This window comes from Marinoscillum furvescens DSM 4134 (genome assembly GCF_003386095.1).
Classification (GTDB): domain Bacteria; phylum Bacteroidota; class Bacteroidia; order Cytophagales; family Cyclobacteriaceae; genus Marinoscillum; species Marinoscillum furvescens.
This window is the reverse complement of the sequence record NZ_QREG01000024.1, coordinates 1-57,671: the sequence shown is the minus strand read 5'-3', so window position 1 is coordinate 57,671 and position 57,671 is coordinate 1. Positions and strand designations below refer to the sequence as shown.

General features: G+C 46.1%; 44 protein-coding genes (1 of these 44 running past the window's edge). 36 read left to right on the top strand and 8 right to left on the bottom strand.

Annotated elements, in window-relative coordinates; genetic code table 11:
• On the top strand, positions 1 to 1,848 hold the 3' portion of the coding sequence (gene dxs / locus C7460_RS19750) for a 1-deoxy-D-xylulose-5-phosphate synthase (RefSeq protein WP_115869866.1). Its footprint begins 66 nt before the window's first position; only the last 1,848 of its 1,914 coding nucleotides appear in the window; the start codon falls outside the window, past its left edge; the stop codon is at positions 1,846 to 1,848.
• 66 nt (positions 1,849 to 1,914) lie between these two features.
• On the top strand, positions 1,915 to 3,399 hold the full coding sequence (locus C7460_RS19745) for an MltF family protein (RefSeq protein ID WP_115869865.1): 1,485 nt from the start codon (positions 1,915 to 1,917) through the stop codon (positions 3,397 to 3,399).
• Here C7460_RS19745 and crtD read toward each other — a convergent pair.
• A complete protein-coding gene (crtD, locus tag C7460_RS19740) occupies positions 3,371 to 4,834 on the bottom strand; it encodes a 1-hydroxycarotenoid 3,4-desaturase CrtD (RefSeq protein ID WP_115869864.1) in 1,464 nt (487 codons plus the stop codon). The genes C7460_RS19745 and crtD overlap by 29 nt on opposite strands.
• A gap of 178 nt (positions 4,835 to 5,012) precedes the next feature.
• On the opposite strand from crtD, the gene C7460_RS19735 reads away from it, so the two are divergent.
• Positions 5,013 to 5,459 carry a hypothetical protein gene (locus tag C7460_RS19735; RefSeq protein WP_115869863.1) on the top strand — a complete coding sequence of 149 codons (447 nt, stop codon included), beginning with the start codon at positions 5,013 to 5,015 and terminating at the stop codon, positions 5,457 to 5,459.
• Here C7460_RS19735 and C7460_RS19730 read toward each other — a convergent pair.
• Genes C7460_RS19730 through C7460_RS19720 form a run of 3 tightly spaced genes read right to left on the bottom strand, consistent with a single transcriptional unit; the run spans position 5,431 to position 8,551 of the window.
• Positions 5,431 to 6,753: an FAD-dependent oxidoreductase gene (locus C7460_RS19730; protein WP_115869862.1), complete on the bottom strand. Its 1,323-nt coding sequence runs from the start codon at positions 6,751 to 6,753 to the stop codon at positions 5,431 to 5,433. The genes C7460_RS19735 and C7460_RS19730 overlap by 29 nt on opposite strands.
• Positions 6,743 to 8,020 (bottom strand): kynureninase, encoded by a 1,278-nt coding sequence (gene kynU / locus C7460_RS19725; RefSeq protein WP_115869861.1) that lies wholly within the window; start codon positions 8,018 to 8,020, stop codon positions 6,743 to 6,745. The genes C7460_RS19730 and kynU overlap by 11 nt, the downstream gene beginning before the upstream one ends.
• The gene (locus C7460_RS19720; RefSeq protein WP_115869860.1) at positions 8,021 to 8,551 is read right to left on the bottom strand and encodes a 3-hydroxyanthranilate 3,4-dioxygenase; all 531 of its coding nucleotides are present in this window, start codon (positions 8,549 to 8,551) and stop codon (positions 8,021 to 8,023) included.
• Positions 8,552 to 8,670: 119 nt separating this feature from the next.
• Here C7460_RS19720 and C7460_RS19715 point away from each other — a divergent pair, with 119 nt between their 5' ends.
• Positions 8,671 to 9,444, top strand: coding sequence for an SDR family oxidoreductase (locus C7460_RS19715; protein ID WP_115869859.1), 774 nt, complete (start codon positions 8,671 to 8,673; stop codon positions 9,442 to 9,444).
• A gap of 10 nt (positions 9,445 to 9,454) precedes the next feature.
• Positions 9,455 to 10,879 carry an aldehyde dehydrogenase gene (locus C7460_RS19710; protein ID WP_115869858.1) on the top strand — a complete coding sequence of 475 codons (1,425 nt, stop codon included), beginning with the start codon at positions 9,455 to 9,457 and terminating at the stop codon, positions 10,877 to 10,879.
• Positions 10,880 to 11,002: 123 nt separating this feature from the next.
• Here C7460_RS19710 and C7460_RS19705 read toward each other — a convergent pair whose 3' ends face one another.
• Positions 11,003 to 11,743: a hypothetical protein gene (locus C7460_RS19705; RefSeq protein ID WP_115869857.1), complete on the bottom strand. Its 741-nt coding sequence runs from the start codon at positions 11,741 to 11,743 to the stop codon at positions 11,003 to 11,005.
• A 303-nt stretch (positions 11,744 to 12,046) separates the two neighbouring features.
• Here C7460_RS19705 and C7460_RS19700 point away from each other — a divergent pair, with 303 nt between their 5' ends.
• Positions 12,047 to 13,066, top strand: coding sequence for a hypothetical protein (locus tag C7460_RS19700; protein ID WP_147303030.1), 1,020 nt, complete (start codon positions 12,047 to 12,049; stop codon positions 13,064 to 13,066).
• Positions 13,067 to 13,264: 198 nt separating this feature from the next.
• The gene (locus tag C7460_RS19695) at positions 13,265 to 14,509 is read left to right on the top strand and encodes a dipeptidase (protein WP_115869855.1); all 1,245 of its coding nucleotides are present in this window, start codon (positions 13,265 to 13,267) and stop codon (positions 14,507 to 14,509) included.
• Positions 14,510 to 14,614: 105 nt separating this feature from the next.
• Here the strand turns inward: C7460_RS19695 and C7460_RS19690 are convergent, their stop codons facing one another.
• Positions 14,615 to 15,235 carry a carboxypeptidase-like regulatory domain-containing protein gene (locus tag C7460_RS19690; RefSeq protein ID WP_115869854.1) on the bottom strand — a complete coding sequence of 207 codons (621 nt, stop codon included), beginning with the start codon at positions 15,233 to 15,235 and terminating at the stop codon, positions 14,615 to 14,617.
• Positions 15,236 to 15,377: 142 nt separating this feature from the next.
• Here C7460_RS19690 and C7460_RS19685 point away from each other — a divergent pair, with 142 nt between their 5' ends.
• From C7460_RS19685 to C7460_RS19640, 10 genes are all read left to right on the top strand, one after another.
• Positions 15,378 to 15,761: an ArsR/SmtB family transcription factor gene (locus tag C7460_RS19685; RefSeq protein WP_115869853.1), complete on the top strand. Its 384-nt coding sequence runs from the start codon at positions 15,378 to 15,380 to the stop codon at positions 15,759 to 15,761.
• Positions 15,758 to 16,450 (top strand): YjjG family noncanonical pyrimidine nucleotidase, encoded by a 693-nt coding sequence (locus C7460_RS19680; RefSeq protein WP_170148113.1) that lies wholly within the window; start codon positions 15,758 to 15,760, stop codon positions 16,448 to 16,450. Before C7460_RS19685 ends, C7460_RS19680 begins: the two co-directional genes overlap by 4 nt.
• A gap of 145 nt (positions 16,451 to 16,595) precedes the next feature.
• Positions 16,596 to 18,227 (top strand): L-glutamate gamma-semialdehyde dehydrogenase, encoded by a 1,632-nt coding sequence (gene pruA, locus C7460_RS19675; RefSeq protein WP_115869851.1) that lies wholly within the window; start codon positions 16,596 to 16,598, stop codon positions 18,225 to 18,227.
• A gap of 374 nt (positions 18,228 to 18,601) precedes the next feature.
• The gene (locus C7460_RS19670) at positions 18,602 to 19,942 is read left to right on the top strand and encodes a vanadium-dependent haloperoxidase (RefSeq protein WP_115869850.1); all 1,341 of its coding nucleotides are present in this window, start codon (positions 18,602 to 18,604) and stop codon (positions 19,940 to 19,942) included.
• 13 nt (positions 19,943 to 19,955) lie between these two features.
• Positions 19,956 to 21,560, top strand: a complete 1,605-nt coding sequence (treF, locus tag C7460_RS19665; RefSeq protein ID WP_245986491.1) for an alpha,alpha-trehalase TreF — start codon at positions 19,956 to 19,958, stop codon at positions 21,558 to 21,560.
• Positions 21,561 to 21,751: 191 nt separating this feature from the next.
• Complete coding sequence (locus C7460_RS19660; RefSeq protein ID WP_115869849.1) at positions 21,752 to 23,452, top strand: sodium:solute symporter; 1,701 nt, start codon at positions 21,752 to 21,754, stop codon at positions 23,450 to 23,452.
• Between the two features lie 16 nt (positions 23,453 to 23,468).
• Positions 23,469 to 24,956 carry a glycerol kinase GlpK gene (gene glpK / locus C7460_RS19655; RefSeq protein WP_115869848.1) on the top strand — a complete coding sequence of 496 codons (1,488 nt, stop codon included), beginning with the start codon at positions 23,469 to 23,471 and terminating at the stop codon, positions 24,954 to 24,956.
• Positions 24,953 to 26,599: a glycerol-3-phosphate dehydrogenase/oxidase gene (locus tag C7460_RS19650; protein ID WP_115869847.1), complete on the top strand. Its 1,647-nt coding sequence runs from the start codon at positions 24,953 to 24,955 to the stop codon at positions 26,597 to 26,599. Before glpK ends, C7460_RS19650 begins: the two co-directional genes overlap by 4 nt.
• Positions 26,600 to 26,634: 35 nt before the next feature.
• Positions 26,635 to 28,317 carry an alpha-glucosidase gene (locus C7460_RS19645; protein WP_115869846.1) on the top strand — a complete coding sequence of 561 codons (1,683 nt, stop codon included), beginning with the start codon at positions 26,635 to 26,637 and terminating at the stop codon, positions 28,315 to 28,317.
• Between the two features lie 81 nt (positions 28,318 to 28,398).
• Entirely contained in the window at positions 28,399 to 29,466 is a 1,068-nt protein-coding gene (locus C7460_RS19640; protein WP_115869845.1) for a metallophosphoesterase family protein, read from the top strand.
• Here the strand turns inward: C7460_RS19640 and C7460_RS19635 are convergent.
• Entirely contained in the window at positions 29,463 to 30,689 is a 1,227-nt protein-coding gene (locus tag C7460_RS19635) for an ROK family transcriptional regulator (RefSeq protein ID WP_115869844.1), read from the bottom strand. The two genes, C7460_RS19640 and C7460_RS19635, sit on opposite strands and share 4 nt — an antisense overlap.
• Positions 30,690 to 30,963: 274 nt before the next feature.
• Between C7460_RS19635 and C7460_RS19630 the strand changes: the two genes are divergently transcribed.
• The 19 genes from C7460_RS19630 (at position 30,964) to C7460_RS19540 (ending at position 56,801) form a co-directional block, all read left to right on the top strand.
• Positions 30,964 to 32,784 carry an FAD-dependent oxidoreductase gene (locus C7460_RS19630; protein WP_115869843.1) on the top strand — a complete coding sequence of 607 codons (1,821 nt, stop codon included), beginning with the start codon at positions 30,964 to 30,966 and terminating at the stop codon, positions 32,782 to 32,784.
• Positions 32,785 to 32,787: 3 nt separating this feature from the next.
• Positions 32,788 to 34,626: a sodium:solute symporter family protein gene (locus tag C7460_RS19625; RefSeq protein WP_115869842.1), complete on the top strand. Its 1,839-nt coding sequence runs from the start codon at positions 32,788 to 32,790 to the stop codon at positions 34,624 to 34,626.
• A gap of 4 nt (positions 34,627 to 34,630) precedes the next feature.
• Positions 34,631 to 35,572 (top strand): DUF4434 domain-containing protein, encoded by a 942-nt coding sequence (locus tag C7460_RS19620; RefSeq protein WP_115869841.1) that lies wholly within the window; start codon positions 34,631 to 34,633, stop codon positions 35,570 to 35,572.
• Positions 35,569 to 36,768, top strand: coding sequence for an AGE family epimerase/isomerase (locus C7460_RS19615; RefSeq protein ID WP_115869840.1), 1,200 nt, complete (start codon positions 35,569 to 35,571; stop codon positions 36,766 to 36,768). Before C7460_RS19620 ends, C7460_RS19615 begins: the two co-directional genes overlap by 4 nt.
• A 101-nt stretch (positions 36,769 to 36,869) precedes the next feature.
• Positions 36,870 to 40,007 (top strand): SusC/RagA family TonB-linked outer membrane protein, encoded by a 3,138-nt coding sequence (locus C7460_RS19610; protein ID WP_115869839.1) that lies wholly within the window; start codon positions 36,870 to 36,872, stop codon positions 40,005 to 40,007.
• Positions 40,007 to 41,557, top strand: a complete 1,551-nt coding sequence (locus C7460_RS19605; RefSeq protein WP_115869838.1) for a SusD/RagB family nutrient-binding outer membrane lipoprotein — start codon at positions 40,007 to 40,009, stop codon at positions 41,555 to 41,557. The genes C7460_RS19610 and C7460_RS19605 overlap by 1 nt, the downstream gene beginning before the upstream one ends.
• Positions 41,558 to 41,587: 30 nt before the next feature.
• Complete coding sequence (locus C7460_RS19600; protein WP_115869837.1) at positions 41,588 to 43,165, top strand: DUF5018 domain-containing protein; 1,578 nt, start codon at positions 41,588 to 41,590, stop codon at positions 43,163 to 43,165.
• 59 nt (positions 43,166 to 43,224) lie between these two features.
• Entirely contained in the window at positions 43,225 to 44,622 is a 1,398-nt protein-coding gene (locus C7460_RS19595) for a DUF5018 domain-containing protein (protein ID WP_115869836.1), read from the top strand.
• Between the two features lie 98 nt (positions 44,623 to 44,720).
• Positions 44,721 to 45,887 carry a glycoside hydrolase family 10 protein gene (locus C7460_RS19590; RefSeq protein ID WP_115869835.1) on the top strand — a complete coding sequence of 389 codons (1,167 nt, stop codon included), beginning with the start codon at positions 44,721 to 44,723 and terminating at the stop codon, positions 45,885 to 45,887.
• Position 45,888: 1 nt separating this feature from the next.
• Positions 45,889 to 47,610: a family 10 glycosylhydrolase gene (locus tag C7460_RS19585; protein ID WP_115869834.1), complete on the top strand. Its 1,722-nt coding sequence runs from the start codon at positions 45,889 to 45,891 to the stop codon at positions 47,608 to 47,610.
• 18 nt (positions 47,611 to 47,628) lie between these two features.
• Positions 47,629 to 49,872 (top strand): GH92 family glycosyl hydrolase, encoded by a 2,244-nt coding sequence (locus C7460_RS19580; RefSeq protein ID WP_115869833.1) that lies wholly within the window; start codon positions 47,629 to 47,631, stop codon positions 49,870 to 49,872.
• A 2-nt stretch (positions 49,873 to 49,874) separates the two neighbouring features.
• The gene (locus C7460_RS19575) at positions 49,875 to 51,221 is read left to right on the top strand and encodes a DUF5009 domain-containing protein (protein ID WP_115869832.1); all 1,347 of its coding nucleotides are present in this window, start codon (positions 49,875 to 49,877) and stop codon (positions 51,219 to 51,221) included.
• Between the two features lie 79 nt (positions 51,222 to 51,300).
• Positions 51,301 to 52,191: a glycerophosphodiester phosphodiesterase family protein gene (locus C7460_RS19570; protein WP_115869831.1), complete on the top strand. Its 891-nt coding sequence runs from the start codon at positions 51,301 to 51,303 to the stop codon at positions 52,189 to 52,191.
• Positions 52,184 to 53,188, top strand: a complete 1,005-nt coding sequence (locus tag C7460_RS19565; RefSeq protein ID WP_115869830.1) for an adenosine kinase — start codon at positions 52,184 to 52,186, stop codon at positions 53,186 to 53,188. Before C7460_RS19570 ends, C7460_RS19565 begins: the two co-directional genes overlap by 8 nt.
• Before the next feature lie 156 nt (positions 53,189 to 53,344).
• Positions 53,345 to 53,500: a 50S ribosomal protein L34 gene (gene rpmH / locus C7460_RS19560; RefSeq protein ID WP_115869829.1), complete on the top strand. Its 156-nt coding sequence runs from the start codon at positions 53,345 to 53,347 to the stop codon at positions 53,498 to 53,500.
• Between the two features lie 14 nt (positions 53,501 to 53,514).
• Positions 53,515 to 53,934 (top strand): ribonuclease P protein component, encoded by a 420-nt coding sequence (rnpA, locus tag C7460_RS19555; RefSeq protein ID WP_115869828.1) that lies wholly within the window; start codon positions 53,515 to 53,517, stop codon positions 53,932 to 53,934.
• 11 nt (positions 53,935 to 53,945) lie between these two features.
• Entirely contained in the window at positions 53,946 to 55,598 is a 1,653-nt protein-coding gene (locus tag C7460_RS19550) for a S41 family peptidase (RefSeq protein ID WP_115869827.1), read from the top strand.
• 4 nt (positions 55,599 to 55,602) lie between these two features.
• Positions 55,603 to 56,295 (top strand): tRNA (adenosine(37)-N6)-threonylcarbamoyltransferase complex dimerization subunit type 1 TsaB, encoded by a 693-nt coding sequence (gene tsaB / locus C7460_RS19545; RefSeq protein WP_115869826.1) that lies wholly within the window; start codon positions 55,603 to 55,605, stop codon positions 56,293 to 56,295.
• Positions 56,295 to 56,801 (top strand): DUF2480 family protein, encoded by a 507-nt coding sequence (locus C7460_RS19540; RefSeq protein WP_115869825.1) that lies wholly within the window; start codon positions 56,295 to 56,297, stop codon positions 56,799 to 56,801. Before tsaB ends, C7460_RS19540 begins: the two co-directional genes overlap by 1 nt.
• Here the strand turns inward: C7460_RS19540 and C7460_RS19535 are convergent.
• Positions 56,798 to 57,361 carry a hypothetical protein gene (locus C7460_RS19535; protein WP_221409588.1) on the bottom strand — a complete coding sequence of 188 codons (564 nt, stop codon included), beginning with the start codon at positions 57,359 to 57,361 and terminating at the stop codon, positions 56,798 to 56,800. The genes C7460_RS19540 and C7460_RS19535 overlap by 4 nt on opposite strands.
• Positions 57,362 to 57,671: the final 310 nt, after the last annotated feature.

Genomic DNA, 57,671 nt, shown 5'->3' with positions numbered 1-57,671 from the left:
GAAAAGCAATTGGCTCAGATATGTGAAGATCTCCGTGAATACATTGTAGACCATGTGTCAATATACGGTGGGCATTTTGGAGCAAGTCTTGGCGTGGTGGAACTTACCGTGGCCTTGCATTATGTCTTCAATACTCCCGTAGATCAACTGGTGTGGGATGTGGGGCACCAGGCTTATGGGCATAAAATTCTTACTGGCCGAAAAAGCCGCTTTCATACTAATAGACTTTACGGAGGTATATCAGGGTTTCCCAAAAGGTCCGAAAGCGAGTACGATACATTTGGCGTAGGCCACTCGTCCACTTCTATTTCTGCAGCGCTGGGGATGGCGTTTGCTTCGGATCACAAAGGAGAAAAGGACAAACATCACATTGCAGTGATCGGCGATGGGGCGATGACAGGTGGTATGGCGTTTGAGGCGATGAACCATGCAGGAGATTCCAATAAAAACCTGCTCATCATTCTCAATGATAACTGTATGTCGATCGACCCGAACGTGGGTGCACTTAAAGATTACCTCACCGATATCACTACTTCACATACGTACAATAAGATTCGTGATGACGTTTGGAAGGTGCTTGGGAAGATTAGCAAGTTTGGCCCGAATGCACGAGAGATTGTCAGTAGTATCGAAAACAGCATCAAATCACTGGTCCTCAAGCAAAGCAACTTGTTTGAGTCGCTCAACCTACGCTATTTTGGTCCGGTAGACGGTCATGATGTCAATCATCTGGTGCATGTGCTCAAAGATTTGAAGGACATTCCCGGGCCTAAAATCCTGCATTGCGTGACGGTGAAAGGCAAGGGCTATGAACTAGCCGAAAAAGATCAGACCAAGTGGCATGCACCCGGGAAGTTTGACAAGATCACTGGCGAAATACGAAAATCTGTGCCTGTAGAACCACAGGCTCCTAAATATCAGGAAGTGTTTGGCCATACTATAGTGGAGCTGGCAGAGCAAAATGAGAAAATCATGGGGGTAACTCCAGCGATGCCTTCAGGCTCATCGATGAACATCATGATGAAAGCCATGCCAGAGCGAGCTTTTGATGTAGGCATTGCTGAACAACATGCCGTTACGTTCTCTGCAGGACTGGCTACACAGGGGATGGTGCCATTTTGCAATATCTACTCCACGTTTATGCAGCGTGCTTTTGATCAGGTGATTCACGACGTGGCTATCCAAAAGCTACCGGTGGTCTTCTGTCTCGATCGTGCCGGTGTAGCTGGAGCCGACGGACCTACCCATCATGGAGCATATGACCTGGCTTATATGCGGTGCATTCCCAACATGATAGTGGCAGCTCCTATGAATGAGCAGGAGCTGCGCAATATGATGTACAGTGCGAGTGAAGCAGGAGCACCTTATTCTATTCGCTACCCTCGTGGTAAAGGTGTAATGCCAGACTGGCGTACTCCATTGGAAAAAATCATTACCGGGCAGGGTAGAAAACTTCAGGATGGAGACGACCTGGCCATTTTATCGATTGGTCATATAGGCAACTATGCCACCAAAGCCCAGGAACAATTGCAGCTCGAAGGAGTGAGTGCCGCACATTATGACATGCGTTTTGCCAAACCCCTGGACGAACAACTGCTGCACGAAGTGTTTGAGAAACATCAGCGCGTGATTACAGTAGAGGATGGTTGCCTGCCTGGAGGATTCGGTAGTGCCATCGTAGAGTTTATGGCCGATCACGGCTACAGTGCTCAGGTGACTCGTTTGGGTATACCAGATCGCATTGTGGAGCATGGCGAGCAAGATGAACTCTATCATGAGTGTGGCTATGACGCAGAAGCAATCTTGGCTGCTGCACTTAAACTCATGTCCGAAAAAGCTGCCGTTTGACGCTGAAAGCCTTGTTTTTATTTATTGTAAGGGATATTCGTTATCTTCTGAGTTAGAAGAGGGGACATGCAACAACGAATATTTACATACCTATTACTAGGGGGCTGTATGCTGTTTTGCCTTTCGTGCACTCAATGGACGAGCAGCAAACGGGATCAGGAGCAACAGCGCCAGCCCAAAGAGGAGATCGTAGATTTAGATTTGGATCAAATCAAAGCACGTGGCTACCTCACGGCAATCATGGACAATAGCTCCACGGGTTTTTTCATCTACAAAGGCCGAACTATGGGCTATGAATATGAGCTGCTAAAAGCTTTTACGGATAGCTTAGGATTGGAGCTGCGCATCAATATTACCCCTAGTCTAGAGGAAGGCTTCGCAAAACTCAACGCTGGAGAGGGAGATATTCTGGCTTACAATCTGACCATCACCAAAGAACGGAAAAAGCGCATAGCCTTCACCCACTACCACAATCTGGTGGAAATGGTGCTGGTGCAGCGAAAGCCAGACAATTGGCGCCAAATGAAGCTTCACGAAATAGAGGCTAGCCTCATTAGAAACCCAGTAGACCTGATAGGAAAAGAGGTTTATGTAAGACATCATAGTTCATATATAGATCGACTGCAAAACCTTTCAGAAGAAATTGGGGGAGATATTTTTATCATACAGGCCAGCCCGGAGGTGGAAACCGAAGCGGTCATTCGGCAGGTGGCTGATGGGTTTGTAGATTTTACAGTAGCAGAAAAGGATATCGCCATGGTCAATGCTACCTACTATCCAAACCTTGATGTGGAGACGGCCATTAGTTTTCCTACGCGCATCGCGTGGGGGGTGCGCAAAAACGCGGATGGACTTCTTGAAGCATTGAATGAGTGGATTTTGGACATGCGAAAGGAAGCCGATTATTATGTCATTTATGATAAATATTTTAAAAGTAGAAAAGCAGCCCTGAGGCGTACCCGGAGTGAGTACTTTTCCCTGGGCGGGGGCAAGTTATCCCCGTATGATTCTCTGATCCAGCATGCTGCAAAAGAGCTGAATTGGGACTGGCGATTACTCGCCGCACAGATTTTTAGGGAGTCGGGATTTGATCCTGCTGCAGAGTCATGGGTAGGTGCTGTTGGCCTTATGCAGCTCATGCCCAGTACAGCCGAAGAGCATCGCGTGATCAGTAGGACAAACCCGCGCGAAAGCATAAGAGGAGGTACTGCTCACCTCAAGTGGCTGCAGGATTATTTTGCTGAATATGTGCCGGATTCTACTCAGCGCATGCGGTTTGTGCTCGCCGCCTACAACGTAGGTCATGGACATGTAGTAGATGCTATCAGGCTAACTGAAAAATATGGAGCCAACCCTGCCGCATGGGATGATGTAAAGGAATACCTCATAAAGAAGTCTAATAGTGCATTCTTTAATGATCCGGTAGTGAGCTATGGCTATTGCAGAGGCGTGGAGCCCGTGACTTATGTATCTACCGTTTTGAGCATATTTGAAAACTACCAGGCATTGTTTCCAGATGAGGCTATTGAAAATACTTTGCCACCAGTTTAGCGGATGACAAACTCATCGGGATACCACCTCCAGGATGGACGCTGCCTCCACAGAAATACAATCCTTTTACCCTTTGGCTTACATTAGCGTGGCGTAGAAACGCCGCAAAGAGGTTGTTGCTGCTGTTGCCATAGAGCGCACCCAGAGCACTGCTTGTTTTAGACTCTATTTTTATGGGGTCCAAAACTTCTTCTACCTCTATGAGCGCTTCCAAATCGCAGTTGAGCGACTCGCTGAGCTTTTGAATGATGCTTGCCCGTGCTGATTGAATCAGGTTCTCCCAGTCTTGTCCAGTGTTGTTAGGGACATTGATCATGGTAAACCAGTTTTCACAGTCTTTAGGTGCATCGGCCGGATTTTTCTTCGCAGTAATGTTTATGTAGATGGTAGGGTCGGTGTAGATGGTGCCTTTTTCAAAGATGTGATCAAATTCTTCTTCATACGATTGGCTAAAAAAAATATTGTGAAGGTCTAGCTGCTCAAAAGACCCTTTGATGCCCCAATAAAAAATCAGTGCTGAACTGGACTTAGGCTGATTTAGCAAAAAGTTAGGTGCTTTGAGGTCTGGTAAGAGTTTGCGGTAGCTATTGACAATATCCATATTGGAAACTACCCGGTCGAATGGAATAGAGGTGTCTTTTAGCTGTATGCCGGTGACTTTTCCCTTTTTGTGTAAAATACGCTCTACGGAAGTTTGAAAGTGAAAGGAGACACCCAATCGCTTCGCTAAACCATACAGCGCGAGTGTGATTGTGTGCATGCCACCAGTAGGAAAATATGCTCCTATTGACATCTCCAGATGCGGAATGATGTTCATCGTGGCAGGAGTTTTAAAGGGCGAAGACCCATTGTAAGTTGCATAACGATCAAAAAGCTGAACTGCCTTTTCGGATCGGAAACGCTTTCGATTTGCTGCATCCATAGTGCGAAAAAAGCCGAGCTGGTGGATGCTTAGGTAGGCTTTTAGGGCTTGTTTGGAAAAGAAGGTGCGCCAGTCTTGAAGTGAGCTAAACATAAACAGAGCGCTCAGTCGGGAATACAGGTATGCACTCTTTTTGATGGCTTTTAATACGTTGTGGGCAGGCTCACCAGTTTGTTTTTCCATTTCTTCGGCAAACCGGTCATGAGCTGCAAATGCAGAAACTTTTGTCCCATCCGGGTAAAAATAACGACAAGTAGGGTCCACTTTTTCATAGGAAAAATACTTTCCTTTTGGCTCCCCGGCCAGGTCAAAAAGTTCGTCTACAAGCTCTGGTAATGTGAATAGAGATGGACCAGCATCAAACCTGTATGGGCCGAGTCTAACCTCGGAGAGTTTGCCGCCAGGGTAGTCATTCGCTTCAAACACCGTGACCTCATGTCCTGCACACTTTAACCTGATGGCGGCTGCCAACCCTGCTACACCAGACCCGATTACTGCTACTCGTTTAGCCATAAGCTCCAAACCCGGGTAGAGTGGTAAAGGTTTATCGAATAATTTAAGGAGAGCATGGAAATATTAAATTATCTATAAATTAAGTGCAAAAAATCATGTATTTCATTTGCTCATAGCGCATGAAATTAATAAATCGTTCATTACCTTTAATCATCACTCTGAATTACTCGCCGATTTAATGAAGACTCAAGCTGAACTGTTGCTGGAAGAGTACAAAAAGGTTCGTAACATCGACCTGTCACTTGACCAATTTACGTACATTCTAAACTTATACCCATCACTTATTGTGTGTATGTGCGATGGTGTATTAGATAAGGAAGAGTGGGATGGTGTCTTACGGCTAGCCAAGGGGCTGGCCCTCGAATATGGAGATGGTCTCAACGATGAGGAAATGGAACGCCTGGAACAATCTTTTCGCACAGAATTTCGCTACCTGCTGGACAACATAGAAAAGTGGCAGAAGAAGTTTCTAAATACGCTGAGAAACAATATTCAGGACAGCAGGTCAGACAAGGAGTTTGTGATGGAGTCTATGTATCTGTTTGCCAATGCCGCTGACGGAATTTCCGAAGTAGAACAGGAGACGATCCAGATGCTTACTGAGCGCCTTGCTTTAGAGCATTAAATCGAGCGATGACACCTTCCATGGGGTGTGTCTCTGGGTCAAAGTCATCGGGTAGCTCAGCCATTAGCTTCGCTTGCAATTCCCCCAAACTTTTAGCTTCAGCATAAGGAATGTCACTAAAGGTGACCATGGTGTAGAGTGGAAGCCAGGTGTCTGGATAGTGTTGTTGGAGTCTGGCTTCAAATTTTTTGATTTTCAAGAAACGCTCATCGGCTACTTTATCTCGCATTTCCACAAAGTTTTTCATGGCCAGATCGGAGATGGCATCAGCGTCACGCTTACGATGGGTGGAGAAATGCGGGAGTAATTTCTTCCAATCAAAGTTGAATTTTTCGCCCCATTCGATCAGAAGCCGGCAGTCTTCAAAGCCTGCGTTCATCCCTTGCCCGTAAAACGGCACAATCGCGTGGCTGGCATCGCCTATAAGCAGGCTATTGTTTCGGTGCCAGGGGCTGGTTTTGATGGTGACTAGCGAAGAGGTAGGGTTAGCAATAAATTCTTTGGCTACGTTGGGCATCAGTGGCAGCACATCGGGGAAATACTGCTCGAAAAACCGAAGCACACCTTCTTCTGTTTGGATCGATTGAAAGGAAAGGTCGCCCTCAAAAGGGAAAAACAGGGTGCAGGTAAATGACTTGTCCGGGTTAGGCAGTGCTATCAGCATAAAGTTACCTCTGGGCCAGATGTGTAGGTAGTTGGGTTCCAGGGCAAAATCACCATCCTGAGGATGCAGAGTGAGCTCTTTGTAGCCATGAGGGATGTAGTACTGCTCCAGATTAAAGCGCTCAGTACGCTGCATGGCCTGTCTGAGTACCGAAAATGCACCATCTGAGCCTATGAGTACATTGGAGCGTACGGTCTCACCCTCAAAGTAGCAGGTGGTTTTTTCCAGGTTTACGCCCTGGCAAAAGGAGTCAAAGTGAAAATTTACTCCTTGAGCTCGTGCATGTTCAATTAGGGTGTAGTTGAGCCCTGCCCGAGATACTGAGTTGATGTGCTGATCTTCTCTGCCGTAAGATTGAAAGCTGAGGTTGCCCTTTACATCGTGCATCATGCGTCCCTTCATGGGGATGAGGTGTTTTTGTACCTGATCGTAGACACCTGCAAGCTGCAACGACCGGATTCCCCGGTGACTCAATGCCAGGTTGATAGACCTTCCCTGCTCCACAGGACGTGACTCTGGGTCTTTACGCTTCTCATATACATCCACTGTGATTCCGCGCTCAGCAAGGAGCGTGGCGAGTAGCGATCCTACCAGCCCGGCACCCAGTATGGTGACATCATTATCCTGCATTTGTTTCTATCAGCTTTCTAAGTAGCTGGCAAAAATGCCAAACTTCCTCGAAAGTATTGTAAAGAGGCGTAGGTGCTACGCGAATAACATTTGGTTCGCGCCAGTCCAGGATCACCCCATTTGCAATTAGCCCATCAAAAATGGATTTGCCGTTTTGGTCTATGTACATGGATAGTTGGCAGCCTCGCTGCTCCGGGTCAGTGGGCGTGATGAGCCGTATGTGTTGGCTGATGATTTCGTCATGGGTGAGCAGGTACTCCAGGTAGCCTGTGAGCCTGAGGCTCTTAGCTCTCAGGGCTGTGATGTCCGTTTGGTCAAATACCGAAAGACTCGCCAGGTGAGCCGCCTGAGTGATGATGTTGCTATTGCTCAGCATCCAGCCATCAGCTCCCGGGTTGGGCACAAACTGGTTGTCCATTTTAAAACGTGTTTTTCGGTCGTGCCCCCACCACCCGGTCAGCTTAGGAAAATTGGCATCTGTGCAGTGCTTTTCATGTATAAAGATTCCCGAAACGGCTCCTGGGCCCGAATTGAGGTATTTGTAAGTACACCATGCGGCAAAGTCTACACCGTCTGCATGCAGTGACATCGGGAGGTTGCCCATGGCATGCGCCAAATCAAAGCCTGCAAAAGCGCCTACTTCATGGGCCGCGGCAGTGATCGCTTTCATGTCAAAAAACTGCCCCGTGTAGTATTGCACTCCGGGAAACATGACCAGTGCCAACTCATCACCTGTGGCATGGATTGCTTCCACAATCTCTTCGGTAGTAAAACACTCTCCGGACTTGGGAGTGAGCGTGATCAGGTGCTCCTCTGGAGCTATGCCCATTCGCTTCATGTGCGATTCTGCGGCGTAGTGATCCGAAGGGAATGCTCCCCCCTCTATCATCAGTTTTACACGCTTGCCTTTTGGCTGATAAAAAGAGGCCAGTAGCAAGTGCAAGTTGGTGGTGAGGTTGTTCATGGCCACTACTTCTAGTGGCTTGGCTCCTGTAAGCTTCGCTAGCGAGTTTTTAGATTTTAAGTGGTAATCTGCCCACGCATCATCACCATCAAAGTGGCCTTCCACACCTTTTTCGCGCCAGCGTGAAAGCTCGCCTTGCACATACTCCTCTGTGATTTTTGGCTGTACGCCCAGGGAGTTTCCACAAAAATAAATGGTGGGTTTGCCATTTTTTTGTGGGATATGAAACTGCTCTCTAAAGTGTTTGAGGTTGTCGTTTTGATCTTGCGCTTTCGCAAAATCCGGGGTGTTTTCGAAGTTCATTTAGTCTACAAATCTTGGGTCTGTTTCCATCACTGTGCCACACTGATCGCAGGAGCGCAGTTTGTCGGAACCGTAAAACTCTTTAAATCTTGGTAAAAAGTCCTTCTCGATGTTCGTTAAATGAAAATAAGTTTCGTGCAGTTTGTGGTTGCAGTTGTCACAATACCACAGTAGGCCATCTGTGTGTGCCTTGGTGCGCTTGCGCTCTACTACCAGTCCTACAGACCCCTCAGAGCGGATAGGCGAGTGCGGAACTTTAGCGGGCAGTAGAAACATTTCACCGGCTTTGATCGGTACATCCACGGCTTTGCCGTCTTCCTGGATTTTTACCAGAATGTCGCCTTCAAGCTGAAAAAACAATTCCTCCGTTTCGTTGTAGTGGTAATCCTTCCTGGCGTTGGGACCACCTACGATCATCACAATGTAATCGCCTGCATCAGCATAGAGGTTTTTATTGCCTACGGGAGGCTTTAGCAAATCGCGGTTTTCTTCGATCCATTGAAACAGGTTGAAAGGTCTTTTGATAGCCATGGTAGTGGTCGTATTAAATTTCTAAATTTAGGTGAGTAGAGGTTCTTTTATCAAATTTCGTGAAAACACGATAAATGGCGCATTAGTTTGCAGGATTTTAACCGAAATCAACGAGAGAAATGGATTTAAACCTAAAGAGTAAAAAAGCACTGGTATGTGGTGCATCACAAGGAATAGGGGCGGCTATTGCTGAAGCTTTGGCTGCTGAAGGCGCACAAGTGGTGATCGTTAGTCGTACAGCGGCTGATCTGGAGCGTCAGCTTCAGCGACTAGCTGGTGAAGGACATCACTATCAGATATGTGATCTTGATCAGCCGGAAGATGTCTCAAAACTGGAGACCTTTGTGAAAGAATACCAGCCTGACATTATCGTTAACAATGCTGGCGGGCCTGCGCCGGGACCTGTGGCTTCTGCTACTATTGAGGAGTTTGAACTAGCTATCAGCAGGCATCTACACGCCAGTCATCGGCTGTTGCAGGCGGCACTTCCTGCCATGAAAGACCACAAGTTTGGTCGATTTATTCAGGTGATTTCCACCAGTGTGAAAATGCCAATTGCGGGTCTGGGTGTAAGCAACACCACGCGTGGTGCCATGGCGTCATGGTCTAAAACGCTCTCCATGGAAGTGGCCCAATACGGAATTACCGTGAATAACATTCTGCCGGGGGCTGTAGATACCGGGAGGCTGCGATCCATCATCGCCAATACTGCAGAAAAGCAAGGGATCAGTGAGGAGCAGGCTGCCAAAAATATGGAGGCGGGAATTCCCGCAGGGAGATTTGGAGTGCCTGCGGAGTTGGGTGACTTGGCGGTATTTTTAGCCTCTGATAAAGCGGCATATATCACTGGGGTGAGCATACCGGTAGATGGTGGGCGCACGGGTTGTCTTTAAGCAATAGCCTATGAAAACGTTTGACAATTTTATTGGAGGTGAATTTCTGCCACCTTCACAAGATGAGTATCTACCTGTAGTTGACCCGGCGACAGGCGACACCTACGCGCAGGTAGCCAATGCTACTTCAGAAGACCTGGAGACAGCACTTGCAAAAGCGGAAACTGCGTTCGCAGATTGGTCTGGACACTCTATAGAAGAGCGGTCCAGAGTGCTGATGAAGCTGGCAGATCTGATAGAGGAAAACCTCACGGCTCTGGCTGAAGCTGAGAGTCTGGACACAGGTAAGCCTTTGTCTTTGGCAAGTACGGTGGATATACCTCGTGCAGCAGCCAATTTTCGGTTCTTTGCAAGTGCCATCGTGAATGACGCTTCACAGATGCATGCCAACGAGCGTACCCTCAACTACACTTTGCACAAGCCTTTAGGTGTGGTGGGGTGCATCTCTCCATGGAACCTCCCGCTGTACTTGCTGAGCTGGAAAATTGCTCCGGCATTGGCTACAGGCAATTGTGTCATTGCCAAGCCCTCAGAGGTTACACCCTATACCGCCTGGATGCTTGGAGACCTGGCCAATCAGGCAGGGCTTCCCGCTGGAGTGCTCAACATACTCCATGGTGCTGGCGCGGAAATTGGCGAGCGGCTTGTTACTCACCCCAAAATAAAGGCCATTTCATTCACCGGAGGCACGCATACAGGTAGGCGTATTGGCCGGCTGGCGGGGGAGCAACTGAAAAAAGTCTCGCTGGAGCTAGGAGGAAAAAATCCGGTGTTGGTATTTGCAGATTGTGATCTGGAGCAGGCTGTCCGTACAAGCATGCGAAGTGCCTTTACGAATCAGGGGGAGATCTGCCTTTGCGGTTCTCGAATCTTTGTGGAGAGTGGCATTTACGAGGAGTTTAAGCAGGAGTTTCTGCAAAAGGTAGCGCATCTAGAAGTCGGCTTGCCTTCAGCAGACGTGGATCTCGGAGCCCTAGTGAGTCGAGCGCACTTAGAAAAAGTAAGTGCGTATGTATCACGTGCGGTGGGGCAGGGTGCCACGGTTTTAGCGGGTGGCATGCCACTTCAGATCGGAAATGGATTTTTCTATGCTCCTACAGTACTGGAAGGACTAGATGCTGGCTGTGAGATCAACCAGCAAGAAGTGTTTGGTCCGGTGGTTACGCTGATCCCTTTTGATGCAGAGGAGGAGGCCATTCAGATGGCTAATGGTACCAATTATGGACTGGCTGCAGTGGTGTGGACAGAAAACCTGAAGCGTGCGCATAGGGTGGCTGCCCGGATGGAATCAGGGATCGTGTGGGTCAACTGCTGGATGGAGCGAGACCTGCGGACGCCTTTCGGTGGCGTAAAATTGTCTGGTGTTGGGCGTGAGGGTGGAGTAGAAGCCTTGAGGTTTTTTACGGAAGCTCAAAATATTTGTATTCGCAGGTAGAATATAGTCTGCGAGTGACACTAGAATAGTGTCGTATGGTAAGGCTGATGCGGAGCTCTGAAGACATAAAAAAACCCTTCCGATGCTTCGGAAGGGCTGGATACTTTACAGGTTAGGAAAGATTTATACCTCTGCTCCTTCTCCTGGTTTGATTCGTGCAATATTGAATGATTTGCGTTCTTTATGTCCGCAGTAGCCACAGGTAAAGTACTTCATCAATTCTCCTTCTTCGGTTTCAGAAGCTTCCTGAACTACTTCTTCGCGCTCTACTTTGAGTGTTTGGTAGTTACACTCGCTACATTGTAGGGCGTGGAGTCTACCATTGTATTTTTCGATTTTGGTAAATCCTGAAACTTCATCGATCCATACATCATAGTCTACGGAGAATGCATCCTCTTCCGCCTGCATACCTTCGTCGAGGTAAACATCTTCTTCTTCCTCAGAGAGGAGTTTCATTTTACGTCCATCAGGTGAAATACGCGGTGTGTAGCGAAGTTTCTTCAACCTTTTCTCGATGAAAAACGGGTAGTAGAACTTCAATACGTTTTGAACAATCACACCGATGATCATGGCTACCATCAAGCTCACAAACACCCAAACAAAAAACCACAACCACGTAGTTTCAGGTCTTAGGGTATTGACAAAGAGGGCTGCGCCCACCATTATCAGCAAGAAACCGTACCACAGCAGGTTGATTTCGTGCATGTTGATGTAGTCGTATCGGGTCTTGTAATCGCGGGTGGTCATCAGTTTGATGAAGTGACCCAGCAAAATCAACACTCCAACACCGGCAATTGCATAGGCCAAGTATCGTCCGTAGGTGTTCCATGCTTCGAGCAAACTTGGTGATATCGGATCCGTCATAGTCTTATTAGATTAGGATAAAGCAGTAATCTTACAAAAATGTCATATTTTTTTCAATTCACAATATCCCATTGGGATAGCTGCGAAATTCTTTTGCCTCCCGAAAAATAGGAAATATTCTCTTTCCGGTCAATTCTAACTTTAATTTAGGAATATTCATCCTGAATCCAACCAATAATTCACAATAAGTGTCTTGGCTGCGAGTTTGAATCAAAGAATTCTGAAAACGACAATTATATCGCACACAATACTGGGTAATATCGGTCGCTTTTTAGAAATTTGGCAAACAAAAACCGGTTTTGATTGTCATTAAGACTGGTGAAACGTCCTAAAATTTTGAATATTAAATTAAAAACCAGAAAAATGAAAAGTCTAATTAGAAACATTTCCATGATGGCTGTAGCAGCATCTATGGTATTATTTACAAGTTGTAGTGATGATGGCGAAGAGCCTGCTCCTGCCGGGCCAACAATCGCGGTTAGTACGGAGCTAAATGGATCTGCAACCACAGAAAGTCCAATTCAGGCTGAACCTGAGGATGAGGTGAAATTTAATGTAGACATTCAGTCTGAAGGTGGGTTCAACGTGTATCGAATTTATGTTTCAGTTGATGGAGCAGCATCAACTAAAATTGATGAGTTTACTCGTCTTGATCTTGATCTTACCGCTGGAGTCACTTCTACTTCTGATTCTAGAACTTATGAAGTTCAAAGTTCTGATGTTGGATCTACTCTGACATTTGAGTTTGAGGTTGTTGATGACAATGATCAAACTGCAACTACTACAGTTGAAGTAGAAGTTAACTCTCCTGAGGCTAGAAGTTATTCTGCAGTATTGCTTGCGGCACCAACTGCTGATACTAAAAACAAAAACTTTTTTAGTGTGAGTGCTGGTGAAACTTACTCTGGTGATGATGTAACATCTACTGCTGAATCGATTTCTCCTACCATTGATTTTGGTTACTACTACGGAAATACTGAAGAAGCATCTATTGCTTCTCCGAAAGGGTTTGAGTCAACTACTTTCTCTTCTCAAGTAGAAGGCTGGGGCACCAAAAACAGTACAACGATTAAGACGACCACAATGACTGCTTCTGAGTTCGTTGAAACAAAAACTTATGCAGATATAGATGCAGCTTACGAAGCAGGTACTGAAGATGACAATGGAATTGTAAACAACATTGCTGAAGGTACTGTGCTTGCATTCGAGACTGTGAATGGAGTGAAAGGCTTGATCCACATTGCTAAAATTGAGCCTGGATTCAATTCTGATGATTATGTGGAAATTAACGTTCTTGCTCAGCTAGAAGCTTCTGCTGACTAATTGGCCTGAATAACTTTTCAAAAAACCTCACTGCTTTGGCGGTGAGGTTTTTTTTGTCTCCAGTATTTCTTCAGGGCTTACTTTTTTTCTACTAGTGGCATTTGCACCCAGCTAGCTACCGCTCATCCCTCACGTGTTTTATTTCCACTGCGTAGTGTGTACTTTTAGCGCCAAGCTAAAAACAACACATACTATTTTATGAAAAACCTACTACTACTATTTTTTCTGGCGGCCATGATCGCTTGTTCGCCACAGCCTGAGCAAAAAGCTCCAGAAGTCAGTGAGATGACAGAAGAAGAGCTACAGGCCTATGCCAAAAAACTTGCCCAGGAGACCATCATGGTGGATGGTCATGTAGACTTGCCCTATCGCATGGAGGTAAAAGGCTTTATGCTCAAAAAGCAGGTAGAAGATGTTTCGGTAGAAACCGAAGGAAACTTTGATTACCCGAAAGCCAAAGAAGGAGGCCTGGATGCGCCGTTTATGTCCATCTACATACCATCCTCGTACTATTTTGAAGGTGGGGCTAAGGAGTTTGCAGATTCACTAATTACCATGACCATGGATGTGACCACCACTTTTCCGGATAAGTTTGCGCCTGCTAATACCCCTGCGGAAATCGAAAAAAACTTCAAAAAAGGACTTATTTCCCTGCCTATGGGTATGGAAAACGGTGCGCCTATAGAAGATGACCTCAGCAATGTGGAATATTTTTTCAATCGTGGTATCCGCTACATCACGCTGACTCACTCTAAAGACAACCAGATTTCGGACTCTTCATATGATACCACTTACACGTGGAATGGTGTGAGCCCCTTTGGGGAGCAGGTAATTGCCGAAATGAACCGCCTGGGCATTATGGTAGATATTTCGCACGTTACCGATAGTGCGTTTTACGATGCGCTACGTCTGAGCAAGGCACCGCTAATAGCTTCTCATTCGTCTTGTCGGAAGTTTACTCCTGGCTTTCATAGAAACATGTCAGACCAGATGATCAAAGACCTGGCGGCTAAAGGAGGTGTGATCCACATCAACTTTGGTTCTACCTTCCTATCGAAAGAATCTCGTGAGAAGTTTGAGGCCATGGACTCGGTAATGATGAACTACCGTGCAGAGACAGGCCTCAAGCGTAGCGATTCTGCCTATCAGGCATTCGCCAAAAAATATGCCCTTGAAAACGATGTGTACGCCGATGTGCAGATTGTGGCAGATCACATAGATAATGTGGTTAACATCGCCGGTATCGATGCGGTGGCATTTGGCTCTGACTTTGATGGTGTGGGTGATAGCCTGCCCAAAGGCCTAAAAGACGTATCGATGTTTCCAAACGTAATCGCTGAGCTTCTCAAAAGAGGCTATACTAAAGAAGACATAGAGAAGATTTGCTACAAAAACACTTTCCGGGTGTGGAATGAAGTAATTCGGGTGGCTGCTGAGTCTTAGCCTGCTGGCAAAACCTCTTTAGGCAGCAATGCCAGGCAGTTTAATACATGAAAAAGCTTGCTAATATCTGTGACATTCACTGGGGTTAGCAAGCTTTTTTTGTGCTTATTTTTTCTTGAGGTCGTTGATTGCTTTGGCCCATGCCCAGGGGTTAAGCAGGTTGTTTTTAGGCGTTTGGTAGCGGTTTTGGATGGCCTGCATCTGGAGCTGCTGATAGTAGCGCTGATTGGCATTGGCGCTGTTGGATAGCTCTGCATAGGCAGTGTTCATGTACTCGCTCTGTAGCCAGGCGTTCATGTTGTTGTATTCTCGCTGATAGGGCATTTCCAGAGAGAGTACAGCTTTTTTAAACATCTCTTCTGTGGGGTATGGGAAAATCTCCACTTCATTGAGCAAAGTGACGTCCTCTTCCAAAGTCACAATTAGTCGCAGGCTATTTGGCTCGTCGTGTTCCGGTATGATGTAGGAGCGCTTTTGAAACCCAATAGCGCTGAAGACGATGCTGTCCCCCTCCAGTACGGGTAGTGAGAAAAAGCCATAGGGATTCGTAGTGGTCCCACGCCCACCGAGAGGTGCATATACGTGTACGCCGGGGATTACGGAGTTGCTGTCTGGTGCCATCACCACGCCAGTAAACTGGATAACCTTGGGCTCTTTTGGGGTGTCTTGGCACCAGGCCGATGTGCAGAGCGTGAAAAATACAATGAGTGTGAGGGTAATGCGCAAGTCTATGAACCTTTTTACTTTTACTAAGACGGAATTTGAGCGAAAAGTTTGCCAAATGTCAAATTCCTAAACGTTTTTTAACATCATTCTCCCTCAAAGGTAGTGATGAAAATTATCTTTGGGTTTTTACCAGCCTTAGGACATGCGTTTAAAGAACTTTAGCCTTACGTACGGTACCCAAATCTTCAAAGCGTTTGGAGATGAGTCAAGGGTGCGCATTATTCACTTATTATTTAAAAACGACGAGCTTGCAGTATCTGATCTGGAGGCTATTTTGGATTTTACGCAAACCAAAACCTCACGTCATATCGGATACCTGAAAAACTCGGGCCTCGTGAATGCTACCAAGAAAGATCAATGGGTCTTTTATAGCATCAAGGAAGAAGCCTACGACATGGTAGCGCAGATTTTTGAGTTTTTAAACAAAGACGTACAACTTCAGAACGATCAGGAGGTTTACAATGTAATGAACTCCAATAGAGAACTCGCCATCAATAAGCTGGCAGCAAAAGGATATCGAAGTTGAAACATGTAACACACATATTTTTTGATCTGGACCATACGCTCTGGGATTATGATACCAATGCCCGTGCTGTGCTTCAAGACATTTATACCCGCTATGAGGTAAGCCGGCTTACTACGCTGGATGTAGATGGTTTTATCACACACTTTTTTCAAGCCAATGGAGCCCTGTGGAAGGCTTTCGATCGGGGTGAAGTGGACAAAGAAGAAATTCGAGAGCGCAGGTTTCGGCAGGTGCTGCTGGCTTGCGGTGCAGAGGATCATTCTCTGGCGGATGAGATGACCAGGTATTTTGGGTTCAATTGCCCGCGTCAGCCCGGCGTGATGGAAGATGCCGCTATGATATTGGAGTATCTCACTAAAAAATATCAGCTGAGCATCATCACCAATGGCTTTAACGACGTGCAGGGTGTCAAATTATCAGCCTGTGGACTGGATAAGTTTTTTGAGCATGTTTTTACCTCTGATACCATAGGTGCTCGCAAGCCCTCCGCAGAGATTTTTGAGCATGCCATGGATACGGTAGGTACCACCTGTGGGCAGGCACTCATGATTGGAGACAATCCGAAAACGGATATTCTGGGTGCGCAAAATGCCGGGATCACCCCACTGCTTTTTAATCCGACAGGAAAAATAAAGAGCGAATGTCAGTACCAGATCAAACATCTTGGGGAATTAATGAGATTACTCTAATAGACGAAAGCGGATTTTATACTTTTGTACCCCGAAAAGAGCAGGATACTAACTCCCCGGTTGCTATTGGTCATCCTGATTTTTCATACCCAGGAGTGGAAATGCTCGATTCGGCTTTAAAAACGAAAAAATAAACAACACAATTATGCCAAAGGGAAACTACTACATACCGGAGCCAAGCAACGAACCGGTACTCTCCTATGCACCTGGTACAGACGAGCGTGAAGCGCTCCAGCAAGCCGTGAAAGAAGCTCGCAAGCACGAAGCAGACATACCGATGTACATCGGCAGTGAAGAAGTGCGCACGGGCAACAAAATCAAAATGAGCCCTCCATACGATCATCAGCATACGTTGGGCTACTTTCATGAAGGCGATGCCAGCCATGTGCAGCAGGCGATAGATGCAGCGCTGGCTGCCAAGCAGCAGTGGGAAGACCTGAGCTGGGAACACAGAGCGAGTATTTTTCTGAAAGCTGCAGACCTGATCGCTGGTCCATACCGTGCAAAAATCAATGCGGCAACGATGCTGGCTCAGTCTAAAAATGCGTTTCAGGCAGAGATTGATGCGGCTTGTGAGTTGATAGACTTCTTGCGATTCAACGCTGCCTTTATGCAGGAGATCTATATGGATCAGCCCGAATCTTCGCCAGGCGTATGGAACCGCATGGAGTACCGCCCACTTGAAGGGTTTGTTTTTGCCATCACTCCGTTCAACTTCACAGCGATCAGTGGCAACCTGCCAGCCGCGCCGGCACTAATGGGCAACACGGTGGTGTGGAAGCCAAACTATAGCCAGGTATACTCTGCGCAGGTGATCATGGAGGTGTTTAAAGAAGCAGGCCTTCCTGATGGTGTCATCAACCTGATCTATGTGGATGGACCTGTGGCAGGGGATGTGATCTTCAAGCACCCGGACTTTGCCGGCCTGCACTTTACAGGCAGTACTAAAGTATTCAAGCACCTGTGGAAAACCATTGGTGAAAACATAGACCTGTACAAGTCTTACCCGCGCATCGTGGGCGAAACTGGTGGTAAAGATTTTGTGATTGCTCACAAATCTGCTAATGCTCAGGAAGTGGCTACAGGGTTGGTCCGAGGCGCGTTTGAGTTTCAGGGACAAAAATGTAGTGCGGCATCACGTGCGTACATCCCTTCCAATCTGTGGGAGGAAGTAAAAGAGCTGATCGGCAAAGACCTGAAAGACATCAGCATGGGTAGTCCGGAAGACTTTTCCAACTTCGTAAATGCAGTAATTGATCAAAATGCATTTAAGAAAATCGCCGGCTACATCGATCAGGCAAAGCAAGATGCAGATGTGGAAGTGCTCTTCGGAGGCAACTATGATGATTCGGTAGGGTATTTCATTGAGCCTACAGTTCTCCTGGCAAAAGACCCTCACTATACCACCATGGAAGAAGAGATTTTCGGTCCGGTGCTTACGGTATATGTCTATGATGAAGACAAATTCGAAGAAACACTTGAGTTGGTAGACAGCACTTCGCCTTATGCACTTACAGGTGCTGTGTTTTCAAAAGATCGCTATGCGGTGGAGCTGGCTACACGTAAGCTGCGAAACGCTGCGGGTAACTTCTATATCAATGACAAGCCAACAGGCGCCGTAGTAGGGCAGCAGCCTTTTGGAGGAGCCAGAGGCTCAGGTACCAATGACAAGGCTGGAGCTGGCATCAACCTCCTCAGATGGGTGAGCGCACGTACCATCAAAGAGACACTGGTGCCACCAAAAAGCTATCGCTATCCGTTTTTAGGTGAAGAATAGCATAACAGAGATTTATGTCAAATAAAAAAAGCCACCCAAATCGGGTGGCTTTTTTTGTCCTGTTTGACTTCCTCAAGTTAGGCTAGTGATGATTCGAAGCTTCCCAGTTTTTCTCCAGGAGTATAAAGGTGATGACTAAAACCAGTCCTACTATAGTGGTTATCATGGTGATGAGGTTTTTGTGAATCTGTTTGTTAGGTTAAAGTTACCAACTGAATCTCCCCAATGAAATACCATAAATTGGGTATTTTGACCATTTTAAAATGGATAAATAAGGTATTTTGCAGAATTTTCGTAGGAATACCGCTTCAGTATGCGGTGTTCGCATGACTTATTAACTTTGTTTGCACAGCTCAACTAAGAAGTATAGAATAATGAAGAAGTATGTATTATTAACTCTGCTGGGAGCTCTCACCCTGGGAGCATGCACAGAGAACACTGCTTACCGAAAGGTGTTGCAGGATCCGGAGACTTATCAGACAGCCATGAAGCAGCTTACCGATGTGATTGTCTATGATATTTTTTCTCCTCCGGTAGCCAGTAGGGTGTATGTATACCCAAATATTGCCGCGTATGAGGTGCTGGCACATGCCAAAAAAGACACGTTGCTGTCACTCGGAGGTCAGCTGACCGATTTCATCACACCACCGGCACCTACCGAGGAGATAGACCCGTATTTGGCTAGTTTACATGCATTTTTGACAGTGGGTAAAACCTTGATTTTCTCAGAAGAGAAAATAGATGCTTTTCGCGAAAACCTGTACGAGCGACTGGAAGATCAGGGCCTCTCATCTAGCCTTAAGAACCGTTCGCTGGCTTATGGTGAGCTTGTGGCAAAACACATATTGGACTGGGCAGATGGAGATATGTACAAGCAAACGCGCACCTACCCCAAGTATACGGTAAGAAGTGAGACTTTTGCGTGGAAGCCTACACCTCCGGATTACATGGAAGGGATAGAGCCCCATTGGAATAAAATCCGGCCAATGGTGCTGGACTCAGCTAATCAGTATCCACCAGTACCGCCTCTGGAGCTTACCATGGAAGAAGGCAGCGAGTTTCACAATCAGCTCCTGGAAGTTTATGAATTTGGGTCTGGAAAGACCGAAGAACACAAAGCCATTGCCAAGTTTTGGGATTGCAACCCCTACGTATCGCACCATAGAGGGCATGCCATGTTTGCGACCAAAAAAATCACCCCAGGAGGACACTGGATGGGGATAGTTGCCATAGCTAGTCGCAAAGCAAATAGTGATTTTGCAGAAACGGTAGAAGCCTTCACTCGGACTTCTATTGCTTTGTTTGATGGATTTATCAGCTGCTGGGATGAGAAGTGGAGGAGCATTGTTGTGCGTCCGGAAACACTCATCAACCAGTACATGGACGAAGAATGGACGCCTCTGCTGCAAACACCACCCTTTCCTGAGTACACAAGTGGTCATAGCGTGATTTCCAGGGCTGCTGCAGTCACACTGACATACTACTATGGAGATAATTTTGCCTTTAATGACACCACTGAAATGGAGTACGGTTTGCCTGAGCGCAGTTTCAATTCTTTTTTGGAGGCAAGTGAAGAAGCAGCCATCAGTAGATTGTATGGCGGTATCCACTACATGATGGCAATAGAAAATGGTGTTTCGCAAGGGGAGAAGGTAGGTGAGCATGTGGTGGCCAATATACGTACCCGAAAAAATGAGTCTTTAGCCACCAAATAACCTTAACCCCATCATGATAAGATCTACTAAAAAACCTTTAATAGCAGGGCTCATGGCCCTGCTATTTTTTTCTTGTACTCCCGAAAAAGAGCAGGCCACTTCCAGTGCATCTGGCTTTTATAAACCCTGGGAATCACTAGGGCCACTTTTTCATGAAGTGCAGATGGCTGGGATATACCCAGATTCCAAGACGTTTGTAGACTGTGTGCCTAAGCGTCCACCAGCAGAGATTCTCTCTGATTATTTGGAGCTCCGAGAAGAGGAGGTTTTCGACCTGGAAGCCTTTGTAAAGGCGAATTTTGATGCGCCAGAAGTGCCCTCCAATACAGCCTACGAGAGTGAAAGTGAATTTGCCCTTCATCTGGAGGAGCATTGGGATTACCTCACACGATCATCAGAGGCTAATGATGCGTTTTCCACACTGATTGGTTTGCCAGAGGATTATGTGGTGCCCGGAGGTCGTTTTAGGGAGATTTATTACTGGGATAGCTACTTTACCATGATCGGGCTGGGTGCTTCTGGTCGTATAGATCTGGTGGAAGCTATGGTAGATAATTTCGCCTTTTTGATTGATTCTGTAGGGTTTATTCCAAATGGAAACCGGACCTACTACCTCGGGAGGAGCCAGCCGCCCTATTTTGCCTCCATGGTCAACTTGCTCATGCAGCTCACAGAAGAAGAAAAGGGGCTGGATTACCTTACTGCTGTGCAGCGTGAATATGATTTTTGGATGGAAGGCGCCGAGAAGCTTTCGGAAGATCAACCAGCCATCAATCGTGTGGTAAGATTGACGGACGGCACCGTTCTCAATCGCTACTGGGATTTTTTGGATTTCCCCAGACCAGAATCGCACCGGGAAGACGTAGAGCTCGCCGAACACCTCCAAGATGCCGAAAAGCCTGTGCTTTACCGCAACCTACGGGCAGGAGCAGAGTCAGGCTGGGATTACAGCACGCGTTGGTTTGAGCAAAAGGATGATTTTGGGTCTATTCGCACGGTAGATATCCTTCCAGTAGATCTCAATTGCCTGATGTTCGCCATGGAAAATACCCTGGCTAACCTGTACGAACTGGCGGGAAATGACATCAAAGCCACCGGTTATCAGGTAAGAGCGGAAGACCGTAAAGAAGCTATACAGCGTGTGTTTTGGAATGGCCAGGTTAATGCTTTTACGGACTATGTGTGGACGTCAGGAGAACTCGAAGACCAGGTGACCATGGCTGGAGCATACCCTTTGTATTTCCTCACAGCTACACCTGAGCAAGCCCGCTTGCAGGCTGCAGCGCAGGAGCAACATTTGCTGCAGCCTGGAGGCCTCGTTACCACAATGCTGGAATCCGGCCAGCAGTGGGACTTTCCCAATGGCTGGGCTCCACTGCAGTGGATCGGTGTGAAAGGGCTGGAGCATTATGGACATAAAGCGCTCGCCGATGGCATCAAAAATCGCTGGCTATCCATCAACAAGAAGGTGTATGAAAACACAGGGAAAATGATGGAAAAATACAACGTGGCGGACACTACGCTGCTGGCCGGAGGGGGAGAGTATCCTACTCAGGATGGCTTTGGCTGGACTAACGGTGTGGTGTTGGGATTTTTAGCTGAGGATGTCGCTTACTAGCTATCCGGCCAGAGACTAAAAACTGGCTGTAACTGCTCATGTTTCAGCTTGTCTTTTGGGGGAATTGAAAATATTTTCAATTTCAATCGTTTTCATTTTCATAATGGCAAAAGGCTCAACGAAAAAGTAGGTTTTAGTGTCATTTTCTTACTATCATAGGGTGCGAATTCAATCTCAAATCAACCCTAAGAATGGAAAGTGTATCACTAAGCTTTATAGATATTGCCATCATCGTGGTGTATATACTGGGGATCATCTGGTATGGTATCTCCAAAGGAAAACAGGAGTCCTCGGAGGAATATTTCCTCGCTGGACGTGACATGACCTGGCCGGTGGTGGGGATCTCATTATTTGCTGCCAACATCGGTAGCAATACGCTCATCGGCCTTTCTTCAGATGCTTACCAAACCAATACGGCGGTTTACAACTACGAATGGATGGCCGCAGTGGTGCTGGTGTTTTTTGCCATATTCTTCCTGCCATTCTACCTGCGGTCCAAGGTTTACACCATGCCAGAGTTTCTAGAGCGCAGGTATGATAGTCGTTCCAGATACTACTTTTCGTTCATTACCATCGTGGGCAATGTGATCATCGATACCAGCTCCGGGTTGTATGCTGGCAACCTGATATTGAAAATCATTTTTCCTGAAATAGACTCTACCTACATCATCATAGGGCTGGCGCTGGCAGCTGCGGCTTATACGATTCCTGGGGGGCTTTCTTCGGTAGTACATACCGAAGTAATTCAGGCCGTTTTGCTGATTATAGGCTCCATGATCATTACTTATTTCTGTTTTGTAGAAGTAGGCGGCTGGTCTGGAATGATGTCTGGGCTCGACATGCTCCATGGGTCGGGATACCTGGATAAGCCAGCTAAAGACGTATTTGATATGGCCGGGCCAGCCAATAATGACGCTTACATGCCCTGGACGGGGCTGTTGTTTGGAGTGCCGCTATTGGGTTTTTATTTCTGGGCCAACAACCAGTTTATGGTACAGCGCGTGCTTAGCGCAAAAGATCTTAACCATGGACGCTGGGGTGCTTTGTTTGCAGGACTTATGAAGGTCCCCGTGATTTTTATCATGATTTTGCCAGGGGTAATGGCCATTGTGCTCTTTTCAGACCTGGATATTTCCGGACTCAACTACTACATCACCAATGAGGCCGGTCAATCGGTAGTTTGTAACAACCTGGAAGACTGCCCGAACATGACCTATCCAGTGATGCTTTACAAGTTACTTCCTACAGGGATTTTGGGATTGGTGATTGCAGGACTTTTGGCAGCCATGTCCAGTAGTATTTCAGCTACGCTAAATTCTGCGTCTACTTTGATAACCATGGACTTTGTGACCAAACTGAGACCCGGACTTACCAGTAAGCAACTGGTGCGTGTGGGGCAGGTAGCTACAGTGGTTTTAGTGCTTCTGGCTGCGTTTTGGACCCAGTACATTGAGCAAATATCCGATTCACTTTGGGAATACCTGCAATTAGTGCTTGGATTCATCGCTCCTCCTGTAGTGGCCGTATTCCTGGTCGGTTTATTTTGGAAAAGGGCTAACGGACACGGTGCTTTTGCTGCACTTATGGCCGGCCTTGCCTTCTCAGTATTTGTAATTGTGGCTGGTATGTACGATTTCGCTCCGGCTATTACCGAGATCCATTACCTGCACAAAGCGCCACTGCTCATGCTGGGTTGTATCATCGTGCATGTGATCGTAAGTAGCCTCACTCCACCGCCAAGCCAGGAAGTGGTAGACACCCTCACCTGGAACGTTGGGCTGTACAAAGCCGAAACAAAAGAACTAGAGGGATTGTCTTGGTATAAGAACTATCGAGTATTGGCTGTGATACTGCTCATTATCACGGCTGTGGTAGTTGCATTTTTCTGGTAAGCAAATAAACAACACTATGCGCTACATCATCGCTCTAGATCAAGGTACCACGAGCTCCCGAGCTATCCTCTTCAATGAAAAGGGAGGGATGGTCGGCGTGGAGCAAAAGGAGTTTACCCAGTTTTTCCCAAAGCCTGGATGGGTAGAACATGACGCAGAGGAAATTTGGAGCACTCAGGCGGAAGTCTTGCGAAATTTGCTGAGCGAACATCAGGTGAATCCTGAGGATATTGCAGCCATTGGCATCACCAATCAGCGGGAAACTACTGTAGTGTGGGATCGTGAGACCGGCGAGCCCATTTGTCGGGCTATCGTATGGCAAGACAAGCGCACTTCGGGCTTGTGCGAAGAGCTGAAAAAGCAGGGCAAAGAAGAAATGGTGAAGCAGAAGACTGGGTTGGTGATTGACTCATATTTCTCAGGCACCAAGGTCAATTGGGTGCTGGAAAATGTGCCGGAAGCCAGAGCTCGGGCAGAAAGAGGGGAGTTATGCTTTGGTACGATAGATAGCTGGCTGGTATGGAAACTCACCAAAGGTGCTGTGCATGCCACAGATTACACCAATGCCTCACGTACCTTGCTTTACAATATCGTAACCAATCAGTGGGATGATGAATTGTTGGAGTTGCTGCAAGTGCCCAAATCGATGCTGCCTGAAGCACATCCTTCGTCTCATCATTTTGGTGACTTTGAATACAAGGGCCGAAAAATTCCGATTATGGGAATCGCCGGAGATCAGCAGGCAGCCTTGTTTGGTCAGGCGTGCTTTGAGCCTGGTCAGGCTAAGAACACCTACGGTACGGGTTGTTTTATGTTGATGAACACGGGAAGCGATTGTCAGCTATCGAAGCATGGTTTGCTTACTACTATGGCCTGCAGCACCTCTGATAAACTGACATATGCGCTGGAGGGGAGCATTTTTATTGCCGGGGCTGCCATTCAGTGGCTCCGGGATGGGCTCCGCATTATTGATCATGCCTCAGATTCGCAATATTTCGCTGAGAAAGCACAATCCGACGAGGTATTTCTGGTGCCAGCATTTGCTGGACTGGGGGCGCCTTATTGGGATCAATACTCTCGAGGGGCCATTTTTGGACTTACCAGAGATACAGGCAAAAACGAAATCGTAAAAGCAGCCCTTGAGTCCATAGCTTTTCAAACGCGTGATGTGAAAGACGCCATGGAGCAGGATTCGGGCATTAGTCTCTCCTGCCTCATGGTAGATGGGGGAGCTACCGCAAATGACTATCTCATGCAATTTCAAGCCGATATTTTGGGAGTAGCAGTAGACCGGCCGGCTATTACAGAATCCACTGCACTCGGGGCGGCTTATTTGGCGGGCCTTCAGGCAGGTGTATGGAAGCTTGACGATCTCAAAAAGCTGCGGCAAACCGAAAGGAAGTTTGAGCCGGAGTATGCAGAGGATCAACGAAATCGAAAATATAAGGGATGGCAGAAGGCCGTGAAAAGAACTTTTGACTGGGCTAGGGAGGATGAGGTATGAGCACATTTGACGCAACGAAGCGAAGCGAATTAGTCCATAAGTTGAAAAATGATGCCTATGATTTGGTGATCATAGGAGGAGGAATCACCGGCGCAGGCATCGCACTGGATGCCGCCTCTCGTGGGCTCAAAACAGCCCTGGTAGAGAAAAATGATTTTGCTTCAGGAACCAGTAGCAAGTCTACCAAGCTGATTCATGGTGGGCTGCGCTATCTCAAGCAATTTGAGGTGGCACTCGTGCGTGAAGTAGGACAGGAGCGAGCCGTGGTGCATAAACTGGCGCCCCATCTGGTGAAATCAGAAAAAATGTTGCTACCACTCATCAAGGACGGTACCTATGGCAAAATATTGACCTCCGTAGGGCTGATGGTATATGACGTGCTCGCCGGTGTGGAAAAGGTAGATCAGCGAAAAATGCTCGATCAGCAGGAAACACTCGAAATTGAGCCCCTTTTGGATGCATCCAAAATAGAAGGAGGAGGGATCTATGCCGAGTATCGTACGGATGATGCCCGCTTAACGATCGAGATCCTCAAGACAGCTGTACGAATGGGTGCAGATGTGATCAACTATGCGGAGGCCACAGATTTTGAATATACTGACGGAAAAATCTCCGGAATTCACTGGAAAGATCATTTGACAGGTGAGGAGCACCTGATCAAAAACACCTTTACGATCAGTGCCGCCGGACCATGGGTAGATGAAATTCGTAAAAAGAATAAATCTCTGGAAGGAAAGCACCTGCATCCTACTAAGGGTGTGCACATTGTAGTGCCACATGAAAAATTCCCCGTACGCCAATCGGTATATTTTGATGTGCCGGATGGTCGGATGATTTTTGCCATTCCCAGAGATCGCGTGACATATATTGGTACCACCGACACTGATTACCACGGAGATATCAATGACGTCCGTACTGACAAGGTGGATGTGGAATACCTGATCAATGGCGTGCAGCACATCTTTCCAGAAATTACGCTGGACATAGCTGATGTAGAGTCTAGCTGGGCAGGTCTGCGACCACTGATAGAGGAGGAGGGTAAGTCAGCATCGCAGCTTTCACGCAAGGATGAGATTTTTGAGTCTGAAACAGGGCTCCTTTCTATAGCGGGAGGTAAGCTCACTGGCTATCGCAAAATGGCCGAAAGGATCGTAGACCGACTGGTTAATAAAATGGATGAATCAGTGGCAAAAACGCTGCAAGAATGCTTCACAGACAAAATCATGCTGAGTGGTGGGGTTTTCAAAGGGGGAAAGGATGTAGAAGCCTACCAGCGGGAAATCGAAGCTCAGGTGGTAGCACTTGGCCTGGATAGCTACTACGGTGCTTATTTGGTAGGGAATTACGGTCGGCAGACAGGTGATATTCTGCGGTTGTTTCACAAACGAGCCGAACAGGATGCAGAGATCCGTCTGGCACTGGCAGAGCTGGAGTATACCATAGCCGAAGAAGCTGTGCATTCATTACTTGACTTTTTTGAACGGCGCACAGGAAGGCTTTATTTCAATATCAATACCATTCCCAAACTAATAGAACCGGTGACCGAACACATGACAACTGCTTTTGGCTGGGATGAAAACAGAGTGCGACAAGAGCAGAGATGGCTGGAGCATGGTCTGGAAGTAGCCAGTAAGTTTGATTAGACGAAAAGTAATAGTATAAAGAAGTATAGAATAGTATGAACAAGAAGTGGTGGAAAGAAGCCGTGGTGTATCAAGTCTACCCGCGGAGCTTCAAAGACAGCAATGGAGATGGTGTAGGCGATCTGCCTGGGGTTATTGAAAAGCTTGATTACATCAAAAGCCTTGGGGTGGATGTTATCTGGCTATGCCCGGTGTACGATTCCCCCAATGATGACAATGGTTACGATATTCGTGACTACTACGATATCATGGCTGATTTCGGCACGATGGCTGATTTTGATCAGCTGCTCGAGGGAATACATCAGCGTGGGATGAAACTGCTAATGGACCTGGTGGTAAACCACTGCTCTGATGAGCACAAATGGTTTCAGGAGTCCCGCAAGAGTAAAGACAACCCTTACCGGGACTACTTCATCTGGAAGCCTGGCAAAAACGGAGGCCCACCTAACAACTGGCAGTCCTTTTTTAGTGGTAATGCCTGGGAATACGATGAGGCCACTGACGAGTATTACCTACATCTTTTCACCAAAAAGCAACCAGACCTCAATTGGGAAAACCCGAAAGTACGTGAGGAGGTGCACAAGCTGATGAAGTATTGGCTGGACAAAGGAGTAGATGGGTTCCGGATGGATGTGATTTCCGTGATTTCAAAAAGAAACTTCGAAGATTCACCTTACAAGGACTTCAACAAGACCATCGATAACGTCTACGCCAATGGCCCGCGTGTGCAGGAGTTTCTCCAGGAAATGAACCGTGAAGTACTGAGTAAGTACGATGTGATGACAGTAGGTGAGGGTCCAGGTATCAATCTGGAAAGCGGCCTGCAATATGTATCCAGCTCAGCGGAGGCTCTTAATATGATTTTTCATTTTGGGCACATGTTTATGGATCATGGACCCGGAGGTAGATTTGATCCCAAGCCCATCGATTTTCTGGAATTCAAAAAAGTCTTCAGGCTGTGGGATGAGTACCTTAAAGAAGAGGGCTGGGGTAGCGTCTTTCTAGGGAATCATGATTTTCAGCGAATCGTTTCTCGCTTTGGGGATGACGGAGCGTACTGGAAAGAGTCCGCCAAACTGCTGAGCTTGTTGCTATTTAGCATGCGCGGCACGGTCTACGTTTACCAGGGTGATGAAATAGGTATGACCAATGTGGCTTTTGACACCATAGAAGAATATGACGATGTGGAGATCAAAAATGCTTACAAGGAGTGGAAAGCTGAAGGAAAAGACCTGGATCAGTTTTTAAAGAACGTCCATATCAATGGCCGTGACAATGCCCGTACACCGCTGCAATGGAATGATGCTGAGCAGGCTGGTTTTACCTCAGGCACTCCATGGCTCAAAGTCAACCCTAACTATACGGCAATCAATGTGGCTAGTCAGGAAGGAGATGAGAACTCTATTCTGGCATTTTATCGCCGGATGGTGGCGATGCGAAAGGAGCACCCGACACTTGTTTATGGTGATTTTGCCCCCATTCAGGAAGATCATCCGAGTGTATTTGCTTTTTGGAGATGGGATGAAGAGGCTGCATATTTAGTCTTACTCAATTTTTCTGAGGAGACTCAGGAATTTGGGCTGGACGATCGATTTGATAGTAGTAAGCTTCGCATAGTAGAGGCCAATGACTTTGACTTTGGTGAGCCACAAAGTGGAAAAGTGAAACTAAAACCGTGGCAGGCGGTGTTGGCGCGTGTTCGGCATATTGAATTGTAATGCCTAACAATTCTTTAAGTTTTAAGTAAAGAAATACCGCGCTTAAGTCTTTAATTTGGTGGTTTCATATAAATTATTGATGTGAAAATCACCAACAAAGTTGTATACCAAAATCTGGATGACCTGTATGACAACTCCCCGGTTTTTGAGCTAAGCAAAAAAGACCGGTGGGTTGTTTTTAGTGATCTCCATATGGGAGATGGAGGGTCTACCGATGATTTTAAACGAAATTCGGGCTTATTTCAGGCAGCTCTCAAAAAGTATTATCTGCGCGATAAGTTTTCACTCATCCTCAATGGTGACGTGGAGGAAATGCAGCGCTTTTCGCTAAAAAAAATCTACAATCGATGGCGAGAGGTTTATGAGGTTTTTGATGAAATCCGCGACTCCACGCGACTGCTAAAGACCATAGGTAATCATGATTTGGAATTAAGCCTGATGAAGGACCACCCGTTTGATTATGAGCACCTGGAAGCTTTCAGGCTTCGCTACCATGACAATCATCTGTTTTTCTTTCATGGCCATCAGGCATCCAAGAAGTTTCAAAAGCACAACGAGCTGATTGGCTTTACACTAAAGTATTTTGCCAACCCTTTGGGCATAAAAAACTACTCGGTAGCACACAGTAGCAAGAAACAATACAATATCGAGAAGCGTGCTTACCACTACTCTGCTTACCGCAAAGTGGTTTCTATCATCGGTCATACGCATCGGCCATTGTTTGAGTCTTTGCATAAGGTGGATCGCCTCAAGTTTAAAATAGAACAGCTGTGCCGTGAATATGCTACGGATCCGGTGCGTAGAACTGATGAGGTGCGAAAAGCCATAAAGGGCCACAAGAAAGACCTTAAGAAATACTACAAGCAGGTAAAAGACACCAATTATCAAAACTACGTATACAACACGATCTTCAATATCCCGTGTTTGTTCAATTCAGGGTGTGTGATTGGAAAACGAGGAATGACGTGTCTGGAGATAGAAGATGGAAAAATCCGCCTGGTACATTGGTTCGACGGTAGCATTTCTAGCAAATACCTGCAAAAGACAGGCTATCAATCTGAAAATCTCCCTGGAACCGATTTTTACCGAATGGTTATCAATGAAGAGTCGTTGGACTATGTCTTTACGCGCATTAAATTCTTAGCTTAAGCCAGATCTAAAAGGCGGTTGCGTACAAGCAGGCAAGCACCCATTACGCCAGCCCGGTTGGGGAGTGCAGTGATCTTGAGCTGGGTGTCATTGCTCATCAGGCTAAGCGAATACTTGTGTATGGCACTCTTCATAGGGAGCCGTATGTAGTCTTCCGTGGCTGCAAGGCTTCCACCTAGTATGACAAGTTCAGGGTTAAAGAGGTTGATCAGTAGTGCAATGCCTCTTCCGAGCTTGTTGCCTATTTGTGCTATCAGATCTATCGCCAGCACATCGTCACTGTTGGCGGCTTCTATGATGTCTTTGAGCTTCAGCTCGTCCACACTTTTTTTGTTTAGCATGGCAGAGGTGCTAGATCCAGCTCTTACATGTTCTTTGAAAGTGTTGAGCAGTGCCCATCCGGAGGCTTCTGTTTCCAGACAGCCCTTTTTGCCACAGTGGCAGATGATTTCGTTATCAAATATAGGGATGTGACCAAATTCTCCCGAATAGCCAGATTTTCCATAATATATCTGGCCGTTGATGATAATGCCGATACCGATACCATAGTCCAGGTTGAGGAAGATGACGTTTTTTTCATCACGCACCACACCCTTACTATATTCTCCAAATGCCATGGCACGCGAATCGTTTTCGAGTGTGACAGGTATGCCTATGGCCGATTCAATGATTTTGCTAAGCGGGTCTTCCTGGAAGTGGAAAAAGCTGTAACTGTATCCAGTGGTGTGGTTTACACGTCCGGAAAGGTTGATACCCATGCCCAGAATTTTGCTCTTCGGAATCTTGAGCCCATTGATAAAGGAAGTAATGATGCCCAATAGCTCGTCAAGTGATTCCTGAGTGTTTTCCAGCTGGTAGGGATAATTTTCTTTGATCTCGATTACATTCTTTCGAAAATCGATCAAGCTGATGTTGAGATGGTAGCGCTTGACGTCCACGCCCAGGAAAAAGCCTGCATTTGGAGCCAGGCCGTAGATATTGGGCCGACGGCCTCCTGTAGAACTATCCTTTCCATAGTCATTGACAAGGCCCTCTTCTATGAGTTCGTTTATGAGATTGGTGACTTTAGGGGCGCTCAGTGTAAGTGTTTTGCATAGATCTGCTATAGTGGCATTGCCCGAATTGGCAAAGTAGGCCAGGATCTGTTTCTTCAGGTTTACGTTTTTGTACGCTACCCCCGATGGGGTCATGAGGTTGAGGCGCTCGAAAAAAGTCTTAGACATTCCTATGGCGTGGTTAAAAATGATGAATGCGTGTGATATGCTATATTATCAACTCTTTTTAACAATCCAATGCAGTCATTTAAAAATTATTTAATAATTGGCAGCATAGCAATGCCCTTGAAAAACGCTCAGAAACATCCTTTCTCCATTAGAAACTTAGCTTTTTTGCCGTCGGTAAAAGTTGTGGCGTGAATTAACTTATTAAAAAAATTAATAAAGTATTAATACTTAAAACATAAAATATATATCTTCGGATTTCGAAAGTTATTTTAACATGGCAAAACTACGAATCATACTTACACTTCTAGTCCTGGCTTTTTCGATGCCAGCATTTGCACAGTCTTCGGCGGATGTAGTAATCATCGGAGGAGGTGCCTCAGGTACCATGGCAGCTATTCAGGCAGCCAGAATGGATGTCGAAGTGCTGGTGGTTGAGGAAACTCCGTGGCTTGGGGGGATGCTTACTTCTGCAGGAGTTTCAGCTATAGATGGCAATCATGAACTGCCATCTGGTCTGTGGGGAGAGTTTAGGCAAAAGCTATATGACCATTATGGTGGTCCCAAGGCGGTGGCTACTGGATGGGTTAGTCATTGTTTGTTTGAGCCTGCAGTGGGGGCGGCCAAGCTGGCAGAGCTCGCATCGGGCTATCCAAATCTCAATGTCATACATAAAGCTAGCCTGAAGTCTTTAAGCTATACCGACAAATGGGAGGTCAGCTATCAGGTAGGTAGAAAAACCAAAACGATCACCGCCAAAGTAGTAATCGATGCTACAGAACTGGGAGATGTTTCGGCCATGCTCGGAGTACCTTATACCGTGGGTATGGATGATCAGTCAGTCGATGCTTTTGCGCCAGAAGATGCCAATGATATCATTCAGGACCTTACCTATGTAGCTATTTTGAAAGACTATGGTGCCGGTGCTGACAAGACCATAAAAAAACCAGCCGGATATGATCCTGAAGAATTTGCTTGTGCCTGTGTGCCAGCGGGTGAAAAGGGCGACGGAGTATCCTGTGACATGATGCTGGACTATGGCAAATTACCCAACGGCAAGTACATGATCAACTGGCCAAACTGCGGGAATGACTTTTATGTAAATCTCATTGGGCTAAATAAGAAAGAGCGAGCAGACAGGCTGGAAGAGGCCAAAGACTATACCCGTAAGTTTATTTATTTCATTCAGCACGAGCTGGGGTATAAGCACCTTGGGCTTGCCGAGGATGAGTTTCCTACTAAAGATGAATTTCCACTCATACCATACCATAGAGAGGCCAGACGACCTGTGGCAAAGTCTTTGCTGGCCGTGCGTCATCTAGCTGCACCTTTTGATCAGCCCGAAAAATATTACCGCACCGGAGTAGCAGTAGGTGACTACCCTATAGATCATCATCATGACAAAAATGAGGAGGCTCCAGACATTGATTTTATCAACATTAAGGTGCCATCTTACAATATTCCACTCGGGTCTTTGGTGCCTGAGAGTCAGCCAAACCTTGTATTTGCAGAAAAAAGTATTGGTGTTTCCAATATCGTCAACGGAGCTACTCGCCTACAACCTGTAGTGATGGGTATCGGTCAGGCAGCGGGTGCTTTGGCGGCAGTAGCGGCAAAGCAGGACGTCAACCCGGCAGAAGTAAGCATTAGAGAAGTACAGCAGGCGCTGCTGGATCAGGGAGCTTACCTGATGCCCTACAAAGATGTGGCAGCTACGCACCCGGCATTTGAAGCCATCCAAAAAATAGGGGCTACAGGCATCATGAAAGGTACTGGAGTGCCTTACAAGTGGGCCAATGAGACATGGTTTTACCCCAGTCAGCCCATCAGCCAGTACCAACTCAAAGAAGGATTGCTTTCCTATTATCCGGAATTAAAAGAGGTACATGCTTCTGGTGCCTGGGTGGATACAAAGTTTTTAAAGGAAATTTTTAGTTGGTTAGGTGTTTCAATGCCCCGGGATTTGGAGACAATCCCGGGCATTTCTACCGAAGCGTCATATCTCTCAAGAGCAGAGGTAGCCGTCTATCTACAGGCCGCACTTGACCCATTTGCACAACCTGTCAACTTTGACGGTCACTTAATTTCAGAAAAGTAATATATGTCGCTGGAAGCACTCGATATCGCAATCATTTTTGCTTACGTAGCAGGGATTCTCTTTTTAGGGTTTTATATCTCCAAAAAGGCATCATCCAACCTGGAGTCGTATTTCCTCGGAGGCAATACCATGAAATGGTACTACCTCGGACTTAGTAATGCTTCGGGGATGTTTGATATCTCCGGGACCATGTGGACGGTAAGTATCTTATTTGTCTATGGACTTAAAAGTGCCTGGATCCCGTGGCTCTGGCCGGTTTGGAATCAGGTATTTATTTTTGTTTACCTGGCTATCTGGTTGCGCCGATCCAAAGTAATGACTGGTGCCGAGTGGATTACCTTCCGTTTTGGAGATGGTAAAGGAGCAAGGCTTTCACACATCATCGTAGTGACTTTTGCCGTGATCAGTGTAGTAGGCTTTATCGCTTATTTTTTCGAAGGTATCGGCAAGTATTGTACTTCTATTCTCCCCTGGGATTTGTCTTTTGCGCTAGCGGGGTGGGAGATTTCTTCGGAGCGATCCTACGCCATGCTCATCATATTTCTCACCACGCTTTATACTGTAAAGGGAGGGATGTATAGTGTGGTAGCTACGGAAGTGCTACAGTTTGTCATTATGACTATCAGCTGTTTTGCCGTAGGATACATTGCTTTTACTTCAGTATCTGCCGAGCAGATCAGCGCAGTAGTGCCGGCAGGTTGGAAAGACCTGTGGTTTGGCTGGGAGCTCAACCTCGACTGGACCAACACGCCATTCCCGGGGGTGAATGACAAAATAGACGGAGACGGCTTTGGGTTCTTTGGTATCCTCTTCATGATGATGCTTTTTAAAGGAATTTTTGCTTCTATCGCCGGGCCTGTACCCAGCTACGACATGCAGCGCTTGCTTGCTGCCAGAAAGCCTTCCGAAGCTGCTAAAATGAGCTTTACGACGATTTGGGTAATGTATATTCCTCGTTATCTCATGATCGCTGGCTTCTCCGTACTAGCGTTGGTATACCTCGGTGATGAACTCGCAGGTGATACCATCGATTTTGAAAAAGTACTGCCGCTGGCCATCTCCAAGTTTATGCCGGTGGGAATCAAAGGATTGATTTTGGCAGGTTTCCTTTCTGCCTTTATGGGTACCTTCTCGGCCTTTGTCAATGCTGCTCCGGCCTATCTCGTCAACGATATTTATAAGAAATACATCAATCCTAATGCCAGTAACAAGCGCTACATTACCTTGAGTATATTGTCCTCTATTGTTTTGGTAGTGGTTGGGGTGATATTTGGATTTAATGCAGCCTCACTCAATGAACTAACACTGTGGCTTACTTCAGCACTGTATGGAGGTTATGTGGCTGCCAACATGCTGAAATGGATTTGGTGGAGGTTTAGCGGATACGGCTACTTCTATGGCATGTTGTTTGGTTTGATTGCTTCCACAGCCAAGCTCTTTTTCTACCCACAGTATGTGGACATCTACGTGTTCCCGATCATTTTCGGGTTTGCTCTGCTGGGGAGTATCATCGGTACATTTATCTCTCCTTTGGAAAACCGGGAGGACATCAAGAAATTTTATAAGCAGACCAAGCCATGGGGCTTTTGGGGGCCTATCAAGCGCGAGGTGATGGCAGAAGATCCTTCCTTCGTGCCAAATCAGGACCTGGGTCGTGATACGTTCAATGTGCTGGTGGGTATCATCTGGCAAATGGCGCAGGTGGTCTTGCCGATCTACTTTATGATTCGCCAAAACACAGAAATGGTGATTTGGTCAGGGGTATTTATCCTCACTACGGTATTGCTGAAGAAGTTCTGGTGGAATCACTTAAAAACGGCTGACGAAGCTTCAAACGAATAATTGGATGAAGATAACAGGAACATTTATAGACGAAATCTCTCACGACATCCCACATCAAAATTGGGGTAGAAAGGAGTGGGCGCAGGATTTTGATCATATGAAAGCCATTGGCATAGATACGGTGATCATTATTCGTTGTGGCTATGGCCGATTCATCACCTACCCGAGCAAGTACCTTCAGGAAAACTATGGATGCTACCGACCATCGGAAGATTTGGTGGAGTTATTCCTGGATCTGGCAGCAGAGCGCAATATGAAATTGTTTTTCGGGCTTTATGACAGTGGACACTACTGGCAAACTGGGGATTTACATCACGAGATCGAATCCAACAAATATGTGATCGATGAAGTATGGTCTACCTACGGTCATAAAAAGAGCTTCGGTGGCTGGTATATCAGTACGGAAATCAGCCGTAAGACGAAAGGTGCCATAGAGGCATTTAGCACACTGGGCAAGCAATGCAAAGACATGAGTGGCGGACTTCCTACGCTCATTTCCCCTTGGGTAGATGGGAAAAAGGCAGTTATGGCCAGCAGTTCTTCCCTCTCCAAAGAAGATGCGGTATCACTAGAAACCCACCAGCGTGAGTGGGATGAGATCTTTGATGGGATCAAAGATGCAGTGGATATCGTGGCTTTTCAGGATGGGCACCTCGACTATGACGAGCTGGCAGATTTCCTACAGGTCAATAAGGAGCTTGCGGATAAATATGGCATGACCAGCTGGACCAATGCAGAGAGCTTTGATCGGGACATGCCCATCAAGTTTCTGCCTATCAAATTTGATAAACTAAGACTGAAACTGGAAGCTGCTGCTAAGGCAGGAGTGGACAAGGCGATCACTTTTGAGTTTTCGCATTTTATGAGTCCACAGTCCAGCTATGTGCAGGCACACCACCTGTACAATAGATATAATGAATACATGAACCGACTAAAAAAAGGATGACAGACTACATCAATATATATCGGGATGAATTGCTAAAAGGGGTGATTCCCTTTTGGGAAAAGCACTCGATAGACCGTGAAAACGGTGGATTTTTTACCTGTCTGGATCGTACTGGTAAGGTGTACGACACGGATAAATTTATCTGGCTGCAGGCCAGACAAGTATGGATGTTTGCCACTCTCTACAATACTGTAGAGCAAAAATCCGAGTGGTTGAATATAGCTAAGCAAGGGGCCGACTTCCTATTGAAGCATGGGATGGATAGTGAAGGAAATTGGTATTTTTCACTCAATAGGGAGGGACAGCCCCTGGTGCAGCCATACAATATTTTTTCAGATTGTTTTGCCGCTATGGCATTTGGTGCCCTTTACAAGGCTGTACCCAATGAAGAATATGCATTGCTTGCACAGCGGACTTTCGGAAATATTTTGAAACGCCGCGCCAATACCAAAGGCAAGTACAATAAGGCGTATCCGGGTACACGAGAGCTTAAAAACTTCGCGCTGCCCATGATCCTTTGTAACCTCTCGCTGGAGATGGAGCATTTGCTGGACAAGCAGTTGGTAGATGAGCTGATCGAAGATGTGATCCATGAAGTAATGGACGTGTTTTACAACCAGGACATAGACCTGATCCTGGAAAACGTACATCTGGATGGAAGCTTGTCTGATTCCTTTGATGGACGTTTGATCAATCCAGGTCATGGTATAGAAGCCATGTGGTTTATCATGGATTTGGGTGTGAGACAAAACAATGCTGCGCTCATCGAGAAAGCTCGAACGATCATGATGCGTTTGCTCGATTATGGATGGGATCAGGAGCACGGAGGTATTCTATACTTTATGGACCGCAAAGGTCATCCGATGCAGCAGCTGGAGTGGGATCAAAAACTCTGGTGGGTACATTTAGAGTCTTTGGTGGGTCTATCCAAAGCCTATGCCTACCAGCCGAACGAAGAAGTGAAAGACTGGTTTGATAAAATTCATAACTATGCCTGGACGCATTTCCGTGATGAAGCGCATGGTGAGTGGTTTGGATACCTACATCGTGATGGTAGCCGACTCAATGAGCTGAAAGGCGGAAAATGGAAGGGATGCTTCCATGTGCCCAGGGGTTTGATGCAGGTTTGGAAGACATTGGAAAAGTCAGAAAAACGTGCTTCAAAAAATAGTCAGGTTGCCCCAGCAGATAATTAGCGGGCTTACTTAATAAAAAAATTAAATAAGTTAATTCTCTTTTAACATATTATTTCTAAATTGTATCCGATCTGAAAAGATCATTCAAAACTTAACAGCGAATGAATAGCAAAGGAATATTTTATTGGGTCATCACGCTTCTGCTTTCACAGCAGATATTCGCACAATCTGCGGTGATTAGCGGGGTGATCACAGATGATCAGGGAGAGCCTATTCCAGCAGCTACAGTGATGGAGCAGGGTACCACCAATGGTACCGTTTCCAACCTGGATGGTGAGTTCAACTTAAAGGTTTCCAATCTGGATGCCACTGTTGTAGTGTCTTTTGTGGGGTTTGAAACTCAAAAAATACAGCTTAATGGGCGTACAGTCGTAAATGTCGTGCTAGAGCTGGATATACAAGAAATGGAAGCCGTAGTAGTTACGGCATTGGGCGTAGAGCGTGATAAACGTTCGCTGGGATATGCTTCACAGTCAGTAGATGGTGAGGAGCTGACTACTGCACGTGAGAGCAACGTAATCAATTCGCTTTCAGGCAGAGTAGCCGGCGTGCAAATCAATCAGTCAGGCACAGGCCCTGGTGGTACATCTAAAGTGGTGATCAGGGGATTTTCCAGCTTACAAGGTAGAAACAGCCCACTCTACGTGGTGGATGGCGTGCCCATGGCCAACCCGCAAGGTGGTGGAGGCCAGTTTGGCGGTATAGATTATGGTGATGGCATCTCCAACATCAACCCCGAAGACATTGAGTCTATCAGCGTGCTAAAAGGTGCTGGTGCTACCAACCTGTACGGTTCACGCGGGCAGAATGGAGTAGTGATGATTACGACTAAAAAAGGGAAAGCTCGTAAAGGCGTAGGTATCGAAATCAACTCCAACCTCACTTTTGAGACTCCTCTGGTGCTACCAGATTTTCAAAACGATTATGGCAGAGGTTCCAATGGTGAAATCCTGGTGGACGCCAACGGCCAAATACGTGACAATGTGCGCACCAGCTGGGGAGCACCTTCACAAGGACAAACCGATGTAAACGGACAGCCACTGCTTAACTGGGCAGGTGATCAGGTGCCTTACAATGCGCAGCCTGACAACATCAAAGACTTTTTCCGTACAGGAGTGGCCTACAGCAATAGCGTAGGGATCACTACGGGTAACGAGGACATTCAGGTACGCGGGTCCATTACCCATATGCATCGTGACAACATCATGCCCAACAGTGAGCTAGAGCGAATCATTACCAGCCTCAATGTATCGAGTGATCTTTCGGATCGGCTGAAGTTTAGCGGTAAGATCAACTACATCAATCAGACGGCATTTAACCGTCCCAATCTTACACTAAGTCCGGACAACCCAATGAGTGCGCTGATCGAAATGCCTCGCACCATTCGCCTTCAGGACCTGCAAAACTTCCAAAATCCTGATGGCACTCCTAGACTTTACAACAACGGAGCCGCTACTACATGGCAAAACCCATACTGGGCGGTAAACCTCAATACCAATGAGGACGAGCGTGATCGTATGCTTGGATTCATGATGCTGGAGTATCGTCTCACCGACTGGCTCAAGGCCCACGTGCGAAGTGGTACAGATTTTTACAACGACCACCGAGAGGTGCGCAACGCTACCAACACCATTTACCGGGTGACTTCCGATAAGAGTTTTTACAGTCAGGCGTACAACCGCGTGCAGGAATCTAACTCTGACTTTTTGCTGACTGCATCCCTTCCACTAAACAACAATTGGAATGGAACACTCACGGCCGGTGGAAATGTATTGAAAAGCCGGGCACGTGGGGTATACAATGAAGCACAGGGCCTCGATGTTCCCAATCTTTTTGCCTTGCAAAATGCCAACAGTGTGCAGGCGAGAGAGTCGTATTCAGAAAAAGTGGTTTACTCACTTTACGGTACTGCACAGGTAGATTATAATGACAAAATATTCCTGGAAGTAGGAGCCAGAAACGACTGGTCAAGTGCACTGCCTCCAGACGCATGGTCCTATTTTTACCCATCAGCGTCTACGAGTTTGGTGCTTTCTGAACTGCTAGACTTGCCTACTTTCATCAGTTTTGGTAAAGTGCGAGCGAGCTGGGCTGCTGTAGGTAATGATCCTAACCCATATCAGTTGGATTTGCTTTACCCTTCCAACTCGCTTTCACATGGTGGTCAGGGGTTTGGCCAGGTGGCTACTACTCGTCCTCCGTTGGACCTGAAGCCAGAGCGCACCACTTCCATAGAGGCGGGTCTTGAGCTGAGCTTGCTCAACAACCGGATCACCTTCGACGCTACGTACTATGATGCAGGCACCAAAAATCAAATCATCAATGTGCCCGTGTCTAAACCATCAGGTTTTGAAACTGCCGTGTTCAACTCTGGTCTCATTAGAAACTACGGTGTAGAGCTTGCGCTAAATGCTACGGTAGTAGAAAAGCCGAGATTCCGCTACAACACCTATATCAACTTTACCAGAAACGTTTCTGTAGTTGAGGAGCTGGCGCCGGACGTACTGGTATATCCTTTGGGAGGAAACTATGATCAGTTTGGTGTACGCATCCAGGCGACCGTGGGCAATCCTTTTGGTGACATTTATGCCGACAAGGCATACTTAAGAGATGAATCTACAGGGGAAAGAATCATAGGTGACAATGGCCTGCCTATACCAGACCCTGATGGGATCAAGAAAATAGGTAACTACCTGCCAGACTTCTTGGCTGGTTTTGGCCACAGCCTCCAAATTGGCGATGTGTCGGCGGGTGTACTGTTTGACATTCGAAAAGGTGGTGATATCTACTCGTTTACCAATTCGGCTTCCGCATGGAATGGCAATGCAGCCTATACACTGGATCAGCGTAGAGAATGGTATGCCGGAGCAGGCGGATACATCGCAGAGGGCGTAAGACAAGATGGTAGTCCAAACACGATCGAAGTAGACCCGCAGACCTATTGGCAAACTGTAGGTGGGCGTGCCTCGAACTTTGCAGAGGAGTTTCTTTACGACGGAAGCTACGTGAAGCTGCGTGAAGTCACGATCGGCTATAGCCTGCCAAAGTCTATGTTTATGAAGAGCCCCTTCCATGCAGCAAGTATTTCGCTTGTTGGAAGAAACCTTTTCATCCTATACAAAAACACTCCTGGCTTTGATCCTGAAGCCACCTTCAATGCCGGAAACGACCAGGGAATCGAGGCATACGCCTTCCCGTCTACCCGTAGCTATGGTTTCAACTTAAAGCTTACACTCTAATGAAAAACGTGAGCCAAAAATATATCAAGACCCTTTTCGCAGCTTTAATCCTACTGTTTTCAGTGGGTGCATGTACTGGAGATTTCGAAGAGATCAACACGAGCCCTTTGGCAGTACAGGCTGATCGTGCAAACGAAAACTTGCTTTTCACGAGATCTATCGTTTACGGAGCACTGCGCTATACCGAGTTTCAGCGAGCACAGCAGCTTTATGCCAACCACTACATCCAGTATTATTCAGTTGCGGTACCTTATTTCGAAACAGGCCGATACCTCACACGAAATGACTGGTTGACAGCTTACTGGACGGAGGCTTACTCGGATTTCGTTATGCAGGCACATCAGGTCATAAAGCTGACAGATGGCAACGCAGATAAGATCAACAAAAACAGCATAGCTCGTATTTGGAAAGTTTTTATGATGCACCGCATCACGGACTTGTGGGGAGATGTTCCCTACAGCGAAGCTTTCGAAGGTAAGCTTGTTCCCAAGTATGACACGCAGGAGGAAATCTATACAGCTATGCTCACTGAACTGGAGCAAGCGGTAGCTGCTTTTGACCCTTCAAAAAGCCTAACGTTTGGTGCTGCTGATGTGATGTTTGGTAGTGATATCGATAGCTGGACACGCTTTGCCAATTCGCTTCGTCTGAGACTAGCGATGCGTATTAGCGATGCTGCACCTGCACTGGCAGAGCAGCATGTACGTGCGGTGATAGCAGACGGAAGGTTGCTGTCTTCCAATGACGATTCTGCCCTGGTGCCTTATGGTAAAGACAAAGGCAATGCGCTGGAAAATCTTCAGCCAATGAGCATTATTCGGATTTTCAACGAGTACCGTGTGAGCAACACCCTGCTTGATTATCTGGAAGACCACAACGATCCGCGACTACCCTTGTATGTGGCTCCTGCCGAAAGCAATGGTGCTTATACTGGATTGCAAAACGGACTCAACCCGAAACAGCTGAGTGATCTGGATCTGAAAGACTATTCGAAGGATTCAGAAATAGTATCTAATCCTTACGCACCGAGTGTAATGCTTTCCTATGCAGAAGTGGAGTTTCTCCTTGCAGAAGCTGCTCTTAAAGGCTGGGGAGATGGTAATGCGCAAGGTCACTATGAGGCTGGCGTGCGTGCTGCCATTGAGTTTTGGGTAACTGTATACGAAGACATCAAAAACCGAGCTTCGGCAGAAGAACTTGCCACATATCCAGAGGTGACTATTGACGCCACAGACATAGATGCATACCTGGCAGAGCCGGGCATAGCTTATGATCCCGCAAATGCATTGGAGCAAATCATTACCCAAAAATGGCTGATGAATATCAATCAGGGTTTTGAATCATATGCTGAATACAGAAGAACTGGATTCCCAGTGCTCAACCCTATTCCAAATACAGATGGCCTTAGTGAAACAGGTGGTTCAGATGTGCCTGTTCGATTAAAATATCCTGCTGAGGAGCAAAGCCTCAACGCTGATAGCTACAGTGAAGCCGTGAAGCAGCAGGGAGCGGACTTACCCACTACACGTGTTTGGTGGGATGTCGACTAATTCTTAATGCAAACTTAAACTAACACACAAATGAAACATTTTTTGAATTTGATGAAGCTGGCAATGATTGCCATCGTATGCTTCACCTTCGTATCTTGTGAAGACGAAGAGCCAACCGTACCTCAAAGCGATGCAAAAGAAATTTTATCCTTTGTATTTGCTGACCTGGACCCAGCAGTGACCGCATCGATCAGCGGTACAGACATTACTGCTACTGTTCCTTTTGGCACAGACCTTACAGCATTGGCACCTACAGTGACCATTTCTTCTAAAGCTACCGTATCACCTGAAAGCGGTACTGCTCAGGATTTTTCTAGTGCCGTTACTTATACAGTGACAGCTGAAGATGGCACTACAGTAGATTATACAGTAAGTGTTTCTGCCGAAGCTGGAAGCGATGAGAAAGTTATCACTGAGTTTGTGTTTGCTGAGCTTGATCCTTCTGTAACAGCTACTATCGAAGGTACAGCGATCACTGCAGAAGTGCCTTATGGTACAGATCTAACTGCTTTGATACCTACAGTGACCATCTCTGCTTTGGCTTCTGTAAGCCCAGAGAGTGGTGTAGCTCAGGACTTCTCTAGTGATGTGACTTACACAGTTACTGCTCAGGATGGCTCAACTACTGCCTACACAGTTACCGTAACTGAAGGTGCTAAGCCAGGCCTTGATGTACAGGCTAAATGGGAACTAGTAAACCGTACGAGCAGCCGTCCAAGCTGGTTCACAGCTAACAATGATGCGGATATTGCAATCGGAGCTGAGTCAGTATATGCGGTGAACAACAGAGACAAACTAAGAATTCTTGATCGTGCTACTGGTGTAGAGAAGGATTCAGAAAAATTCTTGAAGCAAAGCAAAACTGGATTGTCTGGTATCTATGCAAACATCGTAGATGCGCATGTGGATGAAGGTGGAAATATCCTTGCTTGTACGGGTACTTTGAACAATGGTACATTCTACGTGTTCCGTTGGAATGATGAAAGTGCTGAGCAGGAAATCATTCTAGAGTCTACAGTAGAAAAACGAATTGACAACTTCACTGTGACTGGAGATACTGACGGTGATGCTTACATCTACGCTGCAAGCAATGGTGGCAATATCATTTACAAGTGGAAAGTAACAGGTGGTACAGTAAATGCTACGGCTGAGCAAATCGTAGTAGCTGATATCGCTTCTTTTGGTTCAGCTCCAGGTATCTCAGTGCTTTCTAACGACGCAAATTCTGATATCATTGTAAATGGTAACAGCATCAACCCTACATTGATCGGTTCTGACGGAACAGTTAAAGGTTCTATCTCCACTGAACTGATGACTGGTTTCTCTTCAGATATCATCTACTTTGAGTTGAAAACAAACAAAGTATTGGTTTCAATCAATACTCCAAATTCTGAAACTCAAGAGTTGGTGTTCTTCGATGTAACTGAAGGATTCGATAAAGCTGAAAAAGCTACTACAATTTCATTTGATGATGATACTACTGAATCTCAGAACCTTAATGCTACAGGCGGACTGAGCTTCGAGAAAAATACAGATGGTACTGTTACAGTTTATGGACTGATCACCAACAATGGTGTAGGTGCATATACTGTAGATTTGGCCAACTAATTTCACAAAAGGAGTGTTCGTAGGGCACTCCTTTTTATTGAACTTTTAAGATTGATTGTATGAAAAATTTAATGAGCAAATTTTCTGTGTTGCTCCTCGCACTGAGCATGGTAGTGTTTGTAGGATGTAAAGATGATGAAGGCGATGATGGACCTTTGCTAAGTAAGCGCAAAGACATTGTAGCAGTAGATTTGGCTGGTGGCTGTCTGGGTGGTGATATCACGGGTACAGTCAATGCCGAAAATTTCACAGTAAGAATCACCGTGCCATTTGGTACTGATGTAAAAGCACTTGCTCCAATTCTTACGATTTCAGAAAAGGCAACTGTTAACCCGGCTTCAGAAACCCCACAAGATTTTACTACGCCTGTGACTTACACGGTTACAGCAGAAGATGGGACCACTCAAGAATGGATCGTAATTGTAGAAATTGCTGCACAGGGCACAGAACCTGTACTTACTCTTAGCGAAGCGGTATGGTCATACACCATAGCTGGTAGCAATCTCCCCGATTGGTTTACCAACAATGGCGAAGATGGAATTGCCTACGGAAACGGACATGTTTACGTAATGAGCAACCATGACAAAATTAAAGTGCTAGATCCAGCAGACGGAGCAGTGCTCGCAGACCTGGACAATAGCAATATCTCCGGTGGGAGCCTGAAATTAGGTGACGTGGAAACAAGCGCCGATGGTTCTATTCTGGCGTGCAATGTCCTCGATTTTAATGGACAAGGAACGGCCGTATTTAAAGTCTATAAGTGGGCCAACGAATCAGCTGCGCCTGAAGTTTACATCGAGTATGAAGTGTCTGAGGCAGTTCGTCTGGGTGACAACCTTTCTGTGGTTGGAGATATTTCTGGTGATGCAGCCATTTATACAGCCTACGGTAGAAATTTCACCGCTGGAGAGCGTGGATCAGATATCTATCGATGGGAAGTAAAAGGTGGCGTGCTCAATCCAACGCCTACCATCATCAAAGCTCAAGGCTTCAATAGCTTGACAGGTTTTGGTTCAAGAGCTGCAGCTACTTCACTAACAGCTGATAGCGAAACTGTATGGGTAAATGGTAACGACATAGATGTTGCTGAAATTGATTTGGCTACTGGCGCAAAACTTCAGCAGCTTCCCAATGAAAATCGTGATTTGGTAGACTTCTTCTACAACGATTTTACTTTGTTCCAGCTATGTGATAAAACAGTAATGGCTGCAATTTTCCCTAGAAGCGCCAATGAAAGCCGACTTTTAGTAATCGATGTAACGGACGGACTCGACAATGTTACCAGCAGCGATGTGATGTATTCTGCAGATTTTGTAGGTAGTAATACTACAGCCAACAATGATGCTAGTGGTAACGTAGCTCACCACATCGTGAGTGAAGCTAAAGCAGAGCTTTACATCGTAATCACCAATCAGGCATTGGCCAAATTCGATCTTACGTTAGCAATTCAGGATTAATACAATCAATTCTCAATCTAAGGCTGCCTTCGGGTACTTACCAGCTACTGAAGGCAGCCTTTTTTCATTATAGCGTGAACATTTCTTCAATCAAAAACATGCAAAAGCTACTACAAGCTTTTACCCTATGCGGCTTATTTTTTCTTGTATTTAGCTGCGGTTCGGTGGACCAAAAACCAACTGAGCTTCCTGCCAAAAAGGAAGCGGTCCGAGGTGTATGGATGACCAATGTAGCCAGTGAGGTATTGCTCTCACGTGAAAACATCATCGAGTCTGTAGAATTGCTCGACTCCCTAGGTTTCAATACCATCTTTTTAGTCACCTGGAATCGTGGCAACACGATCTACCAGAGTGACATCATGAAAAATTTTACCGGACGAAGTATCGATCCGAAATACGGTGACAGAGACCCCCTGGAAGAGGTTATCGAAGAAGCCCACAAGCGCGACATCAAGGTATTTGCGTGGTTTGAGTTTGGGTTTGCCTCTAGCTACGGTGACGATACTGGTGGAGCCCTCATCCAACAAAAACCAGAGTGGGCGTCCAAAGACATTAATGGTGACATCACTGCCAAAAACAAATTTCAATGGATGAATGCACTTCACCCTGAGGTGCAGGATTTCATCACTTCACTCGTCTTAGAGGTGGTAAACAAATACGATGTAGACGGAATTCAGGGAGACGATCGTTTGCCTGCAATGCCTTCCAATGGAGGGTACGATGAGTTTACCGTGGAGCTTTACAAAAGTGAGCATAGTGGCAAGGAGCCTCCGGCAAATCACCTCGATTTCGAATGGGTGTCCTGGCGCGCACAGAAGCTCAATGAATTTCTTAAAGCGCTCTATACAAGTGTAAAACAAGCAGACCCGGAATGCCTGGTGAGCATGTCGCCAAGTGTATACCCATGGAGCAAAGAAAACTACTTGCAGGACTGGCCTACATGGGTTCGACAAGGATATGTAGACCTGGTGTGTCCGCAGCTATATAGATATAATATCGACGCATACAATCAATTACTAGAAGAAATCACCTCCTGGCAACTGGCAGATTCCGATTTGCCCATTTTTTACCCAGGGGTGCTTCTTCAAGTAGATAAATACAACCCTTCGGAAGAAATGCTGCGCGCCATGATCGAAAGTAATCGTACTTATGGCATCAATGGTGAGGTGTACTTCTTTTATGAAGGGATAAAAAAATTCAAAGGGCTATTCTCAGAAATGTATGCCGAACCGGTATCATTTCCAGAATTGACGAAAAAGAAATAACATGAAGAACTATTTAAAGCAATCTAAATTTTGGCTACTGGCTTGCATAGCATCGCTTGCTTTGGTGACTGCCTGTAGCGAAGAGGAGCCTGTAGAAGAGCCTAGTGGCGAAAATCTGATTCTGGATTTTAAAATCGAAGGAATAGATGTCACCACAGGAGTTCAGATAGATCACGAAGGGGGTACAGTGAAGGACAGCTTGCCTGTGGGGACTGACCTCACAAGTCTGGTTCCTATTATCGAAGTGTCTGAGAAAGCAACCATTTCACCAGCTTCTGGGGAGGCCAAAGACTTTAGCAGCCCGGTAGTTTATGTGGTTACAGCAGAAAATGGAGCCAATAAGATTTACACAGTCACATTGTCTGTAAAAGAGGAAGTGATCGTAGTGGAGAAAAGTGATGATAATGATATCAATGAGTTTTTCTTCTCGGAGATATTTATCAGAGGCAAAATTGATGGTCAGCAGATCAGTGGATCAGTGCCCTATGGTACCGATATTACTAACCTAAAAGTAAGCCTTGATATACACGAAAAGGCATCCGTTTCTCCTGCAGTAGAGGAGCCTCAAGACTTTACCTCGCCTGTCACTTACACTGTCACAGCCGAAAATGGCGAAACACAATCCTACAATGTTTCGGTCACTGAGCAACCACAGGATGTAGGCGTGCGAGGAGTATGGCTCACCAATGTAGACAGCAACGTCCTGACTTCAAAGCAAAAAATTGACGAGGCGGTTGCACTATGCGATGAACTCAATATCAATACCATATTTGTAGTAACTTGGAACAAAGCGCTTACAACCTATCCTAGCGATGTGGCTGCTGAGATCACAGGCAAAAAAATCGATCCTTTGTATGAAGGTCGTGACCCATTAAGAGAACTCATCGATGCAGCCCATGCCAAAGACATCAAAGTAATGGCCTGGTTTGAGTACGGGTTTGCGGCATACAATGGTAGTCCTGGTCCCATTTTGGACAATACGCCAGACCACTGGAAGGCCAGAGATGTAAATGGCAATGTGGTTGTGAAAAATGGGTTTTACTGGATGAACGCTTTTCACCCGGACGTTCAGCAATTCATGATAGATCTTTTCACGGAAGTGGTTACCAACTACCCGGACATAGACGGAGTGCAAGGGGATGATCGCTTGCCAGCCACACCTTCAGAGGCCGGTTACGATGATTACACAGTCAGTCTATACAAGGCAGACCATGACGGGCAGGAGCCACCGGCTACAGCCAAAAACACGGCATGGTTGCGCTGGAGAGCTGATATTCTCAATAAGTTTGGGAAGGCTCTATATGATTCTGTAAAGGCCATAGATCCAAACATGGTTGTAGCGCACTCACCTAGTCCCATGAGCTTCGGGTACGATGAGTATCTGCAAGATTATACTACCTGGGTAGCCGAAGGCTACTCAGATATCGTAAGTCCTCAGCTGTACCGAAGAGAAAATCAAGGATTAAACATCTATAAAGGATTACTTTCCAATCAGTACAATATGCTGGAACCGGCAGGTCAAAAAATCTTTTACCCTGGATTACTCCTGTTTCTTGGTGGCTATTTGCCTAGTCAGCAGTTTATTGCAGATATGGTGCAGGCCAATCGCGAAATAGGCGTGCAGGGAGAAGTCTATTTCTTTTTCACAGGCTTCCAGGACCCTGATGTGCAGGAGGTCATGAAAGCCATGTATCCGACGAAAGCGATCTATCCAGAATTATAATTTGATATAATATTGAAGATGAATAATTTTTTTCAGGCCGTCAGACGCACCTCTTGGGGTGCGTTTGCATTTTTGATAGTAGCATGTTCTGCTCCTCAGGAGAATATCAGCAGTCAGAATCAACAGAAAGTCAATCCGTTTATTGGTACAGGTGGCCATGGACACACCTTCCCAGGTGCCACTACACCTTTTGGGATGATTCAGCTCAGCCCTGATAATGGTACGGAGGGTTGGGACTGGTGCTCGGGGTATCATTATTCCGATTCACTCATTGCGGGCTTCAGCCATACACACCTGAGTGGTACAGGTATCGGGGATTTGTGTGACATTTCGCTGATGCCTTACCTTTCAGCTGATGCCAAAAAAGGAGGGCGTGTAGCCTTTTCGCATAGCAACGAAGCAGCAAAGCCTGGCAATTATCAAGTAAAACTTGCCAACGGAATTGAAGTCGAACTCACTGCTTCGGAGCGGGTAGGCTATCATCGCTATAATTTTCCGGCTGGTGCCGATAGAGCTTTGTCTATAGACCTGGGATTCTCGATCAACTGGGACATTGCCACTAAAACAAACATTCAAAAGTCCGACGCAAATCTTGTCACGGGGTATCGCTACTCGCACGGCTGGTCTAGGAACCAGCGGGTATACTTTGCTGCCGAATTTTCCGAGAATATCCAATCCATGGAAATTTCAGACGGAGAGGAATGGGAAAAGATAGAAGCCTTAGAAACTGACTCGTTGCGAGCTATTGTAGATTTTGGTAAAGGCGGTGAACTATTAGTTAAAGTAGCGATTTCGTCCGTAAGTGAGGAAAACGCACTTGCCAATTTAAAAGCTGATAAGTTTGAATGGGATTTTGATGCAGTGGTAGAAGCTGCCGATCAATCCTGGCAAACAGAGCTTCTGACCCTGGATGTGGAATTCGGAGATCCGAACCTTGACACCATATTTTACTCAGCGCTTTATCATACCATGATGGCCCCGCAGCTTTTCTCTGATACTAATGGTCAGTTTCGTGGCGTAAACAAAGAAATTTACGATAAGCCTCACAGTCGCTACACCGTATTTTCACTTTGGGACACTTTCAGGGCGGCACACCCGCTTTACACATTGACTCAGCCAGATCAATTAAACGATATGCTGTTGTCGTTGCTCGACTTTTATGAAGAGCATGGCTTATTACCAGTATGGGCTTTGCACGGCAGTGAGACCAATACCATGACGGGCTATCATGCAGTGCCTGTTTTGGCGGATGCCTTACAAAAAGGATATTTGAAAGGCCAGGAAGAAAAAGTGTTGGAAGCGATGCTTGCCAGTGCACAGCAAGACATCAGAGGCACGAAGGAGTATCGCGAATATGGCTATGTGCCTGCCGATCTTGATGGCTGGTCAGTGACCAAAACGTTGGAGTATGCTTATGATGATTGGTGTATAGCTCAAGTGGCCAAAACTCTGGGCAAGGATTCCATTGCAGATGTTTTTGAGGCACGCGCACAAAGCTATCGCGCCCTTTTCGATGAAGAATCACTGTTTATGCGCGGGAAACTAGCGGATGGCAGTTGGCTTACTCCGTTTGATCCGTTCTACTCTGAGCATGGTTTTGAAGGAGCATATATAGAAGGTACAGCATGGCAGCACTCTTGGTTTGTACCTCATGATGTCGCTGGCTTTATCAGTCTCTTCGATTCTCCTGATCAGTTTGTAAATCACTTAGACTCTACGTTTGAGGTAACCTCAGAGATGACTGGAGAAAATGTGTCTGCGGATATTTCTGGACTTATCGGGCAATACGCTCATGGCAATGAGCCGAGTCATCACATTGCGTATTTGTATAGCTATGCTGGCTATCCATGGAAAACGCAGGAGCGTGTGCGTGATATCATGCGCACCATGTATCACAACGATGTGGATGGATATCCGGGCAATGAAGACTGTGGTCAAATGTCCGCATGGTACGTGTTCAGCGCTCTCGGATTCTATCCTGTAAATCCTGCTGATGGAAACTACGTTTTAGGTAGTCCGCTGGTAGATCGTGCGGTTTTATCCTTGCCGGATGAAAAGGCATTTGAAATCATAGCCAGAAACAACAGCAACGAAAACGTCTATGTAAAAGAAGTAAAGCTCAACGGGAAGCTGCTCGATAGAAACTTCATTACACATGAAGAAATTATGAGCGGTGGTACATTGGAGTTTGTCATGGATGCCAGGCCCAATACAGCCAGAGGTATTCAGGCAAGCGCGTTTCCCCCTTCACAAAGCAATTAACAGTGGCGGCCTCATCCAGATTTGAGGCATTGGATGCCACGCGAGGGTTGGCGATACTGGGCATGGTCTTATCTGGTATCGTGCCCTACAGGTCTCTGCCCGCATGGATGTATCATGCGCAGTTGCCTCCACCCGATAGAGTTTTCAACCCAAATCTACCCGGTATCACCTGGGTGGATTTGGTGTTTCCTATGTTTCTGTTTTGCCTCGGAGTGGCTATTCCTATCGCCGGAAGGCGTTTTGAAGAGACCCGGCACTATCTAAAGCACCTTTTCAGTCGCACCTTACTTCTTCTGGTGTTTGCTATTGTGCTTCATCACATTCGCCCACATCAGCTTGCCAGTTCTCCCGATACGCTCCAATGGATTCTGGCGCTGGTTGGGTTTTGTGGATTGTTTTTAGTTTTTATCAGACTTCCCTCGGCTTATTCCTTTTGGAGAAAAATGGTCCTCAGGGCCGTAGGTTGGAGTGTATTATTGATGATAATCTTCACTCAGCCTTTCAAAGATGCCCAAGGTGCTTCACTCGATCGTTTTGACATAATATTAGTCGTTCTGGCCAATGTGTATTTTGCCGCTGGCCTTCTTTGGTGGTTGACTAGATCCAGACCCTGGATCATCTTGACAGTATTGCCAGTGCTGCTCATGTTCAGGGTGTTTCATGAAGACGTTTGCTGGATGAAGGCCATATGGGATTTTACACCTGTCAGAGGGCTCTATCAGTTTTATTATCTCCAATACCTTTTTGTCGTGTTGCCTGCTGTATGGCTGGCACCCCATTTGCAGTTGTCGCAAAAACTGAGCACCGGAAGTAAGGCGCTTTACTTACCGGGGCTAGTTGGTTTGCCTGTTGTTCTGCTTGTGGGGCTCTTTACACGCGAATTGATACTTACCTATTGGCTTTCGGGTATGCTTGGAGCCTCACTGCTGATACTTATGATATGCAGGCCCTATCAGCAAACATCCATCGGTACCCTGCTAGTGCTCCTTTTCTTAGGGCTATTGGCAGAACCGCTCGAAGGTGGGATCAAAAAAGACCCTTCTACGTTGAGCTTTTATTTGATCGGTGCCGGCTGTAGTCTGAGCGTTCTTCTCGCCTTTACCCTTGCTAGCTCACATCTAGGTAGGTTTGGTAGATTACTCAAGGCCAATGGCCAAAACCCGATGATCGCTTATGTGGCTTTTGCCAATGTCATCTGGCCGGTTCTGGCATTGACGGGTTTAGAGCAATTCATAAACAGTCTTACTGACGGTCCATGGACGGGTTTTATTAGGAGTTTGAGCTACACTTTTCTGTTAGCGTACCTTATTCAGCTGCTATCCAATCGTAAAATCTTTTGGAAAACTTAATAACTTCAGTAGCGGTGAGAAAATCTGAATTTGGAGAAAAATTTCCAACTTTGATGGTATACATCATAGCCCTCTTCGAATGAAAAGACTATCATTATTAATTGCCCTCACCTGCACGCTATTCTCATGCGTTACTAAGCAGCAAAAACCATTGGACATCCAGGGGCACCGTGGAGCACGTGGACTATATCCTGAAAACTCCATCCCTGGTTTTATTCATGCACTGGATTTGGGTGTCACCACTTTGGAAATGGACCTGGCTGTTACCAAAGACGGTCAGCTAGTAGTTTCGCATGAGCCCTACATGTCAGCTGTAATTTGCCTGGACTCTCTTGGAGGAGCAATTCCTTCGGATAGTGCACAAGCATACAATGTTTTTCAGATGACTTATCAGCAGGTGGCACAGTTTGATTGCGGCAGCATTGATCACCCTCGTTTTCCAGAACAGAAAAAGCTTTCCGTAGTAAAACCTCTACTGACTCAGGTAATAGATTCAGCCGAAACTTTCGCGAAAAACACCAATCAGCCACTCCCGTTCTACAATATTGAAATTAAGAGCAAGCCTGAAGGAGACGGACGCTATCACCCAAATCCAGCTGATTTTTCTGATCTAGTTTACCGAACAGTTGAAGGTCTGCTGCCATGGAATCGTGTCACGATCCAGTCTTTTGATTTCAGAGTGCTTCAGTATATTCATAAGACGTATCCTGAGGTGAACCTCGCTTTATTAATAGAAAACAAGCTGCCTTTCCAGCACAATATTGATTCAATAGGCTTTGTGCCACAGATATATAGTTGTCATTTTCCATTACTTTCGCGGCAGACTGTCGCAGACATTCAGGAGCAGGGAATGCAAGTTATCCCCTGGACCGTCAATGACCCGGAGGATATGACACGGCTCATAGACTGGGGAGTAGATGGTTTGATTACAGATTACCCAAATAGATACAACGAATTGAATAATGAGTAGTAAGAAGTACGACGTGTACGCCATCGGCAATGCACTGGTAGATTACGAGATAGAAGTAGATGATGCTTTCCTCAGTGAGCATAAAGTGGAGAAGTCACTTATGACGCTAGTAGATGAGCAGCGCCAACAGGAGCTCATAGCCGCTGTGGCAGGTCACATCCGTGAAAAGCAGGGCGGAGGGTCAGCTGCCAATACCATTGTTGCCGTCAGTAAGCTGGGAGGCAAAGGCTACTACTCATGTAAAGTTGCCAATGACGAAGATGGTAAAGTCTACCTAAAAGATCTCACCGACAATGGGCTGGATACCAATCTAAATATTGAAAACCTTCCAGAGGGAATTACGGGCAAATGCCTCGTGATGGTGTCTCCAGATGCCGAACGTACCATGAATACCTACTTGGGGATCACATCGGATTTTTCTGAAAACGAAATCGATGAAAATGCCTTGATCAACGCAGAGTACCTTTTTATAGAAGGGTATCTCGTCACCAGCGAAACGGGGCTAGCCGCCATGAAAAAAGCCAAAGCCATCGCTGAGGCCAATGGAGTGAAAGTCGCCCTTACCTTTTCAGATCCAAGTATGGTCAAGTATTTCAAAGACCAGATGGCCGAGGTAGTGGGCGCATCGGTAGATCTTTTGTTTTGCAATGAGGAAGAAGCAATGCTCTATACGGGTACAGAATCTGTAGAAGACGCTAGAGAGGCTTTGAAAAAAGACGCAAAGAAGTTTGTAATCACTCAGGGGAAAAATGGCGCCATGATTTTTGATGGAGATACATTCATCGATATAGAGCCGTACAAGGTGACAGCCATAGATAGCAATGGTGCCGGGGACATGTTTTCGGGTGCATTTATGTATGGGATCACCAATGGTCATACCATGGCATCTTCTGGCAAACTAGCCAGCAAGGCTGCTTCAGAAGTGGTAGCCAAATATGGCCCTAGACTTTCGCCGGCCAAACTTCAGGAGATCAAAAAGGAAGTCTTTGACGCTTAGCGTACTAGAGGAGGTTTGAAATAATGTGCCAGGAGTTAAATTTATTTGCTTCTAGTAAATCTTTCATTATCTTTGCCCTCCGTTTCGAGAAATCGCTGATTTATTCGTGCGCGAATCGGTCAGCTTTATATAAATGAATTAGAAAAAGGCATAGCCATGAAGAGAACATTTCAACCTTCAGTAAGAAAGAGAAAAAACAAGCACGGATTCCGCTCTAGAATGGAGTCTGCTAACGGACGCGCAGTATTGGCAAGACGTAGAGCAAAGGGAAGAAAGAAGCTTACTGTTTCTGATCAGACTCACAAGAAATAAGTTGATATAGGCCTATGACCGATTCAGGCCATTCAAATGCTCTGCGCTTACCAAAAAAGGAGCGTCTTTCGAGCAAAAAAGAAATTGAGGAACTGTTCAAAAACGGTTCCTCTTTTTATTTGCATCCACTGCTGTTAAAGTATCAGCAAGTTGCTCCCGCACAGACTGGGCAAGCAGTGCTCTTTTCTGTATCCCGGAAAAAATTCAAAAGAGCAGTAGATCGAAACCTCATTAAGCGCAGAATGCGAGAGGCCTATCGTATCAATCAGCTGCTGTTAAAGGATGAAGTCCCGCCAGGTTACAGACTGGCATTTGTCTATTTAGACAAAACCATACTACCTTTCAGTATCATTGAGCCCAAACTAAAGTCTTTAATGCTACGTTTACAAAAACGTGCACTGAAGAATCAGAGTAACGCACCTAAAGGGACATAACCAATAGTGATATGACAAGAAAGTGGAAAGCATTTTTGATCGCAGGAAGTCTTGGATTTGGACTCCTGGCTTTTGATCAGCCACTTAATGACCGAACCTTCGAGATTGTAAAAAACCTCGACATTTTTGCCACACTGTATAAGGAGGTCAATTCTTACTATGTAGATGAGATCAACCCTTCGCAGCTCATGCGAAAAGGCATTGGTTCCATGCTGTCTTCCTTAGATCCTTATACCACCTACATCCCAGAAGACGATATAGAAGACTATCGCACCATTACCACAGGTGAATATGGAGGCATTGGCGCAGTGGTGGATAAAAAAGACGGTGTGTCTACCATCGTGCTACCTTACGAAGGATATCCTGCACACAAGGCAGGTTTGATTGCTGGAGACAAAATCATCAAAATAAATGGAATAGCTCTAAAGGGAAAATCATCTGATCAAATCAGTAAGCTGCTCAAGGGCCAGTCTAACTCCGAACTGGTACTCACTATAGAACGGTATGGCAAAGAAGCCCCTTTCGATGTTACCCTTTCGCGAGAGCGCATCACCATCAACAATGTGCCCTACTCAGGCATGGTCACCGATAATATTGGCTACTTAAAGCTTACAGACTTTACCACAGAAGCTGGTGCAGAAGTGAAAAATGCAGTCAATGAGCTAAAAGAAGATGGGGCTGAAAAAATCATTTTAGACCTGAGGGGAAATCCTGGAGGATTGCTTGAAGAGGCCGTAAATGTCTCAAATGTATTTGTGGGAAAAGGCCGTGAGGTCGTTACTACTCGAGGGAAGCTTAAAAACTGGACCAAAACCTATAAAACGCTCAACGAAGCTGCGGATGAAGATATCCCGCTTGTGGTGCTGGTGAGCAATGGAAGTGCTTCGGCATCTGAAATCGTGTCCGGTGTTATGCAGGACTATGATCGCGGCGTGCTGGTAGGGCAAAGGACCTACGGAAAAGGGCTGGTGCAGCAAACCAGGCCCTTGGCATACAATTCCCAACTAAAAGTCACAACGGGCAAGTACTACATCCCTTCAGGGAGATGTATTCAGGCCATAGACTATAGCCATCGAAACCCAGACGGTAGTGTTGGTAAGATTCCCGATTCCCTTAAAAGCGAGTTTAAAACAGCAAACGGCAGGTCCGTCTACGATGGAGGAGGAGTAAATCCCGATATCGAAGTGGAGACTCAAGAACTAGCGCCCATTACTATCAGCTTGCTCTCCAATGACCTGATCTTTCATTTTGCTACGAGGTACTTTTATGAACACCCGGAAATCCCAGATGCCAAAGAATTTAAGCTGACAGATGCTGAATATCAGGAGTTCAAACAATGGCTTCAGGACAAAGACCTCAATTACACCACTCAGGTGGAGCGAGACATTGATAAGTTAATTGCCTCGTCCAAGAAAGAACAGTACTATGAAGATATTGCTGAGCAAATAGAAGCCCTTCGGGAAGAAACACTCCATAACAAAGATCAGGATCTTGTCACCTTCAAGCCTGAAATTAAAAAGCTGCTCGAACGCGAGATTGCTGGGCGGTACTACTATCAGGCAGGCATGGTCGAGGCGATGTTTGATCAGGATAAGGAAGTCCTGGCCGCCATAGAAGTGCTCAATGATACGGAGCGATACCAACAAATTCTAAAAGGAGAGTAAAGCATTGGCCTACATATTAAGTTTAGATACATCCACCAAAGTGTGTTCTGTGGCTGTTCACCATCAGGGTGAGCTCATTGGGGCACAGACCTATCATCTGCAAAAATCTCACTCCAACCTACTTCCAGTGATTATTAAAGAGCTGGTCAAAAACTGTGAGTTGGAACTCAAAGATATCTCAGCAGTAGCCTTAGCAGCAGGCCCTGGCTCATATACAGGGTTGAGGATAGGTACTGCCACAGTCAAAGGGTTATGTTTCGCCTTGGAGTGCCCCATGATAGCCCTGGATAGCCTGGAGAGTATGTCTGCCCAGGTGAGGAGGTTTGCTGCTCCTGAAGAGTTACTTTGCCCAATGATCGATGCCAGACGCATGGAGGTGTACGGACGTGTCGAAGACATAAGCGGCAACATCATTTGGCCTACAGCCCCCATTATCGTAGACGAAAGCACTTTCGACGAATTCAGTGGTAAGCCACTGGTAATGTTTGGAAATGGTGCCGAAAAGTTAAAAGAGCTTTTCGCCCATGCAGACCAGACCATTCGCATCATTGAGGGCATTCACCCACAGGCAGCGTACATGGGGGAGGCTGCCTGGATAAAGTTCTCAGCTGAGCAGTTTGAAGACCTGGCATATTTCGAGCCAGATTATTTAAAAGAATACCGAACTAATACACCATCGCAGAAGTTCAAAGTGTAATGGAAGAAATCGTCAACAGAGTAGCCAATAGTTCATTAGTCTCATTAGATCTGGATGAATTCATTGATCAGTCAGAGCGAGAATACTTCGATTTGAAAGATGCGCTCTTTCAGGGACTTATATTACGCGAGCGAGAATTTAGAACTTATATCAAAGAGCATGACTGGAGTCAATATTCAGGGAAAAACGTGGGAGTATTCTGTTCATCTGATGCCATCATACCATCTTGGGCCTTTATGCTGGTCGCCACCAAACTGGCACCATACGCGAGATGCAGCGCTGTTGGCGAAAGAGATGCATTGGAAAAAATCCTCATAGATGAAGCAATAGAAAAAATACTTTCGCTGGAGCTCGATGATGCCAAAGTGGTGATTAAAGGCTGTGGTGAGCTTCAAAGTCGAGATTACGCCTACTTTCAGCTCACAAAGAGACTTTTAGGACGAGTTGCCAGCATCATGTATGGAGAGCCATGTAGTACTGTTCCTGTATACAAACGCCCTCGTTAGGATATCTCCATCCAATAACTGACTGTTAGCAGAAAACTCAATACACCCAGGATTTCGGCAAGTAGCACCCGTTTGCTCATCCAAACTACACATGCGAATATCAAGAATGACCCTCTGACAACATTTTGTAGAGCATAATTTTCATTTATTTCAATGCCAGCCGAATAGATGTAGTAGTCGTGAATCATGTTTACAAAATGGTAGCCTATAAAGCATACCATTAGAGGTCTTAGGTTCAATTTAAATATCGCCTTCAAATTCCGAGCCTTTAAGCTCACTTCTTTAGGGAATAGAAAAATAGACAGAAAGTAAATGATCACTGGCTTGCTTAAGATGATCAGGAATTGAAACACGTTTGTTACTATCAGTTCGTACGAATGGTGAAAAGACATCCACCAATGGTTTACGATGAGCATCAAGGCAAGGGTAGTATACATCAAGTGGTTCCAGTACAGCTTAGGTTTGGCAATCACCACACTTGCAAGACTGTCCAGTAGATGTGCGACAGCAAGCCCTGAGATCAGCACCTCAAAAATGATGATGAATTCCTTAAAGCTCATCTGTGAGAAGATGGCTTGATCAATTGAAGTAAGAAGAGTAAACATTAATTCAATTATGGTTTTTTGGATTACAAATTTGAAAAGCAATGTTTGATATAAAGATGTAATTCAATTCAAAGCCCAGTTCTGCTCGTTGAAGGCCTGTTTTGAGACGATTAAAAATTATTTATTCACTTAAAGCTCTGATTGCCAGTTGTATTAATGGGTTGGTGTTGAAATTTCTCAATAATTTTCCTTGATACTATTTGCGGAAAGAAGTTCTTTACTATCTTTGCCGTCCGTTCGGCAGGGACGGGGGCAAAAAGGAAGG

Coding starts and splice junctions, on each gene's coding strand:
- C7460_RS19745 (WP_115869865.1), top strand. CDS start 1,915: ATGCAACAACGAATATTTACATACCTATTACTAGGGGGCTGTATGCTG.
- crtD (WP_115869864.1), bottom strand. CDS start 4,834: ATGGCTAAACGAGTAGCAGTAATCGGGTCTGGTGTAGCAGGGTTGGCA.
- C7460_RS19735 (WP_115869863.1), top strand. CDS start 5,013: ATGAAGACTCAAGCTGAACTGTTGCTGGAAGAGTACAAAAAGGTTCGT.
- C7460_RS19730 (WP_115869862.1), bottom strand. CDS start 6,753: ATGCAGGATAATGATGTCACCATACTGGGTGCCGGGCTGGTAGGATCG.
- kynU (WP_115869861.1), bottom strand. CDS start 8,020: ATGAACTTCGAAAACACCCCGGATTTTGCGAAAGCGCAAGATCAAAAC.
- C7460_RS19720 (WP_115869860.1), bottom strand. CDS start 8,551: ATGGCTATCAAAAGACCTTTCAACCTGTTTCAATGGATCGAAGAAAAC.
- C7460_RS19715 (WP_115869859.1), top strand. CDS start 8,671: ATGGATTTAAACCTAAAGAGTAAAAAAGCACTGGTATGTGGTGCATCA.
- C7460_RS19710 (WP_115869858.1), top strand. CDS start 9,455: ATGAAAACGTTTGACAATTTTATTGGAGGTGAATTTCTGCCACCTTCA.
- C7460_RS19705 (WP_115869857.1), bottom strand. CDS start 11,743: ATGACGGATCCGATATCACCAAGTTTGCTCGAAGCATGGAACACCTAC.
- C7460_RS19695 (WP_115869855.1), top strand. CDS start 13,265: ATGAAAAACCTACTACTACTATTTTTTCTGGCGGCCATGATCGCTTGT.
- C7460_RS19685 (WP_115869853.1), top strand. CDS start 15,378: ATGCGTTTAAAGAACTTTAGCCTTACGTACGGTACCCAAATCTTCAAA.
- pruA (WP_115869851.1), top strand. CDS start 16,596: ATGCCAAAGGGAAACTACTACATACCGGAGCCAAGCAACGAACCGGTA.
- C7460_RS19670 (WP_115869850.1), top strand. CDS start 18,602: ATGAAGAAGTATGTATTATTAACTCTGCTGGGAGCTCTCACCCTGGGA.
- treF (WP_245986491.1), top strand. CDS start 19,956: ATGATAAGATCTACTAAAAAACCTTTAATAGCAGGGCTCATGGCCCTG.
- C7460_RS19660 (WP_115869849.1), top strand. CDS start 21,752: ATGGAAAGTGTATCACTAAGCTTTATAGATATTGCCATCATCGTGGTG.
- glpK (WP_115869848.1), top strand. CDS start 23,469: ATGCGCTACATCATCGCTCTAGATCAAGGTACCACGAGCTCCCGAGCT.
- C7460_RS19650 (WP_115869847.1), top strand. CDS start 24,953: ATGAGCACATTTGACGCAACGAAGCGAAGCGAATTAGTCCATAAGTTG.
- C7460_RS19645 (WP_115869846.1), top strand. CDS start 26,635: ATGAACAAGAAGTGGTGGAAAGAAGCCGTGGTGTATCAAGTCTACCCG.
- C7460_RS19635 (WP_115869844.1), bottom strand. CDS start 30,689: ATGTCTAAGACTTTTTTCGAGCGCCTCAACCTCATGACCCCATCGGGG.
- C7460_RS19630 (WP_115869843.1), top strand. CDS start 30,964: ATGGCAAAACTACGAATCATACTTACACTTCTAGTCCTGGCTTTTTCG.
- C7460_RS19625 (WP_115869842.1), top strand. CDS start 32,788: ATGTCGCTGGAAGCACTCGATATCGCAATCATTTTTGCTTACGTAGCA.
- C7460_RS19620 (WP_115869841.1), top strand. CDS start 34,631: ATGAAGATAACAGGAACATTTATAGACGAAATCTCTCACGACATCCCA.
- C7460_RS19615 (WP_115869840.1), top strand. CDS start 35,569: ATGACAGACTACATCAATATATATCGGGATGAATTGCTAAAAGGGGTG.
- C7460_RS19610 (WP_115869839.1), top strand. CDS start 36,870: ATGAATAGCAAAGGAATATTTTATTGGGTCATCACGCTTCTGCTTTCA.
- C7460_RS19605 (WP_115869838.1), top strand. CDS start 40,007: ATGAAAAACGTGAGCCAAAAATATATCAAGACCCTTTTCGCAGCTTTA.
- C7460_RS19600 (WP_115869837.1), top strand. CDS start 41,588: ATGAAACATTTTTTGAATTTGATGAAGCTGGCAATGATTGCCATCGTA.
- C7460_RS19595 (WP_115869836.1), top strand. CDS start 43,225: ATGAAAAATTTAATGAGCAAATTTTCTGTGTTGCTCCTCGCACTGAGC.
- C7460_RS19590 (WP_115869835.1), top strand. CDS start 44,721: ATGCAAAAGCTACTACAAGCTTTTACCCTATGCGGCTTATTTTTTCTT.
- C7460_RS19585 (WP_115869834.1), top strand. CDS start 45,889: ATGAAGAACTATTTAAAGCAATCTAAATTTTGGCTACTGGCTTGCATA.
- C7460_RS19580 (WP_115869833.1), top strand. CDS start 47,629: ATGAATAATTTTTTTCAGGCCGTCAGACGCACCTCTTGGGGTGCGTTT.
- C7460_RS19570 (WP_115869831.1), top strand. CDS start 51,301: ATGAAAAGACTATCATTATTAATTGCCCTCACCTGCACGCTATTCTCA.
- C7460_RS19565 (WP_115869830.1), top strand. CDS start 52,184: ATGAGTAGTAAGAAGTACGACGTGTACGCCATCGGCAATGCACTGGTA.
- rpmH (WP_115869829.1), top strand. CDS start 53,345: ATGAAGAGAACATTTCAACCTTCAGTAAGAAAGAGAAAAAACAAGCAC.
- rnpA (WP_115869828.1), top strand. CDS start 53,515: ATGACCGATTCAGGCCATTCAAATGCTCTGCGCTTACCAAAAAAGGAG.
- C7460_RS19550 (WP_115869827.1), top strand. CDS start 53,946: ATGACAAGAAAGTGGAAAGCATTTTTGATCGCAGGAAGTCTTGGATTT.
- C7460_RS19540 (WP_115869825.1), top strand. CDS start 56,295: ATGGAAGAAATCGTCAACAGAGTAGCCAATAGTTCATTAGTCTCATTA.
- C7460_RS19535 (WP_221409588.1), bottom strand. CDS start 57,361: ATGAGCTTTAAGGAATTCATCATCATTTTTGAGGTGCTGATCTCAGGG.